The organism is Nonomuraea sp. NPDC050451 (assembly GCF_044458585.1).
On record NZ_JBITHZ010000005.1, the window covers coordinates 227,334 to 281,270 of the forward strand.

Below are 53,937 nucleotides of genomic sequence, written 5' to 3' on the forward strand. Positions count from 1 at the left end.
GCGCTCCTCGGCTCCCAGGAGACGGCGGCGCAGCCGAAGGTTGAGCGAACGGCCGTCCGGTTGGAGCCGCCCAGCTGCTCGTGACCCCGAAGCCCACCCGCTGACGGCGGCCGCCCCGGCTCGACCGCCTCCAGCGCGGCGGCCAGGCGCTCACGCTCGCCCCAGGATGCCGGGGAGAGCCGGGCTCAGTTGCCCACGCCGAGGTCGGACATGAACGCGGACGGGTACCGGTCGCCGCGGGCCGCGCCCGGCGGCACCGCCTTCTCGATTTCGGCGAGGTCGTCCGGGGTGAGGTCCAGGTCCATCGCGGGCAGCGCCTCGGCCAGCCGCTCGCGGGTGCGAGCGCCGACCAGCGGCACGACGTCCTCGCCCTGTGCGGCCACCCAGGCGATGGCCAGCTGGGCGACGGTGCAGCCCTTCGCCTCGGCGACCCGGCGAAGAGCGTCCACCAGGGCGAGGTTGTGTTCCACGTTCCCGCTGGAGAAGCGCGGGCTGAAGCCGCGGCTGTCGCCGGGGGCGGCGGTGTGGCCGGCGGTCCAGTGCCCGGAGATGAGGCCGCGGCCGAGGACACCGTACGCGGTCAGGCCGATGCCGAGCTCCCGCAGCGTGGGCAGAACGTCCGCCTCCACCGCGCGGGAGATCAGCGAGTACTCGATCTGCAGGTCGGCGATCGGGTGCACGGCGTGCGCCCGGCGGATCGTCGCCGCGTCGACCTCCGAGAGGCCGAGGTGCCGCACGTATCCCGCGTCGATCATCTCCTTGATCGCGCCCACCGTCTCCTCGATCGGCACCGCCGGGTCCAGCCGGGCGGGGCGGTAGATGTCGATGTGGTCGGTGCCCAGCCGGGTCAGCGAGTAGGCCAGGAAGTTCTTCACCGCCTCGGGACGGCTGTCATGCCCGCCGAACTCGTGGCCAGGCCCCCGCAGCATGCCGAACTTGACGCTCAGCCTGTAGCTGTCGCGATCCCTGTCGCGCAGCGCCTCGGCGAGCAGCAACTCGTTGTGGCCCATGGCGTAGAAGTCGCCGGTGTCGATCATTGTGACGCCGGCCTCCAGCGCGGCGTGCACGGTGGCGATGCTCTCCGCGCGGTCGGCCGCGCCGTAAGCGCCCGACATGCCCATCGCGCCCAGGCCCAGCGCGGAAACGGCCGGTCCGGTGCGGCCCAGGGTTCGTCTCTGCATCACGTTCTCCCTCGTACTCGATGTCGTCCCCAACCCTGCGCCCGGGCCGGGACGGGCGGAAGCGGAGCGTTCATCATGGGAGAGCCGCTCCCTGGCTCGGCTCGCCGGCCGCGAGGCAGGATGAAGCCATGCAACGTGACCAGCTCGCCGACTTCCTGCGCCGCCGCCGCGAGGCGATCCGTCCGGCCGAGGTGGGTCTCGCCGACGGCCCTCGCCGCCGCACCGCCGGCCTGCGCCGGGAAGAGGTGGCGATGCTCGCCGGCATGTCGGTGGACTATGTCGTACGCCTGGAGCAGGGCCGCAGCAGTCAGCCCTCGACCCAACTGCTCGGCGCGCTGGCCCGGGCGTTGCGCTTCTCCGACGACGAGCGCGACCACCTGTTCCACCTGGCCGGCCACCGCCCCCCGCCCGCCGAGGGGGTGGCCCGCCTGGCCCGCGCCGGCCTGATGCGCATGCTCGACCTGCTCGGCGACACCCCGGCACTGGTGCTGTCCGACCTGGGCGAGGTCCTCGCCCAGAACCGGGCGTCCGTCCTGCTGACGGGCGACCTCACCGGCTTCTCCGGCGACCGGCGCTACATCGTGTACCGCTGGTTCACCGACCCCGCTGCCCGCGCCGTCTGCCCGCCCGAGGAGCAGGAGCATCGGGCCCGTCAGCACGTGGCCGACCTGCGCGCGGTCGCCGGCCGCCGGTCCGGCGACCCCACGGTCGCCGGGCTCATCGACCGGCTGCGGGCCGCGAGCGCCGACTTCCGGCGGTTCTGGGCCGAGCACGAGGTGGCGGTCCGGCGCGCCGACCGCAAGACCATGCTGCACCCGAGGGTGGGCAGGCTGACGATGGACTGCGAGACCCTGGTCACTCCCGACCAGGGTCAGCAGCTGCTGGTGCTCACCCCGGCGGACGCCGAGACCCGCGAGCGGCTGGAGCTGCTGCGGGTGCTCGGCATCGAAGAGTTCCCCTCGATGGCAACGGACACGCCCGTACGGTGAAGCGGCCGGCGAGATTTCGAGGAGGGCTGTCGAATCCGGGCCGACCGTTCGACATAAGGGTGTAAGCCAGAACAAGCACCTGGAAGGACAGTCACCATGGCTCAGTACGCGATCCTCATCTATACGAAGGCCCACGTCGACGAGGCCGAGGTCGTTCCCGGAGCGCGGGAGGCCCATGATCGCCACTTCGAGGAGACGGTGAGGTCCGGCGCGCTGGTCGCGGCATTCGCGCTGCAGCCCGCCGCCGACACGGCGACCTCGATCCGCGGCGACGTGGTGACGGACGGCCCGTTCGTCGACGCCAAGGAGGTCATCGCCGGGTTCGCCATCATCGAGGCGCCCGACCTGGACGCCGCTCTGAAGATCGCTCGTGCCAATCCCGCCACCCAGCAGGGCGGCGGTGTCGAGGTGCGGCCCGTCGAAGGCGCCTTCATCGCGGATCGGCCCGCCACGGCATGACGCCTCCGGCAGACGTCGAATCGGCGGTCGCGGACGCGCACCGTCGCGGGTGGGCCCTGGTGCTCGCCGCGACGGCGCGCGTCGCGCGCGACCTGGACCTGGCCGAGGAGTGCGTTCAGGAGGCGTATGCCGGGGCCCTGACGAGCTGGGTCCGCGACGGGATCCCGGACAGCCCGGAGGCGTGGCTCATCACCGCGGCCAGGCGCCGCGCGATGGACGCGGTGCGGCGCGAGCAGACGTTCCGCTCGAAACTCCCGCTGCTGGTGGAGCCCGGGGAGACGGAGGACGAGGTGGCCATCGACGAACCGGCCGCCGTCGAGCCGGAGGACGTGGTGCCGGACGAGCGGTTGCGACTGATCTTCATGTGCTGCCACCCGGCGTTGGCGCAGGAGGCGCAGCTGGCGCTCACGCTGCGGCTGGTGTGCGGGGTGACGACCGCCGATGTCGCCCGGGCGCTTCTGGTGTCGGAGCCGACGATGGCCGCCCGGATGACCCGGGCGAAGAAGAAGATCTCGGTCGCGCGGATCCCCTTCCGCCTGCCGGAACAGGCTGAGCTGCCGGATCGGTTGCGCGCGGTGCTCGGCGTGATCCATCTGCTGTTCACCGCCGGGCACACCGCGCCGTCCGGCGCATCGCTGGTGCGTACGGACCTGGTGGACCAGTCGTTGCGGCTGACCCGGACGCTGCGGGAGCTGATGCCCGACGAGCGGGAGGTGCGGGGGCTGCTCGCTCTGCTGCTGGTCACCGATGCCCGGCGCGCCACCCGGGTCGATGCCGACGGGCGATTGCTGCGTCTGGAGGAGCAGGATCGATCGCTCTGGGACCGTTCGGCGATGTCCGAGGCGCACGACCTGATCGTGGACGGGTTGCGCGGCGGGCGACCGGGCCGCTATGTCCTGCAGGCCGCGATCGCCTCGCTCTACGCCGAGGCGCCGTCCTACGACCAGACGGACTGGCCGCAGATCGTGACCCTGTACGACGAGCTGCTGTCGGTGTGGCCGTCCCCGGTGGTGGCGTTGAACCGCACGGTGGCGGTGTCGATGGTCTCCGGGCCGGCGCGGGCGCTGGAAGAGGTCACGGAGTTGGAGAAGGACGGCTGGCTCGCGCGTTACCAGTACCTACCGGCGATCAAGGCGGACCTGCTGCATCGGCTGGGCCGCTGGGAGGAGGCCGCGATCGCCTACCGCCGGGCGCTGGAGCTGACCGGGAACGACGCCGAGCGCGAGTTCCTGGCCGAACGCCTCGCCGGTCCGCATCGGGCATAGGCACCGTTGCTCCGCCCGACCCTGCTGCCCACCCTGGCCGGCAGGACCACCGCGTTCGACCGGGAAACGTCGATCCACGCTGGTCTTCGGGCAAACTGTCTTATGGGCGGCGAGCAGGTTCGTGAGCGGGGTGACGACAGCGGGAGGGGCGAGATCATGCTCAGACATGGCCCTCACCAGCCCGACATCACGATCTCGCTTGCCGGACTCCATCACCTGTCGATCGACAAGCCGCCAGAGTCGTCGGGCTGTTTCCTCGACGAGGCCTCGGTCGTTCACCTCCCGGCTTCGCCGGCCCCTTGGCCTGACGGGTTCGACGGCGTCCGCCGCCATCCCGGGCTGCCCGAACTTGCCTGGATCCGCCTGATCGGCCCGATGGAGATCGAGATCGTCGCTTCCCTCCTGACGGTCTTCAGCGCACTGAGCGATGACGCGGCGCGCACGAGACCGAACCTCTGACCGCCGTAACGCTGGAAAGATCACTGGCGGTGGGCGCGCAGCGCAGCGAAGGTCGGCGGGAATGATCCGGTCCAGAGTCGCCCTGGCCAGCGTTGACTCCGGCGCGATGCCTCTTTCGAGGGCACCGGCCGCGTGCTCCAGCACCAGGGGCCGGAGGTCGAGGCCGTACTCGAGCCGGTTGTCCTCCTTGCCGCTCGCGACCATCTCCCGGACCGTTCGCCGGAAGTTCTCGTCGGTGACCAGTCCGGCCAGTTCCCCCCAGGCGTCCACCTGCTCAGACGTCGGGTCTTCTGGGAGCTCGGACGGGATGTCGCTCATCCATCCCGCGACGAGGGCGGCGTCCTCGCCGACGACGTCGGCGAAGGCCCCGGCGACGAATTCGTCGAGCGCTTTGACGTGTGTCTCCGCCAGGTCTCTCAGCGTGGCCGCTTCTCCAGGATCTGCTGGACGGCGTCAAGACCGAGCCCGAGCTCGCGAAGCGTCCGGACGAGGTCCAGCCGTGCGACCGCCTCGGCGTCATAGAGCCGGTATCCCCCGTCCGACCTCCGGGCCGGGGGGACGATACCGCTGTCGGACCAGAAGCGGATCGTACGCGGGTGCAGCCCGGTGCGCTGGGCCAGCTGACCGATCGTGTAGAGATCCGTTGCGTTGCTCATGACTCGACTCTGCACCTTCCATCCACTGGAACCTCAAGTGTCGGCGGCGCCGTGACTGTCCCGGTTACACGCGCGGAAGGCCAAAGGGCGCGTCGTCGACCAGAGTTGACGATGTGGACAGTGAGTAAGGTGAGGACTCATGTCGAGGTATGCGCTTGTCGCCGCGGTCGTGGCCGCGGACACGGCGTTGTTGTGGATGGAGGGGACGCAGGGGTTGGCGCTGGCCGCCTACGCCGCGGCGTACGCGCTCACCATGGCGGCGGCCGACCGCCTGCCGTTCGCGTCCTTCCTCGCGGCGCTGGCGCTGGCGGTGCTCACCGGCGCGTCGCTGGCCCTGCTCGCCTGCACCGGTTTCCAGGCCGGGCAGCGCATCTCCACCCGCCGGGATGTCGTCGTGACGGCAGGCGCCTTCACCGCGTACGTGTGCGTTCTCCTGTTGGCCGAGGAGCGTTCCCCCGGCGACCAGGATCCGTGGATCACCCTTGCCCGCGTCGCCCTGCTGACCGCGCTGCCGCTGCTGGCCGGCCGGTACGTGGCCCAAGAGCGCGAGCACCTGCGCCGGGAGAAGGCCCTCGTCGCCGAGCAGGAACGGCTCCGCGAACGGCTGCGCATCGCCCATGACATGCACGACTCGCTCGGTCACCTGCTCAGCCTGGTGTCCGTGCAGGCCGCCGCGCTGGAGGTGGGCCAGTTGCCCACGGAGCAGCGGCGGGCGATGCGCGGCCTGGCCGACACCGCACGCGCCGCCGCGGCCGAGCTGCACGAGGTGGTCAACGCGCTGCGCGGCCATGACGTCCTCGGCCTGGAGGAGATCGAGGACCTCGTCGCGCGGTCCCGGGCGGCGGGCGCCTCGGTGGCGTTCGAGACCTCCGGCGAGGCCGTCCCGCTCGCCGACCCGAGGGCCGCCCAGGCCGCGTACCGGGTCGTCCAGGAAGGGCTGACCAACGCGGTCAAGCACGCGTCCGGCACGCCGATCACCGTGTCGCTCGACTGGCAGCCCGACGCCCTCCTGATCTCGGTGGCGAACCCGGTGTCCCACCGCCGGCCCTCCGCCGGCGGCGGCGGGAGCGGCCTGCGCGGGCTGACCGAACGCGTCGCCGCGGCCGGGGGCCTGCTGCGCGTCCACGCGGAGGCGCGCGAGTTCCGGATCGTCGCGATGCTCCCGCTGGTGACGGCTCTCGCGGGGGCCGCCGCGTGATCAGGACGTTGATCGCCGACGATGAGCCCCTCATCACCGCCGGCATCCGTACCGTCCTGGAGTCGGCCGGGGACATCGAGGTCGTGGCCGTCGCAGGAGACGGGCGCGAGGCGGTGCGGGCCGCCCAACGGCACCGCATCGACGTCGCGCTCCTGGACATCGCGATGCCGGTGATGAACGGCCTGGCCGCGGCGGCCGAGCTGAAGGGGCCGCGCGTGGTGTTCCTCACCGCCTTCGGCGACGAGGACAACGTACGGCGAGCGGTACGGCAGGGCGTGTCCGGCTTCGTCCTGAAAACGTGCACCCCCGACGAGCTGATCGGGGCGGTCCGTGCCGCTCATGCCGGGCATGCGTACCTGTCGCCGGCCGTGGCGCGCCAGGTGCTCGACCTGGCGGCACCGGTCGCCGGCGAGCGCGAACGCGACGCCGCCGACCGGCTGGCCACGCTCACGGCACGCGAGGCCGACATTCTCGCGCTGGTGGCGCAGGGCCTGTCCAACGCCGAGGTCGCCCGGCACGCCCACATGACCGAGGCCAGCGTCAAGACCTACGTCAGCCGCATCCTCGCCAAGCTGAACTGCGCCAACCGGGTGCAGGCGGCCCTGCTGCTGCGCGATGCGCGATCCCCCGGCTGAGGCTCAGCGGAGGTTGGCGTCGAAGTTCGCCAGGTAGGCGTTGATGAAGTGGTCGCGGACCCCGTCGCCGCCGGGCGCCGGCAGGTCGGTGGCGCGGCCCTTCAGCCGGTCGGCCAGCCCCGCCGCCACCGGCATCTTCTCCCGCAGCTTGCCCTTGGCGTCGAAGTAACGCTCCTCGGCCACGTGCTGGAACAGCGGCGGGGGCGGGAGCTGGGCGACGACGTCGTTGTTGTTGACGAAGCGGAACATCCGGCCCCGGAACGCCTTGTCGTAGGCGGCGGCCAGCAGCGGGCAGCAGGTGCGGGGCTGGCCGAAGGTGTAGACCCCGTCGGCGAGCAGGCTCGGGTCCTCGAAGTAGGTACGCGCCGCCGCCAGCATCGCCAGAGCGCCGCCCAGGCTGTGCCCGGTGAACCAGAGCGACTGCCCGTCGGCCCGCCAGTTCTCCAGCGTGACCAGCATCGCCGGATGGACCACGTCCACGGCGCGGTAGAAGCCGGAGTGGATCATGCCGGTCCCCGCGGCGTACGGCGCCAGCAGCGTGTTGGCGTCCGACAGCCAGTCACGCAGTTCCTCGGGCTGGGTGCCGCGGAACGCCACGATCATCATGCGGTCGTTGGCCACGATGTAGGCCTGCGTGTCCACCAGCGGGAACGGCGGGGTGTGCGGCACGCGGAAAGAGGTCACGCGGTCGAAGCCCCAGTCGTTCGCCGTGGCCCTGACCCGCGCCTCGTCCTTGTAGGCCAGCTCGGCGGCGTAGGCCAGGCAGCGCGCGTGCGCCAGGCTGTAACCGCTCGTCGCGTGATCGAGCTGATCGTGGTCATGTGTCCCCCTCGCCGCTGGTAGGGGAGAGATGTCAGCTCACATCTATCACGCGGCATCCGACGGGCTTGCGGTGCCACGCCCCATCCGACGCGCACGTCCTGTCCCCGGCCGGCCGCGGCCCACCTGCGAGAGCTGGACCGGCGCATCGTGGAACGGCTCCTGACCGGCAACTTCAAGACCTTCCGCAACCCCCCGCCTGGCGGCCGGCTTCAACGCCTTCACCACCAGGAAACTGTCCGGGGGAATCGCGCAGAGCCTCGACCCGGTCACGTGGGCGCTCAGCCAGCGCGGCAAGTCCCCGCTTCTGGCGCAACGACCCGCGCGTGCAGACCGCGTTCAACGAAAGGGGCGTCGTTACGGGTCGACCGCTCCGTGACGGTGGGCGATCGCCATGCCCACCGCCGCGACCCGGCGTTCAATCAGGGGATTGTTGAACAATGCTACGATCGTCCTCACCTCGACCCCGCGCCCCACCGCGAAAGGACGCCCTTGACCAGCCAGACCTCCTCCACCGAGGACACGGTGCGCGCCTGCGCGATCCGGGCCAAGCAGAGCTGCCCGGCCCTCGAACGCGCGACGGACGCGAGCATCGACGCCGCGCTACGCGGCATGGCCGAGCGGCTGCGCACCACACGGGACACCCTCGTCTCCGCCAACGAGGAGGATCTCGCCGCAGCCGTCTCCGCCGGGATGTCACCCGCCCTCCAGGACCGCCTGCGCCTCACCGGCGCGCGGCTGGACAGCATGGCCGCGGAGCTCCGCACCCTGGCGGACGTGCCGCACGAGCCGCGCGACAAGGTCCTCGAAGAACGCCCCGACCACCTCACCCTGCTGGAACGCCGGCGGCCCGTCGGCGTCATCGGCGCGAACTTCGAGGCACGCCCCAACGTCACCCTCGACATCGCCTCCCAGTTCCTCAAATCACGCAACGCGGGCGTCCTGCGCACCGGCTCGGCCGCGCTCCGCTCGTCGCGGGCCATCGTGGAGCACGTGATCGCACCGGCCCTCGCCGACGCCGGCCTCGACCCGGACGCCGTCCAGCTGGTGCCCAGCGAAGACCGCTCGGCGGCGTACGCGCTGGTGTCCCTGCCCGAGCTCATCCCGCTGGTCATCCTGCGCGGCAGCGGCGACAGCACCCGCGACCTCGGCCGCGAGGCCGCCCGGCACGGCGTGCGCACCCTCGCGCACGCCGACGGCGGCGGCGTCCTGTACATCCACTCGGCCGCCGACGACGACACCGTCCGCCGGCTCATCACCGACAGCCTCGACCGGCTGGGCGTGTGCAACCGGCTCAACCTGCTGCTCGTCGACCGGTCCTGCTACGACGAGCGGCTGCCGGACGTCCTCGAGGTCCTTGACCGCCTGGGCGTCGGCGCGTCCCTTCCCCCGCACGCCCACCCGCGCGGGTACGAGTGGTCGCTGGACTCGGAGCGCGCGGCCACCGTGACCGTCGACGCCGTCGACGGCCCGCTGCACGCGGCCCGGATCGCCAACGAGGAGACCTCCGGGCTGGCGGCCGCCGTCGCGACCGAGGATCCGGCCGCCGCCGCGCAGTTCATCGACGCCTACGCCGGCTCCGGGGTGTTCTGGAACTCCACCACCCGGCTCCTCGACGGCTTCAAGCTGCTGCGGCTGCCGGAGACCGGCATCAACATCGACCGGGTGCCCGGCCCGCGCGGCCCGGTGAGCTTCCGGGACCTGTACCTGCGGCAGTACCTGGTCGTGCCGAGCGGGCGGCTCACGTCCTGACCGGGCTCGCTCCGGAGGTGTGCGCGAGGATCGCCCGCGCCAGTTCCTCGTGCACCTCCGGCGGCAGCGTGTGCCCCATGCCCTCGACCATCATCAGCCGCGCTCTTGGGATCCGCTCGGCGATGATGGCGCCGTGACCCGGCTTGGCCGGCTCGTGAGTGCCTTCGATCACCAGGGTGGGCGCCTTCACCTGGTCCAGCACGCCCACCGGCTCGAAGTCCGGCTGAGCCATCGCGGCCAGCCGGTGGTTCACCACGGCGTCCAGGTCGCGGGCCCGGTCGTAGATGCGCTCCTGCAGCCGGCGGGCGTCGTCCTCGTCGAACGGCAGCCCGGTGCCGTGCAGCACCCGCTGCTCGGCGATCATCGCCTCGATCCGCTCGCGCCGGTCGGCCGGCGGCGGGCCCGCCATCAGCCCCTGGTAGTGGGCCACGAACTCCGGCGCCGGCTCCGGCAGGCTGCCCTCCGGCTGGGGCTGACCCATCAGCGCCCGCATGATCACCATGCCCTCGCCCCCGCCGAGCGGCGAGGAGCCGATGACGGTGAGCGTCCGCACCCGCTCCGGCCGCTCCACCGCGATCAGCTGCCCGAGCAGCCCGCCCGCCGAATGGCAGACCAGGTGCGCGCTGTCCAGGCCGTGCGCGTCCATCACCCGCAGCACGTCCTCCTTGATGTCGTTCCAGGTGTACGGCTCCTTCTCGAAATCCACGGTGCCCGACCTGCCGGTGTCGCGGTGGTCGTACCGGATCACCCGGCGGCCTCCGGCGGTCAGCCGGCCCACGAACTCGTCCGGCCACAGGACCCCCTGCGACATCGAACCCATGATCAGCAGGATCGGCTCGTCCGTGCCGGCGCCGAACTCTTCACTCCAGATGTCCACGTTTTGCATGACTCAGAGCATGTCGCCTTCGGCTACGGGCGCCTTCTGTAGAACTACTAGCCGCGCCAGATCCGTACGAGAGCTGATGCCCAGCTTCGGATACATCTTGTACAGGTGGTACTCGACCGTGCGCGGACTCAGGAACAGCTGCGCGGCGATCTCCTTGCTGGACAGCCCGTCGGCGACCAGGCCCGCGATGCGCAGCTCCTGCGGGGTCAGCGCGTCCAGCGCCGGGCCGCGGGCGGGCTCGGCGCTCTCGCCCGCCGCCCGCAGCTCGCCGTGCGCGCGCCGCGCCCACGGTTCCGCGCCCGCCCGCCGGAACGTCTCCAGCGCCGCCCGCAGATGCGGGCGCGCCTCGCCGGGCCGGTGCGCGCGGCGCAGCCGTTCGCCCAGCAGCAGGGCGGTCCTGGCCGCCTCGTACGGGTTCGCGTGCAGCCGCAGCGCCTCCTCCAGCTCCTTTTCCGGGCCGGCGCCGACCAGGGCGCGGCACCGGGTCAGCAGGGCGCGCGACTCCGCAGTGGCCGCCTGTGCCGACCAGCGCTCGTACGCCTCCAGCGCCGTCCCCGCCGCCTCCAGGTCGCCCGCGCCCACGGCGGCCTCGATGCGATCCGGCGTCGAGCGCCACACCACGGTCGGGTGCCCGGCCCCCGGGCCCGCGGCCGCGATCGCGGTGAACCGGTCGTGCGCCGCGGCGAAGCGGCCCACCCCCAGGTCCAGCATGGCCAGCGCGTACGCGGCCACGCCCGCGCGCAGGCCCACCCGGTGCGGGATCGCGATGGCCAGCGCCTCCTGGGCGTGCCTGCGGCACGTCTCCTCCTCGCCCCGCAGCGCCGCCAGCACCGCGAGGTTGGCCAGGTGCGCGGCCACCGTGTTGGCGTAGCCGGCCTCTCGGGCCAGCTCCAGCCCCTCCTCGGAGATGGCCTGGCTCTCCGCCAGCCGCCCGGCGATCCGCTCGCCGGTGGCCACGAACTCCAGCACCACCGGCAGCTGCCCCACCATCCCCGACACCCTGGCCACCCGGCCCGCCCGGGCGGCCAGGTCGGCCGCCAGATCGGCCTCGCCGAGGTAGCTGGCCGCCGCCGTCGCCCACAGGAACCCGGCCGCCTCCGTCAGCTCGCCGGTCCTGCCCAGCGCCCGCCTGAGCAGTTCGTGCCCGGTGCCGTCCGAGAGCATCAGGCCGATGCCGGTCAGCACGTCGCGCAGGAACCCCTCGGGGAAGGCCGCCGCCCGCCGCCCGATCTCGGCGATGGAGGCGGTGTCGCCCACGTACGAGGCCGCCTCGGCGGCGTCGGCCAGCATGTCGAGGTTGTCGCCCGTGGCCAGGATCCGTACCGCCTCGGCGGCGCTTCCGGAGTTCAGCTCGAACCTGCCCCGCAGCTGGGCGATCTCCATCTCCAGCGCGCGGTCCCCGCCCGCGTGGTCGCGGGCCTCGGCCAGCAGAGACTCCGCCTGCCCCGGACGGCCGCCCAGCCAGGCGGCCACGGCGGCGTCCTTGAGCCTGGCCGCCCGGGTGTGCGGTGCCGGGGTCAGCTCGGCCGCCCTGGCCAGGGCGGTGGCGGCATCGCCGTACCCGCCGCGGTCGCGTGCCCGGGCGGCGGTCTCGGTGAGCGCGGCGGCGACGCTCTCGTCCTGGCCGAGCGCGGCCGCCGCCAGGTGCCAGGCGCGGCGGTCCACATCGGACAGCCCGGCCAGCGCCTCGTGCGCGGCGCGGCGGGACGCCGGCGCCGCGGCCTCGTGCACGGCCGAGCGGATGAGGGGGTGGCGGAAACGTACGGACGCGCCCTCGACCCGTACCAGCCCGGCGGCCTCCAGCTCATGCAACGCCGCCCGCCCCGCGCCCGTCCGCGCGGCGGCGCGCAGCACCAGGTCGAGGTCGCTTTCCACAGCCGCGAGCAGGGCCACCAGCCGGGCGTCCTCCGGCAGCGCGGCCACCTGCTCACCGAACAACTGCGCGCCACCGGGCAGCGGATCGGGCAGCGGCTCACGGCCCGCGAGCTGTCCGGAGCTCAACCGCCGTACGATCTCGCGCAGGGCCAGCGGGTTGCCACCGGTCGCCGCCACGAGCTCCCGCTTGACGGCGGGCGGCATCGCGACGTCGAGCAGCTCGGCCGCCGCCGGCTCCGGCAGGCCGCCGAGCCGCAGCGGCGGCACCCCCTTCACCGGAGCGTCCCCGCGCACGGCCAGCAGCATCGCGATCCGCTCCGTGGCCAGCCGTCTGGCGGCGAACAGCAGCGCGTCCGCCGAGGCCCGGTCCACCCACTGGAAGTCGTCGACCACGCAGACCAGCCCGTCCGGCGCGGCGGCCTCGGCCAGCAGCGACAGCACCCCGGCCGACAGCAGGAACCGGTCCCCGGACGCTCCCCCGCCCAGCCCGAGCGCCCCGCGTACCGCCTCGCGCTGCGGCCCCGGCAGCGCGTCCAGCAGCCCGGCGACCGGCCGCAGCAACTGGTGCAGGGCGGCGAAGGCCAGGTCCGACTCGGGCTCGACGCCGGTCGTCCTGAGCACCCGCATGGACCCGCCCCGGGAGGCCGCCAGGTCGAGCAGGGCCGTCTTGCCCACCCCCGCCTCGCCGCGCAGTACGAGGGCATCTCCCGCGCCCTCGCGGGCCCGGGAGATCAGGTCATCGATGGCGGCGATCTCCGCCGATCTTCCGAACAGCACAAGCGCCCACTGTATGCCCAAACCCGGACACACCCGGCGGGGCAGCATTCACCGGAGGAACGCCAGAGCCCGCCGGGCCACGACCGGGGCCGACTTCCCCTCCGGGCCGAAATGGTTGAGCCCGTCCAAGGTCTCCAGCGTGGCCTGCGGCAGGGTGTCGCGCAGGGTCGCGAACTCGTCCCTGATCGCGGGCGCGGTGCGGGCGCCGCACAGCACCAGCACCTCTGCGGGCACGGCGGCGAACCCGGCGAGCCTGCCCTGCTGCGCCGCGATCTGCTCGTGCTCCATCACATTGGCCTCCAGCAGGGGCAGCATCCGCCGCCAGGCCGCGCCGCGGAGCCCGATGCGCAGCGCCATGCGCAGATACCAGTGGGGCATCTTGGCCATGAAGGCGGGCGCGCCGCCTGATCCCCGGATGAAGTGCACGAACGCGCCGTACGGATCCCCCGCGGCCAGCCGTTCCCGGTAGGGGGCCATCCAGGCGGTGGGGACGGGGGCGCACGGCACTCCCGGCTCATAGGTCACGACGCGGTCGAAGACCGGGTACGCCCGCGCGGTCTCCAGGACGACGAGCCCGCCGTAGCTGTGCCCGAACGCCAGCCGCGCCCCGGTCTCCGCCTGCACGGCGAGCAGGTCGTCCACTTCCTTCGCCAGGGTGTAGCCGGGCCCGAGGGTGCCGCTGGCGCCGCGTCCTCGCCGGTCGACGAGGTGGACGGTGAAGGCGGTGGCCAGCTCGCCGGCCAGCGGCAGGTAGTCCTCGCCGCTGCGCAGGGCGCCGCCCAGCACGATGAGGCCGGGTCCGGCGCCCATCGTCCGGTAGGTGATCGGCGTGCCGTCGGCCGAAGCGACGGTTCCCAAGGTGACGGTCGTCATGTGGATTTCCCCTGCTCCCAGCGCTCCAATGCCTGCAGCAGCCGCGCGGTGTGCTCGGCGTACTCCTGGTACGGCACACCACTGTGGGCCACGAGGGCGGCCAGGCGATCTTCGAACCCTCGCTGGACCGAGGCCACGAGTTCCTTGCCCTTGTCGGTGAGGCTCAGCCGCCGCTTACGCCCGCCGTCCGGGTCGGGCTGCACGTCGAGGAGCCCTTCGGCGGCCAGGACGGCGGTCATGCGGCTGACCGACGGCTCGGTCACGCCGAGATAGTCGGCCAGCGTCCGCTGCGTCGAGGCTCCCAGCTTGCCCACCAGGGTCAACGCCAGGAAACGGCTGTAGGACACCTGGTGCTCGGCCCGCAGGATGCGGTCGGCCGCCCGGTCCAGGCGGGCGGTGAGCACATGCAGGTCGAAGCTCAGATTCCGATCCACACCCCTAACTTAACATGCTAACTTAGAAATGCAAGTTACCCTATCGGATGATCATCGCGGCGCGGGCGTCGACTCGCTCTCGGAAGGTTCATCGTGCGCAGGCTCAGCCTCGGAGCACTGTCCGCGGCAGTAGCCATTGGTGATGATCAGCCGCCCACGAGCGGGCGTATAGGCGCTGCCGGGCACAGCGACGATCACGCCCTGGCATTCGGCGCAGATGAGCGGCTGGTCTGTCATGAAAGCCCTTCCGAAGGTCCTCGCGCGAACGGTGACCCGAGACTCCTGCCGGCAGGACCGTCTCGGTCGTGGACCACCATGCCGGACGCCACCGACAATTCTCACCGCCACTGCCGGGCCCGGAATGGGTGTGTACTTGGGATCCCGATATCTACCGAGATCCCCTGGAGAAGTCGTCATGACCACGCCCGAGCCCATCACGACCTGGCGCGACGCTCGCTTCGACATGCCCGTCAGCCGGCAGCTGGAGCGCTACGACGCGTTGGCCGCCAAGGACGCGGCGGCTCGCGCCCGGGTCGAGCTGGTGACCCGGGGGATCTATGACCCCGCCCGGCACGGCGCCGACGACCGGCCCGCGCTCACCGTGGCCGAGCACCTCGAGCTGCTGGCGCTGGCGGAGTGCATCGCGCGGACCGTACGCCATCCCGCCCACGTCCACCACGCGCTGCTGGCCGGGGCCACCTGGGCCGACATCGCCCGGATCGTCGACTCCGACGAGCTCACCGTCCGGCGGGACTACCAGCGGTGGGCCGACGACCAGCACGACCTCCACCAGAGCTACCCCAACCTCGGCATGACCGACGACGAGCACGCCGCCGCGACCGCGAGGGCCGGCCAGGGCGCACGAGACGCCTGAGCGGACGGGATCAGGCGGAGGGCACCAGGTTGCGGCGGCGCAGGAACGCCAGCCCCGCCGCGGCCAGGGCGACGGCCACCGCGGTCAGCCCCAGCAGTGGCACCGCCGGCGACGAGGGGCCGCCCAGCAACATCGCCGGCACGTGCACGAACGGCGACAGGTTCAGGACGGCCCCGGTGGCCAGCCTGAACTCCGCCAGCAGGTCCACGACCAGGAAGAGGCCGAGCGCGGTCCAGCTCACGCCCACCGCCAGCCGGGGCAGCAGGCCGAACAGCAGCGTCGCGATCCCGACCACGGTCCAGACCGCGGGCAGGTACGCCAGCGTCGCCCCGGCGACCCGGACCACGTCGCCGTCGTAGGTGAGCCCCGCCGCCGCGCCCAGCACGGCCAGCAGCAGCGCCGGGCTCGCGATGGCGAACACCAGGTGGCTCAGCGCCCAGCGCAGCCGGCCGACGGGGGTGGACAGCAGCAGTTCGGCCCGGCCCGCCGCCTCCTCGCCGCGGGCGCGCAGCGCCGACACCAGCGCCGCCCCTGTGACGAGCTGGCTGAGCACGTACATCACGAACGTGAAGAACACGTCCGAGATACGGGCGCCCGCGCCGCCGACGGTCGCGGCCAGCTCCTGGAACTGCGGCGTGTCCAGCTGAGCGTCCAGACCGCGCGCCGCCACGCCGAGCAGCGCGCCCAGCAGGCCGAACCCGATCGCGAAGCCCGCGAGCGTGCCCCGGTGCAGCCGCCCGGCCAGGCCGAACGGGCCCGGAAGCCCTCCGGTGGCGGGCCCCTGGCGGGTGGGCACCAGGCCGCCGGCCACGTCACGCCGGGTGGACAGCACGAAGGCGGCCGCCGCCACGGCGGCGACGACCAGCGCGATCAGCCCCAGCACCCACCACTGGTCGCCGGCGTAGGGCTTGGTCAGCCGGACCCAGCCGAACGGAGTCAGCCAGGCCAGCCAGCCGATGCCGCCGGTGTCGGCCAGCGAACGCACGGCGAACAGCAGGCCGCCGACGGCGATCGCGATGCCGCGCGCCGTACCGGATGACGCGGTGAGCTGCGCGGTGACCGCGGCCACGGCCGCGAACGCCCAGCCGCCCCCAGCGCTGGACAGCCCGAACAGCAGCGAGGATCCCGCGGGCAGGCCGTCCGCGACCAGAGCGGGCACCGACAGCAGGCCCAGCAGCAGGTTGGCGGCCAGCACGACCGCGAGCGCGGCGGCCAGCGGGGCGTGGCGGCCGATGACCCCCGACGACAGCAGCTCGCGCCGGCCGGTCTCCTCCTCGACCCGGGTGTGCCTGACCATCAGCAGGATGCTGACCAGCCCGCCGATCAGCGCGAGGGACGAGCCGAGCGTCCAGGCGGTCAGGCCGCCGACGCTCGCGTCGTAGATGTGGCCGCGCATGGCCAGCTGCGCGGGGTTGCTCGCCGAGGCCGCCGCGAAGGCGTCGCGGGCGGCCTGGTCGGCGTACAGGTCGGTGGTGGCGGAGGCGATGCTCGCCGGCAGCAGCGCGCTGATGGCGATCCACACCGGCAGCAGCACGCGGTCCCTGCGCAGGATGAGCCGGATCAGTACGAGGGTGCCGGTCATGCGGCCGCTCCCTCGTAGTGACGCAGGAACAGCTCCTCCAGCGTCGGCGGCTGCGTGGTCAGCGTCCGTACGCCCGCCCTGGCCAGCTCGGCGAGCACCGCGGTGAGCGCGTCACCGTCCACCTGGCAGCGCAGCCGGGCGCCGTCCACGGTCAGGTCGTGTACGCCGGGCAGCGCGGCCAGGCCGGGCGCGGGCCCGATCAGTTCGGCCGTCACCGAGGTGCGGGTGAGATGGCGCAGGTCGGCCAGGCTGCCGGACTCGACGGTACGGCCGGCGCGGATGATGCTGACGCGGTCGCACAGCGTCTCGACCTCCGAGAGGATGTGGCTGGACAGCAGCACGGTGCGGCCGTCTCGCTTCTCCCGCAGGACGCAGTCGTTGAAGACCGCCTCCATCAGCGGGTCCAGGCCCGAGGTCGGCTCGTCCAGCACCAGCAGTTCCACGTCGGAGGCGAAGGCGGCCACCAGCGCCACCTTCTGCCGGTTGCCCTTGGAGTAGGTGCGGCACTTCTTGCGCGGGTCGAGCTCGAAGTGCTCGAGCAGCTCGGCGCGCCGCCGGGGGTCGAGGCCGCCGCGTACCCTGCCCAGCAGGTCGATGACCTCGCCGCCGGTCAGCGAGGGCCACAGGGTGACGTCGCCGGGGACGTAGGCGAGCCTCCGGTGGAGCTCGGTGGCGTCGCGCCACGGGTCGCCGCCGAGTAACTCGATCCGGCCGCCGTCGGCGCGCATCTGGCCCAGCAGGATGCGGATCGTGGTGGTCTTGCCCGCGCCGTTGGGGCCGAGGAAGCCGTGCACCTCCCCCGTCCTGACGGTGAGGTCGAGCCCGTCCAGGGCCCTTGCCTGGCCGAAGGTCTTGACCAGGCCGTCGGCGCGCACTGCGGCGTTCATTGTTGTCCCTCGAACTTCTCCAGGCCCGTCCGCGCCTGTTCGAACAGCTCGCGGCCGAGGAATTCCGGTCTGATCAGGTCGAGCTGGGCCTTGCCGACGCGCAGCGCGCCCTGCGAGGCGTAAAGGTCCGTGCCGAGGGCGCGGGAGACGTGCTCGTGCAGCACCGTGATGCCCAGCTTCATCGCCGTCAGCACGGTCGCGCGGGCGCGGTGGTCGGCCTCGGAGTGCTGGTCCTCGTTGGCGAGATGCTGCTCCGTCACGGTCACGAGGTCGTCGAACATGGTGGCGGCGGCCGGGGAGCCCTCCACGAGCGCGCGGCCGAGGTATTTCATCAGGGGCGGCGCGGTGCGGTGGACGTTCTCGATGAATTCGGGCTTCTCCAGGTTGCGGTTGGTGACGCCGGCGGTGACCTGCTCGCGCACGTAGCTGAGGACGTACTCGTCACAGGCCTGCCTCAGCGCCTCCTTGGTGCCGAAGTGGTGCTGCACCAGGCCGGGCGAGACCCTGGCCGCCTCGGCGATCCCGCGGATCGTGGTGGCCCTGACCCCCTGCTCGGCGAACAACGCCATCGCGGCGTCGCGGATGCGGGCACGCGTCGTCAGGTCCTCTTCAGAAATTGGTCGCACGTCCAGCATTCTATACATTTGTATTGGATGCCATGCAAGCGTTCAACCTGGCGGCGACGCCTCGGTCCGGGGCCGGGTGCGTGGAACGAGACATCCACTAAAAGATCACGTTCGCTCTTGCGGAGAGCGGCACCGACAAGCGATCATGAACGCCCGTGACGAAAAAGATCCTTTCCAGCGTTGCCGGTATCGTTCTCGGGGCCGCCGCCATCGTCGGCAGCACCGCCTCCCCCGCGGCCGCCGTGGGCAGCTGCTCCAAGACCGCGAGCAGCGACCACTCCGTGAGCGTCAGGTGCAACAGCGGGCTTGAGACCTACTTCCGGGTCTACGGCTACTTCTGCTCCACCTCCTCCTGCTCCTACATCCCCGGCAGCCTGGTCTCCATCGGCAGCACGAGCAAGGCCACCAGCGGCGCCTACTACAGCGGCAAGTGGTACGTGAAGGGCTGCTACGTGACCGACGGCTGCTGAGCCACCCGGGCCTGGCCCTCTCCTCGAGGTCCAGGCCCCCTGCGGCGGTCAGTGCTTGTATGCGGCGACGACCTCCACCTCGACGAGCCAGCCCGCGACCGGGAGGTTGGCGATCTCGATCGTGACGCGGGCCGGGCGGGCCGGGTTGGCCTCCATGGGCGGGGCGGGCGGCGCGGTGCCGAGCGGGACGGGTACGGGCCGGCCGGTGGCCAGGTCCGTGTTGGCGAAGAACTGGCGGTAGGCGCGGTTCCAGCCGGCGAAGTCGGCCGACTCGGCGCCGGGCGGCTTCTCCAGGTAGGCGCGCATGGAGACGACGTCGGCCAGGCCCAGCCCGGCCGCGGTGAGGTTGGTCTTGATGCGTTTGAGCACGTTGAGGGCCTGGGCCTCGGTGACGGTGACGCCCGGGGGCAGAGTTCCGCCGGGGAGGTCGACGTAGCGTTCGGGAGAGTCGGCCGGGGCCGCGGGGTTGGCCGCCGCCGGTCCCAGGCCGCTGGCGGTGTACGTGGCCACCTGCTTCCCGAGCGCCACTCCGTCGGCGATCGCGGGGTTGGTGGTGCCCTCGGGGAGGAACGGCTTGACCTCCTGCGGCCGGGGCGACCAGGTGGGGGTGGCGGCAGCCGTACCCGTGCCGAGGACGAGGACGACGGCCGCGGGGAGGGCGATGGTGCGGATCTTCATGCGGAGGGGTCCTCTCAGGAGGCGCTCAGGACGCGCTGGTGCAGCTCGGTGACGACCTTGCGGGCGGACTCCAGGGCTCCCGCCTGCCAGGCGATCATGTAGCTCAGCCAGTCGCCCGCGAAGTACACGTGCCCGGCGGGCTTGCCGAGGAGCTGGTACGCGCCCTGCCGGGACGGCCAGCCCACCCACGCGCCCTCGATGTGCGGCTGGAGTTTCCAGGCGATGGACACCGACGACGCCAGTTCGTCGCGATATTTCGCACCATGGATCTTCATACCTTGCTCGATCGCGCGGCGCTCTCGCTCGGCGGGCTTCAGCGCGGCGTACGCGTCGGCCTGAGCGCCGAAGTTGTAGTACCCGACGACCATGCCGCGCGAGGCGCCGTACCCGTAGGAGGGGTACCAGATCGTGGCCAGGTCGAGGTCGGTTGCGGTGATGCCGCCGTAGATGTCCTCGTCGACCTCCCACCAGCGGCGGCGGTACTCCAGACCGATCTTGCCCGCGTTCGCGACGGTCGGGGTGGCGAGGGCGGCCTGGACCTCCGCGCCGAGGTTGTGCGCGGTCCTGGCCAGGATGTGCGGGGGCATCGCCGCGACGCACAGGTCCGCCTTGATCTTCTGCGTACGGCCGTGGCGGTCCTCGTACTCCACCTCCACGCCATCCGGCAGATCGGTGATCCTGGTGACCTTGGCGCGCAGCCGGATCCGCTGCCGCCCGATCTTGCCGGCGAAGGCCCGCGGGATCGCGTCCATGCCGCCCACCGGCTGGAACATCAGCATCGCCTGGTCGTAGCCGAACTCGAACGAGAACCGCTGCCCGACGCCGCTGGCCAGCACCTCCGACAGCGACGGCACCGGCCCGAGGACCGTACCCGGCTGCTCGCCCGCGCCCGGGTTGACGCTGTGGCCGCGGCGGGCGCCTCCGGAGTACTTGAACCCGCTCGCCCTGTCCCCCACCGCCCCGAAACCCGACAGGAAGGCGATCAGCCGCTCCTTGTCCTGCGCGGTGAGCGCAGCGTCCAGTGCCCCCGCGTCGGTCGCCCGCGACAGCAGCTCCGAGACGTAGCCGTACACGTCGGCCTTGGCGGTCCGCCAGCGGACGGGAGCCTGCATGTTCTGGTGGTAGATGTACGCCTGGGCGTTGGAGTTGGTGAAGACCTCCAGGTCCACGCCGAGCTCGCGGCAGTAGTCCATGGTGACCATCCACTGCGCCAGCCGGGCCGGCCCCGCGTTGAGGTAGACGCCGTCACCGAACTTCGCGACCTGTGTGGAGCCGTCCAGCTCGGTCACGCGGTCGCCGCCGCGGATGGTCCAGTTCCGGCCGCCCACCCGGTCGAGCGCCTCCAGAATCGTGCAGTCGTAGCCCGCCTTGCCCAGCTCGTACGCCGTGGCGAGGCCGGCGATCCCCGCGCCGAGGATCACGACCTTCTTCGCGGACCGTCCGGTGAGGGAGAAGTCGGACTGCTGTGGCGGGTCGAAGGTTCCCTTCGCGGACGCCTCGGCGGACGGCGCGAGCCCGAGCGCGCCCATGGTCGCGAAGAGCGCGCCTGCCCCGCCGGAAACACCGACGGCGGACAGGAAATCGCGTCTGCTGTACCCCAACACTTACCTCCAAGATTTTGCTGGAGGTGAGTCTGGATGCGTTTTGTTGCCGTTCATCCGGCGGCGTGTTGTTTGTGCGTTGCAAGCCGATCATCGGGTTTGTAGGGAAAAGTGAGGTTCCCGTGGTCACTGGTTTCGGCTGCAACAGCGCTCGTAGAGGTCACGGGCACTGGTGTGCAGGAGCTGGCCGGACTCGCGCCGCATGCCGCCGACCGGCCATGCCGTGCCGAGCACTTCCACGGCCATGAGGTCCGCGTACAGGCGTCGCCCCTGAGCCCGTACGTCCTTGGCGACGACGGGATCAACGAGCGCGATCATCGCGGCGGCGTACATCCATCGAGATCGCCACCGCGCCAGGGCGATGCCGCGCTCCTGCCGCGTCGTGGCGTCGCGCATGCCCGTACGGACGTCCTCGACCGCCACGGCCAGTTCCAGGGCGGCCTGCCGGGCTCGTTCGCGGCGGGCGATACGCCGCCGGGCCCTCCACCGGAACAGCGCCCCGCAGGCCCCCAGCACCACGATGCCGATCAACGATATCCCCGCAGCGCCCCACGGTCCGGCCGCGTCCGCCCCAGTGGTGTCTCCAAGCATGTCCGGACCATACGGGCCGCGAGCCCAACAGCCGATCAAGTCCGGCACTTGCCCCGCTCAAGATGGAGCCGACGAGCCCATGGCGGCATTCACCATGAACACCATCCCCAACACTGGGGAATGACCAGGTCGCAGCCCCTGCCCCACCATGAAGGAGTTCGCGCCGCTCACCGAGGGAGGCAAACCCGTGACGAGCATCTCGACCCGGGCCCGCCGCCCCCGGCGCGTTGCACGGCAAGCGCACACCGACCCCGCCAGGCCGCGGTAGCAGGACGGCACCACCACCTGCCCGCGGCCGACCGAACCCCTCCTCCCCGGTGAGTCGTGGCGAGAAGGCCGCCGGGACCGCGAGCCCGCTCTGCGCAAGCGGGCTCGCGGCATTGCCTGGCCAGTCCCTATCGGCGCCGCACCAGCAGCTTGGCGAGGATCGCGCTCAGTTGGCCGCGCTCTTCGCCGGTGAGGGCGTGGAAGGTGTCGTCGAGGAAGGCCGGGATCGAGGCCTGGGCCGCGGCGAGCCGCCGCCGCCCCGAGTCGGTGATGGTGACGGCATAGGAACGCCGGTCACGGGGGTTGCGCTCCCTGCGCACATGCCCCTCCCGCTCCAGCTCATCGCAGACGCCGACCATGACGCTGCGGTCGATCCGCAGTTCCTCGCTGAGCGTCTGCTGGGAGCAGGGGCCGACGGCGTCGAGCATCTGGAGCACGAGATGCTGACCGACCCCGAGACTTTCCTCGGCGGCGTGCGCGTCCGCGGCCCGGGCCACCGCGGCCGAGACCCGGCACAGCGCGATGTCCAGCCGCTCGGCGGCCGCGCCCAGGCGCTGGCCACCGGCCAGCCGCTGACCGAGCGTGACCTGTGGCGCATGAACTACCATCCAGGCTCCACCGACCGCGTCTTCGACGGCCTGCGCCACCTGGCCGCCAACATCCACCGGGTGCCCGCCTTCGTCATCCCCGCCGTGGAAGGGCGCACGGACCATGCCCCGGTGACCGAGCAGGCAGGGACATGGGGGTCGATCCTGCCCGCGGTGTGGAGCTTCATGCTGGCCGCGCGGGCACGCGGCCTGGGCACGGTGTGGACCACCGCGCAGGGACCGCTCGAACGCGAGCTGGCCCGGGTGCTCGGCGTGCCGTACGAGAAGGTCATGCTGGCGGCGTTCGTCCCGCTGGCCTTCACCATCGGCACCGACTTCAAGCCCGCGCCCCGCGTACCGCGGAAGGAGGTCCTGCACTGGGAACGGTGGTGAGCAGGAGCTCTCACTGTTTGGGCGGCGACGGCGCCTTTACAATGTAGATTCATGACCTTGGTGACGGAGTTCACGGAGTTGTTCGGGGTGCGGCATCCGATCGCGCTGGCGCCGATGGGTGGATCGGCCGGCGGAGCGCTGGCCGCCGCAGTCTCCAACGGCGGCGGGCTCGGGCTGCTGGGCTCGGGGAACGGAGACGCAGACTGGCTGTCCCGCGAGCTGCCGATCGTCGCGCAGAGCACCGACAAGCCGTGGGGCGTCGGCTTCCAGGCCTGGGCGATCGACGTCGGCGCGGTCGAGCGGGTGCTGGAGCACGGCCCCCGAGCGGTGATGTTGTCCTTCGGCGATCCGCGTCCGTTCGCCGAGCGCGTCCGGGCCTCCGGTACGGCGCTGATCATCCAGGTCACCGATCTGGAGGAGGCCCGGCAGGCGGTGGACGTGGGCGCCGACGTCATCGTGGCGCAGGGCACCGAGAGCGGCGGCCATGGGGCCCGGCATGGACGGTCGACGTTGCCGTTCGTGCCGGTCGTGGTGGACCTGGTGGCTCCGGTGCCCGTGCTGGCCGCGGGAGGGATCGCCGACGGTCGCGGCGTGGCCGCGGCCCTGGCTCTGGGCGCCGCCGGGGCGCTCATCGGCACCCGCTTCCAGGCCACTGCCGAGGCCCTGGTCGACCCTTCCATCGCCAAGGCGATCGTCGAGGGCCGCGGGCAGGACACCAGCCGCAGCCGCGTGCTGGACATCGTCCGCGGCTCCAGGTGGCCGTCGAAGTACACCGCCCGTACTCTCGGCCACCCGTTCCTCGATCGATGGCTGGGCCGGGAGGCGGACCTGGCCGGGGACTCCCAGGCCAGGCAGGACTACCAGGATGCCGTGACACGCGGTGATGTGCCCCCGCTGCCGGTGTGGGCCGGTGAGGCCGTCGATCTCATCACCGATCTGCCGCGCGCGGCCGATCTCGTCGCCGGCCTGGCCGCGCAAGCCGAGAACGCGCTGGCCAGGGCCGTCAGGGGCGCCGATCTCGGCTGAACGCGGCGCCGGGTCAGGCCGCGGCGGACGGGATGAGGCGGCGGTTGCGTACGAGCCAGATGGCGCGCTCCAGGTCGGGGGTCATGTAGCGGTCGTCGCTCAGAGTCGTGATGTGCCGGCGGATCTCCGCGTGCAGGGTACGCGTGACGGCGCCGAGCGGCAGGCCCTCCATCTTCTGCGCGATGAGGTCGATGCCCTGGGCGGCCATCATGTACTGGATGGCCAGGACGACCTCGAGCCGGTCCAGGTTCTGCTGCAGGTGCCTGACCGAGGCCATCGCCATCGTGTTGTGGTCCTCCTGCCCGTCCTTGACCGGCCGGGACAGCGTTCCCGCCGGCGTGGCTCTGGCCTGCATCTCCGGGATCAGCGCGGCGGCCACCGTCTGCACCTGCACCATGCCGGAGTTGAGGCCGACGGTCCCGCCGGCGAGGTTGGCGGGCAGGCCGTAGCTCCACTTGGGCGACAGCAGCCGCCCGGACAGCTCCTGTGACAGCACCCCGACGTCGGTGATCTCCGCGTTCAGGGTGTCGGCCAGGTGTCCCATGATGGAGGCGTCCCAGTTGCCGCCCATCACGAACTCGTACCCCTGCCCGTCCGCGCGCAGGAAGACCAGCGGGTTGGAGGTCGAGGAGTTGGCCTCCCGTACCAGGGCGCGGCGCGCCTCGGCCAGCGCGTGCCGGAGCCCGGCCAGGATGTGCGGCGCCGCCCGCACCGACACCGCGTCCTGGATGCGCGGCTCGTAGTTGGCCGGGTCGAGGCGCTTGCGGCCCTCCTCCGTCATCCAGCCCGAGCCCGCGACCATCGTGCGCAGCCGCGTGGCCACCGCGTCCTGCTCGGGGATGTGGCGTTCCTTGTGGGTACGCGCGTCGAGCGAGCCCTGCTCGGCCCTGGTCGCCTCCATGAACAGGGCGAAGGCGCCCTCCGCCTGGTCGGCGAGCATGGTGGCCCGGTACACGGCGTTCATCAGCATGGCGGCCACGACGGTGCTGCCGCTGATGATGGGCAGCGCCTCGCCCGCCTGGAAGACGAAGTCCCTGGGCAGCCCGGCCTGCGGCAGGATCTCGGACGCGGGCCCCTCCCGGCCCATGTAGCGTACGGGCGCGTTCTCGCCGGCCGCCGCGAGTCCGGCGGCGGCCTGCGGCTGGAGGTCCCCGGTGCCCAGCGACCCGATCTGCGGCATGCGCGGTATGACTCCGGCGTTGACCATGGACAGCAGGCGCTGCGGCACCTCGGGGCGCACTCCGTACGTTCCCCTGGCCATCTGGTTCGCCTTGAGGATCAGGGCCAGCTTGGCCACGTTGTCGGGCAGCGGCTCGCCGACGCCCGCGGCATGGGAGCGCAGGACGTTGCGCTGGAACTGCTCGGCCTGTTCGGGCGAGAGCGGGCGGTCCTTCAGCGGCCCGAGCGCCTGGTTCCAGCCGTACACGCGCTGGTTGGCCAGCGCGGTGAGCGCCCCCTGCCGAGTCTGGTTCATGGTCGCCGGCACGGTCGCCGCGAGCTGTGCGGTGACGGGACGGCCTGAGAGGACCGCGAAGGCGTCCCGCAGCGAGAAGGAACTGCCGTCCAGCACCAGGCTCAGCGGCCGGGGCGGCGCCGCTGCCGTGGGCGGGCGTTCGAGGGTGGCGACGGCCTGACCCGGTACGAACATGGCGACGAGCAGGGCCGCACCGGCGGCTATTCGTCCAATTTTGGTGGTCAACGTGTCCCCCGGCCTTCGCGACGCGGATCATCAACGCTCCCTTTTAGACATGGGGCGAGGCGGCGCAGAAGACGGCTCGGCAATGGCGGGACAAATGCTGACTCACCCTCGACCGGTCCGTGACGGGCCCCAGCCGGAGGTGAGGCCTCCTAGTACGACCCGATACCTTGCCACACAAGGTATCGGGTCGTACTGTGGTCATATGCCTGAGGACACCGAGGCCGCATCGGGCTCGGCCACCGTCGCCCGCCTCCGCCGCGAGCTCGCGCGGGGCACGACCGAGCTGGCCGTGCTGTCCGTCCTCGACGTCCGCCGCCGATACGGCTACGAGCTGCTGAAACTGCTGCGCCAGGCGGGCGAGGGGGTCCTGGAGGTCAAGGAGGGCACGCTCTACCCGCTGCTGCACCGGCTCGAGGACGCCGGCCACATCCTCGCGACCTGGGAGGCGGAAGGGCGGGCCAGGCCGCGCAAGTACTACGTCATCACCCCGGACGGTCGCACATACCTCGCCATGCTGCGGGCCGAGTGGAGCGGCCTGGTGGACGCCATGCGACAGCTACTCGACACCCTTGGCGAGGTGCAGGAATGAGTGACGAACAGCAGATCATCGACGACTACGTCGAGAGGGCCGGACGACACCTGACCGGCCCGGCCCGGGAGAGGGCACAGGCGGAGCTCGTCGAGCACCTGTCCGACGCGGCGGAGGCGGGCGAGCTGGCCGAGGCCCTGAGCCGGCTCGGCACCCCGGAGGAGGCGGCGGCCGCCTTCGCCGAGCTCAGCCCCACGCCGCCTGCCCGCATGGACGTGCGGTTCGTCGCCGTGCTGATCGACAACCTGCCGCTCGTCGGCGTCACGATCGCGCTGCTCGTCCAGGGGCTCACCCGGACGGTCGGGCAGGGAGTCGGGTTCAGCCTGGCGTTCCCGCCCTTCGTGTACGTCAAGGTCGGCGGCGTCTGCGTGTCCACGGCGCCCCAGGGGTGCGGAATCGACGCCTACGACGCCGCCGGGCTGCTCTACAGCCTGGGCGTTCCGCTCGCCCTGACCTGGTCGATCGTCGGGCTGGGGCTGCTGGAGGCGTGGACCGGCACGACGCCGGGCAAGCGCGCCATGAAATTACGCGTGGTGACCGAGGCCGGGCTGCGCATCCATCCGGTCGCCGGCATCGTGCGCAGGCTCAGCCTGCTGCTGGGGCCGTTCGCCTGGCTGGACTGGGCTCCCGTCGTGTGGGGCGACCGGCGGCGGGTGCTCGATCGCCTGGTCGAGACCAAGGTCGTGGCCGCCGCCCCGGCTGGTGAGACGCGGTGAACCCCGACGGCCCGCGCGTTGCGCCCCTCGTGGCACTGGCCGTCGGGACGGCGCTGTCGTCGGTGGGGATGCGCGCCCCGCGCCTGCGGGACGTCCTGATCACCGTCGGACTGGCCGTCCTGACGCTGGCGGCCGGCGTCGCCCTGTACGCGCTCCTCGCGGGTGAGGTCTCCGGCCGGCAGTCGCAGTCGGACCAGATCATGGCCGGCCGCGCTCGTGTCGTACGTGGTGTTCGTCGGCTCCCACGTACCCGGCTCGGGCTGGGCCACCGCGCTGACCATGGTCGCCGTGGGGGCGGTGCTCTTCGTCGGCCTCTACTGGCTGCGCCGCAACCTGCCGCTGTGCGTCGGCGCGCACGCCGTCACCAACCTGCTCATCCTGGCGAACGCCTAGGTCACGACGTTTCCGCACCACGAGCAGGGGGATGATTCCGAACCGTCTGGAATTGCGGCAACCGGGGGTAAGCGTGCCAGTTACTGGACAGCAGGGGAGCTGGCTGTGGGCGCGGGACTTTGACGGGATATTCACCCACACGGTCACTGTTCAGGTCGCCAACCGCGACACTTTCGCGGAAATCGCGTTGTTCGACGACCGGGCGATGGACAAGGAACTCCATGTGGCGAAGTGCGCGATCACCCAGATCGTCAGTGCCAGTGGCGTCGAAAACTGGGACATCGGGCTGACCGGCGTCTTCAATCCGAACGCTTTCCGGAGGAATGTCACGAGCATCACGTTCGGGGCACTGGCCACCAACTCGCGGGCCGCCGCGCGGTGGACGCTGACCTTCTGGTCTTAGGAGGAGTGATGGAGTTCCACTTCGAGGCGCGGGAGGGCGAGGAGCCGCACCACCAGTGGTGTCTGGTGTACGAGGCCGCGTCTTCCCGGGTCGTCCACCTGCACCAGCACATCGCGATCAGCCCGGATGCGGCCCTGGCGAAGGAGCAATTGGAGGAGGCGGCCCTGGCGCAGGTGCCGTCCAACATCCCCCGGGAGCGCCTCGCCGTCGCGCATCCGGATCCCGGCGTGGAATTCGGCCCGGCCATGACGTACGTGGTCGATCCGGAATCGGGCCAGGTGTCCGCCACGCGGAGCACGGACACCTTCTACGAGGCGCGCTGAGCCGGGCCCCGCGTGCTCATGCCGGTGCGGCGGCCGTGCCGGCGCGCAGCTTCCGCGGGTGCAGCAGCTTGGCCCGCGGCGCCGGGATGCCACCGGCGGACCCCGCGTCCTGGAGAGCGGCCGTGAGCCACTCAACGCTCACCGGCTGGCCGTCGCCCTGCTTGATCAGCAGATCGCCGGCGGCCCGGGTGGAGCTCAACGCCCTCAGCCAGGGATGGACCCACGTGGGGACCGGGAAGGTGACGACATCCCCTCGGTCGTCGCGCATGGTGACGAGCACCAGCGGGTGGTTCGACCCGTGACCCACGGCGTGCAGGTCCTCGCTGGTCAGGCCGGCCAGCGTGGCCACGCTGGCGCCGGTGGCCTCGATCAGGGCGACGGCCACCGCCTCCGCCACGCGGCCGTCCGCGGCCAGCCGCGAGGCGCCGTGGCGCAGCAACCGTCGCTCCTCGCGCGTGATCGCGAGCGGCTGGGGCTCGTCGGCCAGCATGGAGGCGCCGTCGCCCTGCCGGATCGCGCCGATCGACCAGGCGAACCAGTAGAAAGAGGACAGGGCGCGGTGCTTCCTCGCCACGGTCGCGCCGGAGAGGGCGCGTCCGGGGTTGCGTACACCGACGGTGAGTGCGCCGATCCGGGCCTGCTGGCAGTAGGCGTCCAGGTGCGCGCCGGTGGCGGCGAGCAGCCCGAGGCCCGGCTCCGCGGCCTGCAGCCAGCGCAGGAACCCGGCCAGGGTCTGCAGGCACACCTGCCGCGTGGCCGTGCTGGGCCGGTCTCGCAGCCAGGCGGCCGCCGTCCGGCGGGTGTGATGGTCCAGGGCGTCGAGGAGCTCGACGTCGGCGCGGGGCCGCAATCCGGCGATCTGCCCGATGCCGGGCTCGGGCTCCGCGCGAAGTGGCGGCGCCTCGGGCCCGCGACGGCGCGCGGCTCGGGTCCCGGCCGGATCTTCGCCGGCCGGCGCGTTTGCTCCTCCAGCGGGCGCGTACGACATGCTCACCACGCGCGCGCCGGTGAGACTTCGGTGGTGCGGGCTCGTCCCGCGCCGGTGGCGCACGGCAGAACCGCATGGCCGCGCGTCGGCGACGCGGCCATCGCGATCGCTGCTGCGGCCGTCGCGAAGACATCACCGCCGCAGCCGGCAGTCAGACCAATCATCATCGTGTTGATCTTCTCATGGATGGAGACGGACTGGCGTCGCAAGCCATCGATCCACTGACCGCTCGTCCTGAAGGTGGCCGTGGGCGTCCCGGCCCTCAGCACCGCCGCGAACGCCTCGACCGCGTCCGCCGCCGGCACGCTCGACGGCCTCCGGCAGGGCCGGCCTTTCCTGTTCACCTACACCTTCAACGGCCACCTCAAGGTCGCCAGCGGCAATTTCACCGTCGACCGCCGTGTCTACCTGGTCGTCAAGTACAACACCGGCCGGGTGGCGTTCTCCAAGTGGGAGATCGCCCGGACGCATGCCGTCACTCCCGGCGGGGCCGTCTACGTGGAGACGACGATCGCCGCTCCCTGCGCCGGGAGCAAGAACGGGTACGCGCAGGCCTACGACGAGGCCACCCGGACGTGGTCCCCTCGGCTGCAGGTGAACATCTGCCAGCGGATCGACTGACGCTTGCCTCTCATTTCCGTGACATATGCATCACGATGGGTAAACAACCCCACGGGGATGCCTGCCGGTCGTCCGGTGAGCCACACGGGGAGAGCTGATGAAGGGGTACGACGTCGAGGGACCGGCACTGGAACTCGGGGCCCTGGTGCGTGAGGACGGCGCCGCCGACCCCTCGGAGCAGATCCGCATCTCCCTCAGCATGCTGAACCGGCACGGACTGGTCGCCGGCGCCACCGGAACGGGGAAGACCAAGACCCTCCAGCTCATGGCGGAGCAACTGGCAGCCCAGGGAGTCCCGGTCTTCCTCGCCGACATCAAGGGCGACCTGTCGGGGCTCGCCTCGCCGGGCACGACGTCCGAGCGCGTCACCCGGCGCGCCGCCGAGGTGGGGCAGACGTGGCAGCCCATGGCCTGCCCGGCGGAGTTCTTCTCCCTGGGCGGCCTGGGGGCCGGAATCCCGATCCGCGCCACCATGACCGCCTTCGGGCCGACCCTGCTCGCCAAGGTTCTCGGGCTCAACGAGACGCAGGAGTCGTCGCTCGGCCTGATCTTCTATTTCGCCGACAAGCACGGGCTGCCCCTGCTCGACCTCAAGGACCTGATCGCGGTCATCCGGTATCTGACCGACACCCCGGAGGCGCTGAGCGGGATCGGCGGGCTGTCGGCGGCGACGGCGGGCGTCATCCTGCGAGCTCTGACCAACTTCGAGGCGCAGGGGGCGGAGGCGTTCTTCGGCGAGCCGGAGTTCGACGTGCGCGACCTGCTCCGGGTGACCGCCGACGGCAACGGGATGGTCTCCGTTCTCGAGCTGCCCGCCGTGCAGGACCGGCCGCAGCTGTTCTCCACCTTCCTGATGTGGCTGCTCGCCGACCTCTTCCACGTGCTCCCCGAAGTGGGCGATGTCGACAAGCCGAAGCTGGTGTTCTTCTTCGACGAGGCGCATCTGCTGTTCGACGACGCGTCGAAGGCGTTCCTGCAGTCGATCACCCAGACCGTGCGGCTGATCCGCTCGAAGGGCGTCGGCGTCTTCTTCGTCACCCAGACGCCGAACGACGTGCCCTCCGACGTGCTCGCCCAGCTCGGCGCGCGCGTGCAGCACGCCCTGCGCGCCTTCACCCCCCAGGACGCCAAGGCGCTCAAGGCCACCGTCTCGACCTTCCCCGCGTCGTCCTACGACCTGGAGCGGCTGCTCACCGAGCTCGGCATCGGCGAGGCCGTCGTCACCGTCCTGTCGGAGACGGGCGCGCCGACCCCCGTGGCCTGGACGCGCCTGCGCGCCCCGCGGACGCTCATGGCGCCGTCGAGCCCGGACGTGGTGCAGGGCATCATCGCCGCCTCGCCGCTGCAGCAGAAGTACGGCACGGCGGTCGACCGCCAGTCCGCCTACGAGATCCTGTCCGCGAAGCTGGCCGAGCAGCAGCAAGCCGAGGCGCCCGCCGCCGAAGTGCCGCGCGAGCCGGAACGGCCCAGGGAGCCGGAGCCGAGGCGGTCCGTGCTGGAGAGCGTGCTGGAGTCGAAGGAGTTCCGCTCCATGGCGCGGTCGGCGGCCTCCGCCCTCGGCCGGGAGATCACCAGATCCATCTTCGGCACCGCCCGCCGCGGACGGCGCTGAACCGGATCACGTCCTCCGAGACGGCCGGGGAGGTGACTCACAGTGATCGACTTGGAGCGGAAAGCGGCTTTACCCTCTTGACTGCACGTGTAAGGTGCTCGAAGTGCCTGATCAGCATCCGCGACAAGGGTGATTCGCATGTCATACCCCTCCCACGATGGCTACGATCGCCGCCCGGCTCCGGCCCGGCCGAAGGTGAATCCCGCGCGAGTGTGGGGAGGCGGCGTGGCAGCCGCCGTGGTGGCCGCACTGATCGTGGTGGTCGGAGTCATGATCAGCAAGAGCCTGCTCGGCATCCGCGTCCTCACCCCGGACGGGGCGCCCGCCTACGGCAGCGCGGCGACCACGGGATACGCGATCTCGGCGGCCGCTCTGGCCCTCGTCGCGACGCTGCTGCTCTACATCCTCATGCTGTCGACCCCGGAGCCGAACAAGTTCTTCGGCTGGATCGCCGGGCTCGGCACCGTCATCATCACGCTCCTGCCGTTCATGAGCTCCGCGGACCTCATCCCGCAGATCGCCACGGCCGTCATCAACCTGATCATCGGCATCGCGATCGTCTCGCTGCTGGCGTCGATCGGGCGTACGGCCATCGAGGAGGTGCCGGACCAGGGCCCGTACCCGTACGAGCAGCCCCGCGGGTATGAACAGCCCCGCGGATACGAGCAGCCTCGGGGATACGAGCAGCAGCGGTATGAGCAGCCCCGGTACGAGCGGTCGCGCGATTACGAGCAGCGCGGATACGAGCGCCGGGACCACAACCCGTACGACTGATCACCCAGTTCGAACACTTCTGGCCGGCGGCATGCACCTCGCCGCCGGCCAGAGCGTGCCCTTCCAGCTGGGGCTGCCGCTAAGGGCGCTTTCGCCACCCGCTCGCCGAAATGACGCCGGGCCGCCAGCGAGTCAGGCGAGGGTCGGGTAGTCGGTGTAGCCGCGGTGGTCGCCGCCGAAGAAGGCGGCGGGGTCGGGGGTGTTGTACGGGCCGCCGGCCGCGAGGCGGGCCGGGAGGTCGGGGTTGGCCAGGAACAGCGAGCCGAAGGCGATCATGTCGGCGGTGCCGTCCTCCACCAGGTCGAGGGCGTCCGGCCCGGTGGCGGCGGGGTGGGTGTACGGGTTGAGGATGAGCGCGCCGGGCCACTCCTTGCGCAGGCGGCGGGTCAGGTCGCGGTCCGGGCCCTCCACCAGGTGCAGGTAGGCCAGGCCGAGCGGGGCCAGCCGGGCCACCAGGGCGCCGTAGGTCTCCTCCGGGGCGTCCTCGGCGATGTCGTTGTAGGGGTTGCCGGGCGAGAGGCGCAGGCCGACCCTGTGTCCGCCGATCGCCTCGGCCACGGCGGTGGCCACCTCGACGGCGAAGCGGATGCGGCCGTCGGCCGTGCCGCCCCAAGCGTCGGTGCGGCGGTTGCTGTTGGGGGCGAGGAACTGCTGGATCAGGTAGCCGTTGGCGCCGTGGAGCTCCACTCCGTCGAACCCGGCGGCCACCGCGTTGCGTGCGGCGGCGGCGAAGTCGTCGATGGTCTGGTTGATCTCGGCCTCGGTCAGTTCCTTCGGGGTGACGAAGTCCTTGGGGCCCTGGTGGGTGTAGATCTGCCCCTTGGCCGGCACGGCGGAGGGGGCGACCGGGTGCAGGCCGTCGGGCAGGAGGCTGGGGTGGCCGATCCGGCCGGTGTGCATGAGCTGCGCGAAGATCACACCGCCTTCGCGGTGGACCGCGTCGGTGACCTTCCGCCAGGCCGCGACCTGTTCGGCGGAGTGCAGTCCGGGGGTGTCGGGGTAGCCCTGGCCGACCGTCGACGGCTGGGTGCCCTCGGTGACGATGAGGCCGGCGCCGGCCCGCTGCGCGTAGTAGGTGGCCATCAGCTCGGTCGCGCCGGCGCCGGGGCCGTAGGCGCGGCTGCGGGTCATGGGGGCCATGACGATGCGGTTGGCCAGGCGCTTGCCGCCGAGTTCGTAAGAGTCGAATGCCGTTGGCATGATCACGTTCCTTGTTCAGAGGTGCTACACAGTGTTACCTGTTCGAGCAAGCATGTTGGTGGATTCATTCCGGCAGAACCCGTGATGCATGTCACCCAGAGTGATCATGTTCCGGAAGCCGTTCCGATAGGATTGAGTACTTGTCTGAGCAGCCACATCCACAGGAGAGGCCGATGGGCCCAGCTAAGAAAGCCGCCGAGACCGCGACAACGGCCGACACCCCGCTGCCGCCCTCCGTCCAGGCAGGCTCGCTCAACCACGCGATCATCCGCGTCGCGCGCCTGCATCGCATGCTGGCCGCCCAGCTCCTGCGCCGCGTCGGCCTCCACCCCAGCCAGGAGCTGGTCATGATGCAGCTGTGGGACCGCGGCCCCCAGCGTCAGACCGACCTGGTACGCATGCTCGGCTCCGACGCCGCCACCATGACCCGCACCATCCAGCGCCTGGAGCACGCCGGCTTCGTCCGCCGCCGCCCCAGCGCCACCGACAAACGCGCCACCATCATCGAGCCCACCCCCGCCAGCCAGGCCCTGTGCCGCGAGGTCGAGAACATCTGGGCCGAGCTCGAAAGCAGCGTCGCCGGCGGCCTGACCCCCGATCAGCAGGCCGACGCGCTCAAAGTGCTCGAACAGATCGAGGCCGGCCTCGCCCGTGCCGCCACGCAGAGCACCTGAGCGGTCATTCTCCGCCGGATCGGGGCACCAGGCGGATGATCGGCAGCTCCCGGTCGGTCTTCACCTGATACTGGGCGAAACGGGGCGCGGCGGCGACGATCTGCTGCCAGGCCTGCTCGCGTTCCGCACCGTGGAGCTGCTCGGCGACCACCGCCACCGTGCGACCGTCGACCTCGATCCGCACCTGGTCGGGGTGGGCGGCGAGGTTGTAGTACCACGCCGGGTTCCCCGCCGCCCCGGCCGCCGAGGCCACGATCAGCCGACTGCCGTCCTTTCCGGGGAACCAGCCGACCGGCGTCGTCCGCTCCAGCCCGCTCTTGCGGCCGACGGTCGTCAGGATCAGGGCGTTGAAGCCCATGAACGTCCCGCCACCCTTGCGCCGGAGCCGCCGGGCCATCAGCGTGTTCAGCCATCGGAACGCCCAGCCGGCCGGTTGGCGGGCGCCTCGGGTTCCCGCGGGGGTGTCGAAGCTCATGAGACCTCTCCATCATCGGTCGGGTGGACGGTGCGGCGGACCTTGACCTCGCGGTCGTGCGTGAAGGGCAGCCCCTCCAGGTTGAAGCTCCACGACACCGTGGGGGTGATCCGCATGTAGGACGCGAGCCCGAACCGGCCCTGGCGTTCGACGAGTTCGGCGTCGCCGTAGATGCGCAGGTAGCGCGGCGTCCACGGCTCGGTCGAGGGCAGGTCGTCGATGACGAGCGCGACCTTGGTGTTCCCGTTCCGTACGTTGCGGAACTTCCTGGTCCTGTCCGGATCGATCCCGCCCACGTACACGTGCGTACCGTCGAAGTCGAACCCCACCGGCACCACGTCCGGCCGGCCGTCGTCCGAGACGGTGGCGATGCGGGCCAGTCGCTGGGACCGCAGGTAGCCGATCTCTTCTTCACTGAAAGACATGCTGAGCCCGTTCGTTAACGAGGCGTACTGTATGCGGCGTTAACTATACGCCCCATGTACCGTAGTGCCGTGAACAAGACGGCGCAAGCAGGGCAGGAACCCGCGGCGGAGGGACGGCACACCGGCGACCCGCGAACGGACGTCGCCACCGCGCTGCACCAGCTCTCGACCCTGGTGCATGGCATCTACACCCGCATCTCCGAACGCCACGACCTGACCCCCGTCCAGGCCAGGCTCCTGTGCGTCCTGCTCGACGGCCCCCGGGGCATGGCCGAGCTCGCACACTGCTTCGGCGTGGAGAAGGCCGCGCTCACCGGCCTCATGAACCGGGCCGAACGCCGCGGCCTCGCCCAGCGATCAGCCGTTCCGGGCGACCGGCGCGCGCTGCAGGTGACGCTGACCGACGCCGGCTACCAGGCGGCGACCGCGTTCCATGCCGAGGTGAGCGCTGAGCTCGACCGTCTCGTCTCACCTCTCGCGCCCGACGCCCGCGAGCGCTTCGGCGACACGATGGCCGAGATCATCGCGAGGTGCCGGGCGTCCGGCTGCGCCGATCCCCGCTGACCTCCGCGCGGCTCAGGAGGCGTTCGTCCGGAAGGAGGAGCGGTAGGACTGAGGCGTGACGCCGACGACGCGCTTGAACCGCTCCCGGAACGCGGTGGCCGAGCCGAACCCGGCTTGCGCGGCGACCCATTCCACCCCGTGGTCGGTGTTCTCCAGCAGGAACTGCGCCCGTCGTACGCGTGCGCGCAGCAGCCACTGCAGCGGCGTGGTGCCGGTCTGCTCGCGGAATCGGCGGCTGAAGGTCCGCTCGCTCATCCCGCCGCGCAGGGCCATGTCCGCCAATGTCACCTCCTGGGCGAGGTTGTCCTCGATCCACGACAGCACCGGCTCCAGCAGCGACCCCTGGGGCACCGGCGGCCGGGCGTGGACGATGAACTGCGCCTGCCCGCCCTCCCGTTCCAGGGGCATCACCGACAGCCGGGCCGAGTCCGCGGCGACCGCCGAGCCGAAGTCCCGCCGGATGACGTGCAGGCACAGGTCCAGACCGGCGGCGGCCCCGGCCGAGGTCAGGATCTGGCCGTTGTCGACGTACAGGACGTCCGGCCGCACATCCACCCGCGGGAACTGCTGGGCCAGCCGGTGCGCCGCCGCCCAGTGCGTGGTCACGCTCAGCCCGTCCAGCAGCCCGGCCGCGGCGAGGGTGAACGCCCCCGCGCAGATGGAGGCGATCCGGGTGCCGGCGGCGGCCGCCGCGCGCAGGGCGTCGAGCACCTCCGGCGAGGGCGGGGCGGCCTGCTCGGAGCAGCCCGGCACGACGATCGTGTCCGCCTCCCGCAGCGCCTCCAGGCCGTGCGGGGCAATGAGCGTGAAGGCGCCGCTGACCACCTGCGGCGTCGCGGCGCAGACCAGGATCCGGTACGGGCTCCGCCCGTCTGCCAGCCGGGCGCGTCCGAACACCTCGATCGGCGTCGCCATGTCGGCCGCCACCACATGGTCCAGAGCCAGGACCGCCACCGTGTGCATGAGGACACGGTAGGCGCTCGCGGTGCGGCCGGCCGCGGGAGTCCCGGTCAGTCGAGCCCGCCGCGTTTGACCAGCTGGGCGGCGATGACGTTGCGCTGGATCTCGTTGGTGCCCTCACCGACGATCATCAGCGGCGCGTCGCGGAAGTAGCGTTCGACGTCGAACTCGGTGGAGTAGCCGTAGCCGCCGTGGATGCGTACGGCGTTGAGCGCGGCTTTCATGGCGGCCTCGGAGGCGAACAGCTTCGCCATGCCGGCCTCCATGTCGCAGCGCGCGCCGCTCTCGTACCGCTCGGCGGCGTGCAGGATGAGCTGGCGGGCGGCGGTGAGCTCGGTGGCCATGTCGGCGAGGTGATTGCCGACGGCCTGGTGCTTCCAGATGGGCTTGCCGAAGCTCTCGCGCTCCTGCGCGTAGCGCAGGGCGTCGTCGAACGCCGCGCGGCCCACCCCCAGGGCACGGGCGGCGACCTGGATGCGGCCGACCTCCAGGCCCTTCATCATCTGCGCGAAGCCGCGACCTTCCGCGGCGCCGAGCAGGGCGGTGCGCGGTGCCCGGTGGTCCTCGAAGACCAGCTCGCAGCTCTCGACGCCCTTGTAGCCGAGCTTGGGCAGGTCGCGTGAGACCGTCAGGCCCGGCCCGTGTTCGAGGAGCAGGATGGAGACGCCCTTGTGGCGGGGCCGCGCGGAGGGGTCGGTCTTGCACATCAGGGCGATCAGCTGGGAGCGGCGGGCGTTGGTGATCCACGTCTTGGCGCCGTTGACCACGTACCCGTCGCCGTCCCGGCGGGCGGTGGTGGTCATGGCCTGCAGGTCCGAGCCGCCGCCCGGTTCGGTCAGGGCCATGGTCGCGCGGATCTCGCCGGTCGCCATCCTGGGCAGGTAGTGGTCCTTCTGCTCCTGCGTGCCGAAGGCGAGGATGAGCTTGGACACGACGGTGTGCCCGCCCATGGCGCCGGCCAGGCTCATCCAGCCGCGGGCGAGCTCGGCGGTGACCAGCGCGTAGCACGGCATGGACACCGGCGCCTCGCCCCAGGGTTCGGGGATGGCCAGGCCGAAGACGCCCAGCCGCTTCATCTGCTCGATGAGCTTGTCCGGGTAGGCGTTGGCGTGTTCCAGGTCGCGGGCGACGGGCCGGACCTCGCGCTCGACGAAGTCGCGGACCGTGTCGACGACGGCTTGTTCCTCGGTGGTGAGCCCAGTGGTGCGCCCAGTGGTGCGCATGGCCCTGCCTCCTCTGCTGATCTGGTGGAGCTTGGAAGGGCGGCAAGCCCAGTGCCGCGCGGAAGCGGTTCTTGACGAACACGCCGTCGCGTGGTGGAAGCGTACGCGGTGGCTCGTCCGTGGTGATCAGGACCTGGGCGAAGGTCGGCGCCGAGCGGGCCCGGATCCGGTGGACCAGGTCGTCCACCTTCGGGTGCGCGGTGACGCGGAAGGCGTCCGCGATCCCGAATCCCCGCGCGACCGCCGGGAGGTCCGTGCCGAGGCCGGTGTGGCTGGGCTGCATGCCGGTCTCGCCGAAGTGCCCGTTGTCCAGCACCACGACCGCGAGGTTGGCCGGCCGCCGGGCCGCGACGGTGGCGAGACTGCCGATGCCCATCAGCTGCTCGCCGTCGCCGGTGATCCCACGGGCCGGTCCGGCCGGGCGAGCGCGAGGCCCAGGCCGTCCGGGACGCCCGCCACGAGTGCGGCCACGAAGGCCCGGCGGTCGACTGCGCCGCTCATCGCTCCCTCTCCCACTTCTTGCGGCCGATCAGGCTCTGTCCCAGCAGTACGGCGACCTGCTCCCCCGCGAGGAACGCCGAGTCGAACGCCGCGCCGACATCAGCGACCGGCTGCGCATCCTCCCCAGCCCGCCGCACGCGCTGCGCAGCATGGTCGACCGCGCCGCGGCCCGCGAGAACCTGACCCTGCGCATCGACGTGGAGACCAACGCGATGACCGTGCAGCACCGGCTCGCCCTGAGCGGCGCGGGCCTGACCGTGCTGCCGGGCATCGCCATCGCGGACGACCTGCGCAGGGGTACGCTCGCCGCCGCCCCGCTCGACGACCCCGACCTGCACCGCCGGCTCCTGCTCACCTTCCCGGGCACCTGCCGGGTCAGCCTCGCCGCCCGCGCCGTCGCCGGCATCCTCGTGGAGGAGATGGCCCGGCTGCTCGACGACGGCACCTGGCCGTCAGCCACCTGGCTCGGGAAGCCCGCCGCCCGAACCGGCCGCGATGATCGGTCATCTAACGAACCATGACAGCAGACCCGCTGCGCCCGGGGGATCCGTCGAGGCTGGGCCGCTACCGGCTGGCGAGCAGGCTCGGCTCGGGCGGCCAGGGCGTCGTCTACGAGGGCTACGACGAGGCGGCCAACCGCGTGGCGGTCAAGGTCCTGCACGCGTACCTGTCGGGCGACTCTCCCCTGCGCCGCCGCTTCACCCGGGAGGTGACCGCCGCGCGGCAGGTGGCCTCGTTCTGCACGGCGCGCATCCTGGACCACGACCTCGAGGGCGAGCGTCCGCACATCGTCAGCGAGTTCGTCCCCGGTCCGAGCCTGCGCGCGGCGGTGGCGGAGGGGGCGCCGTACTCGGGTGACGCGCTGCACCGGCTGGCCGTGGGCGTGGCCACCGCGCTGGCCGCCATCCACCAGGCGGGCGTGGTGCACCGCGACCTGAAGCCGGAGAACGTCCTGATGGGGCCCGATGGCCCGCGTGTGATCGACTTCGGCATCGCCAGGGCCGCGGGCCTGTCGATGACCTCGACGGGCGAGCTGGCCGGGACCCCGATGTACATGGCGCCGGAGTTGTTCTCCGGGGGCCGTGCCGAGCCGGCGGCCGACGTGTTCGCCTGGGGCTCGGTGGTGCTGTTCGCCGCGACGGGACGCGACGCGTTCACCGCGCCGACGACGATCGCGGTCATCAGCCGGCTGCTCAACCACGACCCCGACGTCGATGTCCTGCCCGAGGGGCTGCGCGAACTGGTTCGCGCCGCGCTGTCGAAGGACCCGGCCGCGCGTCCGTCCGCGCAGAGCCTGCTGCTGACGCTGCTCGGCGCCGGCGAGCGCGCGACGCTGGCGGAGGGCGCCCAGGCCGCCGCAGGGGTGCGGCCTCCCGGCGGGCCGGCCGCCGACCCGGCGCTCGGCGCGGTGGCCGAGCGGTTCTACGCCGGGCTGCCGGCGTCCGAGCGTGAGGTCGCGCGCGATCTGCTGCTGCGGCTGGTGGACGTCCGCGACGGCGACGAGGTGCCGCGCGCCGCCACCCTGGACGAGCTGATCGAGGTACGGCACGAGGCCGCCGAACGCGTGCTCGCCGCGCTCGAACAGGCCACGCTGGTCCGCCGCCAGGGAGACGGGGTCGTCATCGGCAGCGCCGCCCTGCTGTACGCCTGGCCCCGGCTGCACGAGTGGGTGACCGGCGACCGCGACGCGCTCGGCCGCCACCGCGAACTGGGCGAGGCCGCCCGCCGCTGGGCCCGTAACGGCCGCCGTCCCGAGGACCTCCTCCGCGGCACCGCCCTGCGCCACGCGCTGGACTGGACCGCCGCCACGCACCTGACCCTGAACACCACGGAACGCGAGTTCGTCGAGGCGAGCAGGACGGGGTCGGCACGGCAGAGCAGGCTGCGGCGCCTGGTCACCACCGGCGTGGCGGTCCTGCTCGTCGCCTCGCTCACCGCCGGCGCCCTCGCCTGGCAGCAGTCGCTCAGGAGCGACGAGGCCGGCAGGCGCCTGGCCGAGGAGCGGTCGCAGGCCGCGGCGCGGCGGGTGGCGCTGCAGGCGGACGCGCTGCGCGGGACCGACCCGGTGAAGGCGATGCTGCTCAGCGTGGCGGCCTACCGCATCGCGCAGGTGCCTGAAGCGCGCTCGGCGGTGCTGAGCTCGCTCGCCCAGCAGGAGCAGTCGGTCTTCACGGATCCCGCGCCGGCCAACGAAGGGCGGGCGCTGAGCCCGGACGGGCGGACGCTGGTCAGCGCGGGCGCCGGCCGGGTGACCGCCTACGACGTGGCGACGGGGCGGCCGGTCAGGACCTTCGGCGGGATCGGCGAGGCGCCCGTCACCGCCGCGGTGGGTCCGGACGGTGACACGCTGGCGCTCGCGGGGAGCGGCAGGCTGGCGTTGTGGAGCCTGCGGACCGGCCGGCGGCTGGGCGATGGCCGCTGGACGCCCGGGGACTCGACGGGCTACGAGGGCCGCCCGGCGAGCCTGGAGTTGAGCCCCGGCGGGGGCTACATCGTCGTGCGTGCCAACATGGGCGGGCCGTACGTCGGGTTGTGGAACGTGGCGCGGCGGGCGCTGGATAAGCAGGACGGCTACGTGAGCTACGCGCGCATCGGTCCCGGCGACCGTTTCGCCGCCCTCGAGATCACCGAGGACAGCACCGTGACGGCGCTGCGGGCGTTGCCCGGAGAGGGAACGCCGGCGGGCAAGCGGCTCCCCGGCCGTGGCCTGCGGGGGCAGGTCACGGCCATCAGCCCCGACGGCGCGCTGGCCGTTGTGGGCGGGCGGCAGGGCACGGCGCTGTGGAACCTGTCCACCGGTACGCGGGACCGGCGCAGCTTCCCCGGCCCGAGCAGCGAAGCCGTCTTCAGCGACGACGGCCGCTTCCTGATCACCTTCGACAACTGGGCGGGCGGCCGCATCACCCTGTGGCGGCTGAGCGACGCGACCCCGCTCCTGCGGCTCACCGTCGCCTCCACGATCGTCGGATCACCTCGGTTCGGCCCCGGGAACCGTACGCTGAGCATCCTGGACGACGCCGGACAGGTGACCGTCTACGACATCAGCCGGCAGACCGGCCCCCGGCGCGTCGTTCCCGCAGACGCTCTGCACACGCGGTTCACCGCCGCGGGGAGCATGCTGCTCACCCGGACGGGCGACACCGTGCGCGGCTGGTCGGTGCCCGGCTTCACCGAGACCGGGCGGCTCGACGTCTCCAGGAAGGGCGGGCCGATCATGCGGGTCAGCCCCGACGGGCGCACGGTCGTCACGATCTCCTCGGAGGATCTCACCACGGGACCCACGTTCTGGGACGCGACAACCGGTCGGAAGCTGGGCGACCTGCCTCTGGAGTCGACGGACTCCAGGGCGGACATGCAGATCAGCCCCGACGGCCGCCTGCTCGCCCTCAGCACGGCCATCGCCAACGACAACTACGGCGCGGGCGACGTCGTCGTCATCGACATCGCGCGGCGCGAGCAGGTCATGCGGTTCAGCCCGGTCGCGGGAGGCCCGCTGTCCTTCAGCTCCGACGGCAGGTTCCTGGTCACCGCCGACGAGGGGGGTGCCGACGTCATCGACCTGGTCTCCCGCAAGGTGCTCCCCCGCGGGGAAGGCCCCGGGACACTGGCGGAGAAGTGGATGGTGCTCGCGCCGAAGGGCCCGCTCGGCGTCTCGCCGTACGGGAGCAGGGCGGTGGTCCTGTGGGACACCCGCACCTGGCGTACGACGGGTCAGGTGTTCAGGGTGCCGGGAGACGTCGTGGGGGCCAGGTTCTCCCCCGACGGGCGGATCCTGGCGGTCGCCCACGACACCAGGGTGACGCTGTTCGACACGGTCGCGGGCCGCCGGCTCGGCGCCGCCTGGACCGTGACCAGCGGGGCGTTCGATCCGTACGAGGTGGACGACCCCATGCCGGCGCTCGCCTTCACGGCCGACGGCTCGGCCCTGCGCGTGGTGGGGCTCGACGGCGCGTTCCAGGAGCTGCCGGTCGACCCCGCGACGGCTGTGCGGACCGTGTGCGAGCGGGCGGGCCGCCGGCTCACCCAGGCGGAGTGGCGCGAGCACGTGGGAGCCGACGTGGGTTATCAGGAGGTCTGTCCCGCTTAGGTGGGGGTTACCTCATGGTGGACTGGAGTGCCGGCTTCAATGCTTCCAGCGGCTGGCCGGCCGCACCCGCACGTCCGGCTGATTCGCTTTGCGGCGGCAGGCGAGCACCGCCTGCTTTCCTGTCTCTACCAGCATTGATATCGAATCGGTTATCCCCCTGGGCGCATATCGATATTGGACATGAATCGGCGGGTTCTGCTCTCCTCTTCCGATGAAGACCCAGAGTGAGGAGCCGTCCGGGCCGCAGCGCCTCGACGATCTCCGGCAGACCTGGCCGGCCCGGCAGGCATCGCGAGCGTGAGAGCGCCCCGGTCCATGGCGCTGGGTACGGCGCGTCCAGGCCGCCCGCTCGCCAAGGACCCCACGCCTCCGGGTCGCCGGCCCGGCTCCGGCCGCCACGTGCTCGCCGTCGTCGTCGGAGTGCAGCTGGCCATCTCGATCGGGTTCTTCGCAGTGATGGCGCACCTCGTCGCGTACCTGCGCCACGACCTCGGCCTGCTCGCCGGCACCATCGCCGTGGTGCTCGGGGTCCGCGTGGCGCTGCAGAACATGCTGTTCCTGCCGGCCGGCGCGATCACCGACGCGGTGGGCCCGGCCCGTACCGGAGCGCTGGCCTGCGCCCTGCGGGCGGCCGGTTTCGCGCTGCTGGGTGTCATCGACGGGCCGGCCGGGTTGCTCTGCGCGGCCGCGGTCCTGGCGGTGGGCGGGGCACTGTTCCACCCGGCCGCCCAGTCCCTGCTGGCCGGGGTGACGCCCGTACGCCGCGCGAGGGGTTTCGCGGCCTACGTCGTCGCCGGCCAGCTGGGGGCGGTGGCCGGCCCACCCATCGGGCTGGCCCTGCTGACAGGCGGATTCGGGCTGCTGTCCGCCGCGGCGGCGGGCGCCTGGGCGGTCGGCGCCGTACTGTTCCTGCTGCTGCCGGCTGAACGCGGCGGCGCGGGCACCCGTTTCGGCGTGCGCAGGCTCACCGGCGGTGTGTCGGCGGTGCTCCGAGACCGGGATTTCCGGCGATTCGCCATGACCGCCGCGCCGAGCACGCTGCTCGCCGACCAGATCGTCACCGTGGTTCCGCTCAAGGAGGTCGGGGCTGGCCTGACGACCCTGTTCTTCTGCGTGGTGGCGATCGTCATGGCCGCGGTCCAGCCCTGGTGCGCGGCCGGTGGGCGAGGCGAACGTCCCTGGGTGCTCAGAAGCGGCCTGGTCTGCGCCGGCCTCGGCTATCTGGCGCTGCTCGCGATGCCTTCCGGCGAGGGCGGTCCCCTTGCCATGCTCCTGGTGGCCGCGGTACTGCATGGGCTGGCCCAAGGGCTGATGCAGTCGGCGCTGTTCCAGACCGTCACGCGGTGCGCGCCGTCCGGACGGTTCGGGGTCTATTTCGGCCTGCTCAGCTTCATCGCGGGCGTGGTGGCGTTGACGGGCGGGTTCGTCGTGGGCCGGCTGTTCGACGCCGGGGGCAGCGCAGCAGCCATGGTGCCGGCCGGTCTCGCGCTGATCGCGGTGCTCTTCGCAGCCGTCCTGCGGGTTCCCGCGGGCACGGATCGTGACCCTCAACCGATGACCCGCGCCGAAGTCAGTCCCGCGAACGGCGGACAGTGCTCGATCCACGTCGCCCCAGACCGAGACCCGGCTTCCCGCCTGGGGAGCTGACCGCCCCTTCCCTGCGCACGACGGCGGCGAGCGCCTGCGGAACCGCCGCCAACCGGTACGGAACGGTGTGGGCGCCGCCTCGCGGCTCCCTGCGCCGGTGGGAAGGCCACGTACCCGTCGGACGCGCAGGTGTGTACGCCTTCGAAGCTGCGCGAGCCGATCCCCGCCTGATAGCGTGGAGATCGCGAGGCCATGGGAGGGCTTCCTTCTCCACTTCTGCAAAAAGTCATCTAGCCTTCCCGCTTTCCTCGCGTTCAGGCCGTGAGACATTCTGCGGGCTCCCTGCGCATCACCCGAGCCAGGGGCCCGCAACGGTCGCTCAGGCACTTTCCTCCACGCTTCGCTGGTGCCATTCCGCCAACTCCACCAGCAGCCCATCGGCGGCCCCGCCGAACATCGCGGCGAGCGCTTGCTCGCTGTCCACCACCACGACGGTGTCGAGCAGGTCCGCGCGCAGCCTCGCCGCTCTCGGGTCCCCGGCGCCGTCAGGGTCGAAGGCGGTGGCGGCCAAGAACAGGCCGCCGACACCTGCCAAGGTGGCGACCTGCTGCGCTTGGGTGCCGAGGACCGCGGAAGCGTTCGCGGGCGCGGCAGGCAATACCGGCTGACCGTCACGAAGCAGAAGCGTGAGCGGTCGGACGGGGACCGATTCCCCCACCTCGCCGTCCGGCACATGAGTGCTGCCATCACGACTGCGTGTCGCATCGGACGGAGGTCCCCACGGCCGACCGCTGTCCTGGTCCTGCACACTCGCGCGTGTGAACAGACCACCCTCGGCATCGACGACAAGATCCCCAGGCTGCCATCGCTCGCCGTCGAGCGGTGCGTGCGTGTCCTTCATGGTGGGCACGGTACGCCCCGACTACGACAAATGACCCCACACGTGCCAGGTGTTACCGCATCCGCCACACGAGCAGATGCAGGAACGTGATCCGGCCCGTCGAAGTCATCACCCGGGAAGCGGTCGCAACGGCGGTCAGCCGTCGACGAGGACCGGGTGGCCGGGTGCGCCGTCCGCAAGGAGAGCGGCCAACAGGTGCTGCAGGCCGACGGGGGGCGGTCTCAGCCAGTTCTTGCGCCGTCCACCAACGATGGTTCGATCCCTTCGGCGCCCCCGGCCGGCCCTGCATCGCTAGGCCGGTACCTCGCGTACCAGCCGGGAAGTCCATGGACACCAGTGGAGGCCGGGCAGGAACGCGCCGCCGGCCTCGTCCAGGTGGTCTTCGACGTAGGGGATCGTCGCGTCGCAGACTTCGATCGCCACGTCGAAGAAGGTGACCGTGCTGGGGTCGTAGTGGTAGCTCCAGCGCGGGTTGTAGGCGACGGGACGCTTGATGATCCGCCCGAGCAGGTGGGGCCGGTCACGGGTCGCGCCGTCGAGCAGGTCGCGGGCGTGCTGGATCTTTTCGGGGTCGGTGAGCTGGACGACGAATCGTTCGCCGGTGATGTCGGTGAACTCGAAGTTGGCTCTTTCGGCCGCCTGGGCGGGGCAGGTGAGGCAGAGCATCGCAACCGATGCGAGAGCGGCGGTGATCTTGGTGAGGATGCGTGGCATGGGGGTGGGCACCTCCGATGCTGAGGTCGCACTCCGCGACCCGTTCACTACTAAAAGTAGTTCAATGATTGCTCAGAGTTAAGAGGGCACCGCGGGGCGCGGGTCTGTGGTCAGAGCACCTGGCCGCTGCTCCAGGCCCAGGCGGCGATGCCCACCCGATTGGTGGCCCGCACCTTGCGCTGAATGTGTGCGATGTGTGTTTTGACGGTACCCGGGCTGATGGCCAGCTCGGCGGCGATGTCGGCGTTGGTGTGCCCTCGCGCCACCAGACGGGCGATCTCCAGCTCACGGGCGGTGAGCGGGTCCTCCAGCGGCGGCGGGGCCGGGCGGATCAAGCCCCGTAGCAGCCGGAGGGTCACCTGAGGGCTGATCAGCGTGTCGCCTGCCATCGCCGCGCGGACCGCTTCCACCAACAGGGTGGGGCCCGAGCGTTTGAGCAGGAAGCCGCAGGCGCCTTCGCGCAGCGCGGTGTGGACGTACTCGTCCAGGTCGAAGGTGGTCACGACGATCACGTGGGTCTCGGAGGCAAGCTGCCTGGTGACCTCCAGCCCGTCCATGCCCGGCATGCGGATGTCGGCGAGCACCACGTCGGGACGCAGGTGACGAGCCAGCTCGACCGCCCGCGCGCCGTCGCCTGCCTCGCCCACCACGGTCATGTCCGGCTGCGCGTTGAGGATCAGCCGGAATCCGATCCGCACGTCCTCCTGGTCGTCGGCGATGAGAATCCGCGTCGTCATCCCGTTCCCGTCAACGTTGGTCCGCAAGTGAAGCACCCCGCCGTCATGTGGGGATCTCGGCGGTGACCTGCCAGCCGCGCCTGTCCGGGCCGGCCGCCAGCTTCCCGCCGCGCGCCTCCAGCAGGTGGGTCAGGTTCGCAAGCCCGAAACCGCCGGCTCTGGTGCTCTGCGACCTGCCCCCGCCGTCGTCCTCCACCCGCACGCGCAGGACCTCCCCGTCCTCGTGGACCTCCACCCGCACGGTCGTGGCGCGCGGTGCGTGCCTGCGCACGTTGGTGAGCGCCTCTGTCACCACGCGGTAGGCCAGCGACGAGACCTCCTGGCGCACCGCGATGCCCGGCGCGACGGCCAACTCCACCCGCGCGACCGGTGTGAACGCGTCGGCTAGGCGCTCCAGTTCCTCGATTCCCGGCCCCGGCTCGCCCAGCGCGTGCACAGCACGATCCAGCGAGGCCAGCGCCCGTTGCCCGGCGTCCTCGATGCGCCGCAGCGCATCGGCGACCGGCTCCGGCAGCGTGTCGGCGACCACCTGGGCGGCCTGCGCCTGCACCAGCATGCCGTTGAGGTCGTGGGCGACGAAGTCGTGCAGGTCGCGGGCGAGCCCGAGCCGCTGCGCCCGGGCGGCCTCCTCGACCGCGCGCCGCCGCTGGTCGTCCAGCCCGCGCAGGTAGAGCCCGACCCCCGTCGCCGCCACAGCGCCGAGCGCCCACCCGGCGCAGGCGCCGAACGTCAACTGCGGTGGTCCCTGCCACACGGCACGCAACAAGATGAGCGCCACCGCCAGGCCGCTCAGCCCGGCCGACACGGCCGCCTGCCCTCCTGAGGAGCGCCGGACGGTGACAGCGGTCAGGACCAGGAGCACCGACACCTCCCCCACCAGCAACGGCGCGCTGTCGCTGACCATCCCGGTCAGCGGATGAGCCAGCGTCACGGCCAGCGAGACCGCCCCGACGGCACCCGCTCCCCAGGCGACCGAGAGCCGGCGCAGAGCAGCGACCGGAGGCCGGCGTGCCGCGTCGCCACGCCGGTCCCCCGTTCCGCCGTACGGCTTCATGCCGCGAGCCTAACCGCGCTCGGCCGTCAGCTCAGCCTCCAGGCGCCCGCCGTGTCCGCACGCCCGACAGGCACCGCGGCGGCGCAGGTAGTAGGCGAGGGCGGCGGCGGCCAGCGCGACGCCCCACAGGGGCCACACCAGCGACGGCACCCACGTCGCCCACATGTCCCAGTCGCCGAACCCGTGCACCATGCGCAGGCGCCAGTAGGTCAGCCCGCCCGACAGCACGATCACCGACACGAGCGAGGCGGGAATGACGGCCAGCATGGGAGGCACCGGCCTGCCTGCCTTGAACCAGATCCACCGCGGATAGACCTCGCCCCAGCGCTGCACCAGCCCGAGGGTGAGAATCGCCCCGCCCAGGCCCATCAGGCTGAGGAACAGCCCGCCCCAACGCAGCCCTGACTCATCCAGCCACCGCCAGAACTCCTCGGTGATCCCCAGCGGGATGCCCGCCGCCCAGGCGAAGCGGCTGGCGTCGTACAGGGCCGGGATGGCCGCCGCGACCACCACCGCCCGCAGTCCCCACCGACGCGCTGCCTGCGGCGTGGCCCAGCGCGCCGACCCGTGCTCGCTCCGCCCGCACATCATGCACCTGGCCGCCGTACGCCGCTGGTAGGCCAGCGCCGCCAGCGCCCACAGCAGCCCGCCCACCAGGACGATGAACAGGTTGATCCGCGACCACGGCACCAGCTCCGACATCGGCTGCCCACCTGGCACCCCGGTGAAGGCGAACACCACCAGCAGCGGCGCATAGGCCACCAGCATCAGCACCCGGTTGTCGGTGACCACCACAGTCAGCGCGACCGCCGCAAGCCAGGCGAACCCCAGCAATACGGTACGGCCCCGCCGTACCCCTCGCGCAATCGCCAGCCCGGCGACCGCCCCCAGCGCGCCGAGCACCGCGATCACCGGCGCCGCCGCCTCCGGGGTCGCCTCGCCGAGCACCGACAGCCCCGGCTCCCAGTCGGGATCGCTCCTGCCGAAGGGAAACCCGCTGCCGTCGAGCGCCCAGAACAGCCCGAGCGCCCCGTAACACAGCGCCCAGACGGCCGCCGCATACCCAGCCCAGTGGGGCCATTTCGCCATTACCTTCCTCATGGCTCAAGCCTCGAAGCTCGCCCCACGCCGGGCCTATCCGCCGAACGGCAGAACTTCCCCGGTCTCCGCACCACCGCTCTGCAAAAGGGCAGAGGCAGACCGGCGAGCATGAGCTGCTCGATGGCCGGGCCCGCCGTACGTCGGCGATGCCCACGGCGTGCTTCAGCCGAAGAGGGTGAAACCGCACCAGACGGCCGGATGGTCGAAACGGGGGTCGGAGCGGAGCTCGGCGCGGGCCGTGGCGAAGGCACGTCCGGGTGGGACTCCGCGGCTCAGCTCGGCGAGGTAGCGGGAGGTGAGCAGGGCACCCGCTTCCAGGGTCACCGGCCAGAGGGAGGCGACGACCGCCTCGACGCCGGAGGCCAGCAGCGAGACGGCCAAGCCCTCGACCTCCATATGGGAGAGGTCCTGGTCGATGTGGGCCGACCAGCAGCCCAGCAGGACGACCGTGCGCGGCTGCGTGGTGAGATCGTGCAGCGCGTGGGTGAGGCCGCGGCCGCGGCGGCCGTGGCCCAGGAGCACGAGGGCGTCGGCCGAGCTCACCCGATGGAGCTCCGCCTGGAGGCAGATCCCGACGTCGGCTTCGTCCGAGGGCTGCTCCGAGTAGATCAGCTCGGCCAGGTCGCCGCCCGCCTCCAGCAGTTGCGCGTTCGCGCGCTCCGACCGGTCGTCCTGAACGGCGACGACGATCGTCGGAGCCGGCTCGGCCGGCCGCTGCGGCCGTCCGACCAGCGCTGTGGTCGCCACGACCCGCACCACGGCCTCCTCCCCCGCCGAGACCAGGGCGGCCGCCGACCACGGCAGCTGGAGCGCGTAGCTCTCGGTGCTGAGGTGCAGCTCGCGGAAGCGTCCGGCTCCGGCCCCCAGTGCCTGCCAGAGCGAGGCGAGGCGCTCGTGGACGTCCGCGGCCGGGACGAACTGTTCGAGGATGACGGCGTACTCCTCCATGGTGGCGATCCGTGCCTCGCGTACCGCCTGCGCCGCCTCCTGCATCCGGTCGGAGAACCAGACATGGGCCTCGAAGAGCAGCTCGGGCGGGGTGGTCTCCTCCGCCCATCCGCCGACTCCGTCGGCGGGGAGCCCGACCGCCATCCACCGGCCCTCGACGCGAACCGTGTGGGGATGCAGGCCGACGCAGATGACGGCGTGCCCGTCCGGCAGCGTGGCCGCGGCCGACGTGAGCGGCGAGACCAGCCATCGGGACGGCTCCGTCCCGGTCAGGACGATGCCCCGCTGCCGGAGCTCCCGCGCGCGATGCCGTTCGAGCGCGTCGCCCGCGAGGAGGGCGTCCTGGACGTCTCCACCGGACAGGTAGCGGGCGAAAAGGCAGCGCGAGAGCCGGGTGTAGGGCGGGGTCATCGTGGCCTGGGCCCAGAGCGTGAGCATCCGGTTGAGGAAGACCGAACGCCGCTTCTCGGCGCGGGGTATCAGCTCCTGGTAGAGGTCGATGGCCTGGTCGAGCTCTCCGGCGGTCTCCAGGGCCAGCGCATAGCTGGTGAGGACCGCCTCGGTCAACGATCCGTGTGCGGTCATGGTGTTCTGGCGCCGTACGTCCAGGATGCGGTCGAGCTCGTAGGCCACCTTGCCGGTGAGCAGCGCCGATCCCCACAACCGGACCGACAGGTCGCCTGTCGGGCCGCCACGGGCGAAGATCTGATCTGCCTGCAGCGCCTCGACGACCGCCACCTGGCAGGCCAGCGCGAAGGCGAGGGCGACGTCCGTCGCCAGGCCCTGCGGGGGATCGTCTCCGGCAGCCTGGAGCGCCAGCGCCGCGAGCTGGTGCACGCTCCGGATCAGGCTGCCGTTGACCGTTTCCCGTGGCGCGCGGCCGTCGGTCAGGAAGCGGGCCTCCGCCTGCAGGATGGCCAGGAGCAGCCGTAGCCGGTCAGCGGGATCCTCTGCGGCGGCCAGCGCCCGGACCAGCTGGTTCAGGCAGCGATTCCCGACGATCAGCGTGCCGGCCTCGCCGGGAGCGTCGGGGCTGCGGAACTCCACCACGGCCATCGACCTGGCCCCGCCCAGGTCGATGGCGCCGACCTCCCCGGTGCCCAGATCACAGACGATCTCCAGTCCGGGGACCATGGCAGAGGCCAGGGCTCCGAGCATCTGCGCGAGCAGCGCGCGGGGCATCCTGTGCCAGATCTCCTCCGACTCCAGCAGGCGGACGATCTCGAACGCCTCGCCTTTGCGGCCGAACGCCACAAGGGAGACAACGAGGGCAGGGCCGACTTCGGAGAGCCAGCCCCAGTCCTCGAGACTCAGATAGAGGTCGAACGCGCTGAACTGATAGTTGAGAGCCCACTGGAACTCCCCGATCGACCTCTCCACCTCGCCGAGCACGCGCTGGACATGCGCCAGCGCGGTCAGCTCGTTCACCTCCACCCGACCGGTGCCCTGGATGTCCCTGATCGTCGCCTCGATCGCGTCCCGGGCCATGCCGCGTCCGTAAGGACGGCCGCACTCCAAGGTCAGCATCGCGGCGTAGAGCGCGCACAGCCGCTTCTGGTCGGGACGGCAGGACCGCTCCACCAGCAGCGTCCGCTCCAATGCCTCCTCGTACCGTCCGGCCTCGTACACGGCGACGGCCTCTTCCAGCCCGTCGGGCGGCTCGATGACGTGGGTCTCGGTCCAGGCGAAGGGCTGCCACTCTCCTCCGCCGAGGGCGCGCATGACCTGGCGTACCCCGCCGTTCTCCGGGGCGGCCGGGGATTCTTCGGCCGGCTCCCCGGCGAGCTCGTCGAGCAGGGCCGTCAGCCCGTCGAGGGACGCGGCCCACCCGATCGCGGCCTCGCCGAAGCGCTCGGTCTCCGCGGGGGTCAGAGGGATCTCCTTGTCCAGGAGGACGCCGAGGGCCCGCTCCGCCCCGATGAGTTCGCCGATCTCGTTGATCTCGCCCGGGATGATCCGCCTGGCCTCGGCGAGCGCGGTGTGGAACCACTCACGCGCGGACGGCGGCAGCCTCTTCTCCTTCGACCCGGGGGACAACGTCTCGTCGTCCGGGTCGAGCGCACCGTCGAGCACCTCACGGATGCTCCGCGCCTCGTCCCCGCGCCAGAGTTCGGCGCGTCCGAGCAGCTCGGCGGAGCGTTCGTAGTCGCTGATGAAGAAGATCGGGGAGGTTCGGATGTCCCGGCAGATCGCCTCGACCCTGGCCTGTCCGAAGATGCCCATCCGGGCCTCGCGCAGCCGGATCCCTTCGAGCGCGAGGGCGAACAACTCGTCGTCGAGTTCACGGAAGTCGTTCAGCTCGCGGAAGTTGCGTACGGACAGAGAGTTGCCGCGGAGCGCGCTGACGTCGAACCCGCCCCGCTCCTCCAGCAGCGCGAAGATCTCTTCCCGGACCGCCGACTCCTCGCGGGAGGCGGTGAAGGTGTCGTAGAGGAGAATGCTCCGGTCGCCGTCGGCCCACAGCACAGGGGCGCTGAGGTCGCCGAGCTCGCCGCAGACGGTGCACTCCACAAGGTTCAGGCGGCCCTCGTCGACCAGTTCGAGCAGTTCGGGGGCGCTGTCCGGGGTCAGCACCATCCAGTAGACGGGCTCGGGCAGGAGTTCTCCACAGCGCGGGCAGACCAGATCCCCGAAGGCTCCCGGCTCGTAGGGGATGGCCACGGCCGTCAGACCTGGGTGCCCGAGGCGAGGTAGACGGCCAGGGTCGTCTTCTTCTGTTCCTCGTCGAAGCCGGGGTCCTGGAGGACCGTGAGGAGCCAGGCGAGCCGCGTCTTCCTCTCCTCCGGCGTGAGCAACGCGTCCAGGTTGATGTCCAGCCGGACCTTGTTGCCCAGCGCCTTCAGGTCGTTGTCGTCGATCAGCCGCTGCGCCCGCCGCGCCCGGTCGGCCTTGATCTCCTCGTTGATCCTCTTGAAGACGAACTGCCGTCCCGACTCGTAGAAGGTGTCCAGCCCGATGGGGATCTCGGAGTTCTGGTACGACACGGTGGCGAACTTCAACCGAACGAAGGCCAGGTAGGACACGCCGACGCCGGAGGCGAACAGCCAGGAGTTCCAGCCCTGGAAGGTCGTCAGCGCGCGCAGCCCGAAGAAGACCGCCACGGCCGTCAGACAGTTGACGACGATGAACCCCCACCACCACACGGACCGGTAGACCCGGTAGCCCGACACGTCGCCGATGATGAACGTCCGGTCCATGTCGAAGAGCGTCACCCCGCCGGCGATGGCCGCCGACAGCACGGAGAACCACGCGGAATGCTGCATCGTCTGCCGCCCTACTGGTCGGGTACGTCGTCGCGGGGGCCCAGCGCGTCGTCCAGCGCGCTGTTGAGCTCGTCCTCCGAGGTGCCGCTCGCCGCTTCCTCGGCCTCGTCGTCAAGGAGGAAGACGCCGGTCACCCGGTCGCGGGGGCTGCCTGGGGTGGCGTTCAGGCTGGTCTTGACCCCGAAGTCGGTCAGCGCGTACCGGCCAGGGCTGCTCTCGACGACCAGGCCGCGGCGCTGCAATGCGGGGAGCGCGTTGCGTACGTCCTCGGGCGACAGCCCTGAGTAGGCCACCAGCGCTTCGACCGAGCTGTCGCCATGGTCCCGCAGGGCCGGCAGCAACAACGACTCCACCGGCCGGACAAAGAAAGGCATGGACACCTCCTGGCGTCGATTATGACGACGTATCCAGAGAAATTCGCTGCCGGTGACGTCCTGATGTGGACATGCGTGCTGTGCATGACGGCTGCGCGCAAAATGACCGCGGACGTAGTGGGCCCGACACCCCACTCCCCCATCACCAACCCCGTGTCGGACCCTTGGCCGCAATGCCGGCCCTAGGGGCGGGCCCGGTCCAGGTCGAACGTCACGCCGGCCAAGCGGATCGTGCGCACCCTCGGGTCCTTGAGCAGCTCCCGCAGCTCGCGTACCGAGCTGAGCTGGTCCACATAGCCGTAGGCGAGCCCGGCCTCGGCCGCCTTGCGCAGCCGGTCCAGGGACAGGTCGAAGGAGCGCAGGTTGGCGTTGTCGTGGTCACGCAGCAGGCCGACCCAGTTACGGAACTGCGGCAGGCTGCCACCGCACGTGTCATCGGTCGTGTCGCCGCCCTTGCCGAGGTCCAGCGCGTCGGTCCAGTAGTCGAAGCCCCAGGTGATCGGGAGGGAGCCGGGTCTGCGCTCGTACACGACACGTTCCGCGCAGGAGCGATACTGCTTCACGAACGCCTTCAGGTCCGCCTCGCCGAGCGGCTGCTCGAACTCCACCACCGACAGCGCGCTGAGGTCGGCGGGCAGCCGGGCGAGCACCGCGCGCACCTCGTCCTTGGCCGTCAGCGTGGTACCGACGTTGAACAGGGACTGGGAAAGCCTGGTGTTGGCGGTGTGGCCCAGCGGCAGGCGGCCCACGCGGCCGAAGAAGTCCTGGCTGATCGTGTACGACTCGTACCCGACCGGCCAGTCTCCGGCAGGCGCCATGGGACGCGCGGCCACCTCGAAAGACATCGAGACGGGCGTGGTCTGGCAGCAGGAGTCGATCGTCACCGTATAGGCCGGGTTGTACATCTTGAAGGCGGTGCCGAGCACGGCCTGCATACGGCGTTCCCGGTCGCCGCGGCTCTGCACCAGGGACGAGCCCTCGGTTGCGGCCACCGCGAGCAGCACCAGCACGGCCAGGACGAGGGCGACCGTCCTGAACAGTCCCCGACGGACCGCACGCCGGGTGCGCTTGGGGTCGAAGTCCGGCAGATCTGGCATCTCAGGCATGTTCATTGCTCTCCCCGTAAAGGTCGGCGAAGGCGGCCCTCGCCCGCCACACCGCAGTCTTGATCGAGTTGTGCGACCTGCCGGT

Annotated in this window: 59 protein-coding genes and 1 pseudogene (2 of these 60 running past the window's edge); 25 read left to right on the forward strand and 35 right to left on the reverse strand. The window is 71.7% G+C overall.

What is annotated here, in order from left to right:
- Positions 1-84: the 3' end of an AAA family ATPase gene (locus ACIBI9_RS19520; RefSeq protein ID WP_397223537.1), read on the forward strand. The gene continues 1,356 nt to the left of window position 1, outside the view; only the last 84 of its 1,440 coding nucleotides appear in the window; the start codon falls outside the window, past its left edge; it ends in the stop codon at positions 82-84.
- A gap of 101 nt (positions 85-185) precedes the next feature.
- Here ACIBI9_RS19520 and ACIBI9_RS19525 read toward each other — a convergent pair whose 3' ends face one another.
- The gene (locus ACIBI9_RS19525) at positions 186-1,181 is read right to left on the reverse strand and encodes an aldo/keto reductase (RefSeq protein WP_397223538.1); all 996 of its coding nucleotides are present in this window, start codon (positions 1,179-1,181) and stop codon (positions 186-188) included.
- A gap of 128 nt (positions 1,182-1,309) precedes the next feature.
- Between ACIBI9_RS19525 and ACIBI9_RS19530 the strand changes: the two genes are divergently transcribed.
- The 4 genes from ACIBI9_RS19530 (at position 1,310) to ACIBI9_RS19545 (ending at position 4,353) form a co-directional block, all read left to right on the forward strand.
- Complete coding sequence (locus tag ACIBI9_RS19530) at positions 1,310-2,170, forward strand: helix-turn-helix transcriptional regulator (RefSeq protein ID WP_397223539.1); 861 nt, start codon at positions 1,310-1,312, stop codon at positions 2,168-2,170.
- A 96-nt stretch (positions 2,171-2,266) separates the two neighbouring features.
- Positions 2,267-2,629 carry a YciI family protein gene (locus ACIBI9_RS19535; RefSeq protein WP_397223540.1) on the forward strand — a complete coding sequence of 121 codons (363 nt, stop codon included), beginning with the start codon at positions 2,267-2,269 and terminating at the stop codon, positions 2,627-2,629.
- On the forward strand, positions 2,626-3,894 hold the full coding sequence (locus ACIBI9_RS19540; protein WP_397223541.1) for an RNA polymerase sigma factor: 1,269 nt from the start codon (positions 2,626-2,628) through the stop codon (positions 3,892-3,894). Before ACIBI9_RS19535 ends, ACIBI9_RS19540 begins: the two co-directional genes overlap by 4 nt.
- 6 nt (positions 3,895-3,900) lie before the next feature.
- Positions 3,901-4,353: a hypothetical protein gene (locus ACIBI9_RS19545; protein WP_397223542.1), complete on the forward strand. Its 453-nt coding sequence runs from the start codon at positions 3,901-3,903 to the stop codon at positions 4,351-4,353.
- A 416-nt stretch (positions 4,354-4,769) separates the two neighbouring features.
- Here the strand turns inward: ACIBI9_RS19545 and ACIBI9_RS19550 are convergent, their stop codons facing one another.
- The gene (locus tag ACIBI9_RS19550) at positions 4,770-5,009 is read right to left on the reverse strand and encodes a MerR family transcriptional regulator (RefSeq protein WP_397223543.1); all 240 of its coding nucleotides are present in this window, start codon (positions 5,007-5,009) and stop codon (positions 4,770-4,772) included.
- A gap of 139 nt (positions 5,010-5,148) precedes the next feature.
- Between ACIBI9_RS19550 and ACIBI9_RS19555 the strand changes: the two genes are divergently transcribed.
- Positions 5,149-6,207, forward strand: a complete 1,059-nt coding sequence (locus tag ACIBI9_RS19555; RefSeq protein ID WP_397223544.1) for a sensor histidine kinase — start codon at positions 5,149-5,151, stop codon at positions 6,205-6,207.
- Complete coding sequence (locus ACIBI9_RS19560; protein WP_397223545.1) at positions 6,204-6,842, forward strand: response regulator; 639 nt, start codon at positions 6,204-6,206, stop codon at positions 6,840-6,842. Before ACIBI9_RS19555 ends, ACIBI9_RS19560 begins: the two co-directional genes overlap by 4 nt.
- 3 nt (positions 6,843-6,845) lie before the next feature.
- Here ACIBI9_RS19560 and ACIBI9_RS19565 read toward each other — a convergent pair whose 3' ends face one another.
- Positions 6,846-7,526: a lipase family protein gene (locus tag ACIBI9_RS19565; RefSeq protein ID WP_397223546.1), complete on the reverse strand. Its 681-nt coding sequence runs from the start codon at positions 7,524-7,526 to the stop codon at positions 6,846-6,848.
- A gap of 627 nt (positions 7,527-8,153) precedes the next feature.
- Between ACIBI9_RS19565 and ACIBI9_RS19570 the strand changes: the two genes are divergently transcribed.
- A complete protein-coding gene (locus ACIBI9_RS19570) occupies positions 8,154-9,413 on the forward strand; it encodes an aldehyde dehydrogenase family protein (protein ID WP_397223547.1) in 1,260 nt (419 codons plus the stop codon).
- Here ACIBI9_RS19570 and ACIBI9_RS19575 read toward each other — a convergent pair.
- From ACIBI9_RS19575 to ACIBI9_RS19590, 4 genes are read right to left on the reverse strand one after another with little or no spacing between them, the layout of a single operon-like run.
- Positions 9,403-10,299 carry an alpha/beta fold hydrolase gene (locus ACIBI9_RS19575; protein WP_397223548.1) on the reverse strand — a complete coding sequence of 299 codons (897 nt, stop codon included), beginning with the start codon at positions 10,297-10,299 and terminating at the stop codon, positions 9,403-9,405. The genes ACIBI9_RS19570 and ACIBI9_RS19575 overlap by 11 nt on opposite strands.
- A gap of 3 nt (positions 10,300-10,302) precedes the next feature.
- Positions 10,303-12,951 (reverse strand): ATP-binding protein, encoded by a 2,649-nt coding sequence (locus ACIBI9_RS19580; protein WP_397223549.1) that lies wholly within the window; start codon positions 12,949-12,951, stop codon positions 10,303-10,305.
- A gap of 48 nt (positions 12,952-12,999) precedes the next feature.
- On the reverse strand, positions 13,000-13,824 hold the full coding sequence (locus tag ACIBI9_RS19585) for an alpha/beta fold hydrolase (protein ID WP_397223550.1): 825 nt from the start codon (positions 13,822-13,824) through the stop codon (positions 13,000-13,002).
- Positions 13,821-14,258, reverse strand: coding sequence for a MarR family winged helix-turn-helix transcriptional regulator (locus ACIBI9_RS19590; RefSeq protein ID WP_397223551.1), 438 nt, complete (start codon positions 14,256-14,258; stop codon positions 13,821-13,823). Before ACIBI9_RS19590 ends, ACIBI9_RS19585 begins: the two co-directional genes overlap by 4 nt.
- Before the next feature lie 415 nt (positions 14,259-14,673).
- On the opposite strand from ACIBI9_RS19590, the gene ACIBI9_RS19595 reads away from it, so the two are divergent.
- The gene (locus tag ACIBI9_RS19595; protein WP_397223552.1) at positions 14,674-15,132 is read left to right on the forward strand and encodes a hypothetical protein; all 459 of its coding nucleotides are present in this window, start codon (positions 14,674-14,676) and stop codon (positions 15,130-15,132) included.
- A gap of 10 nt (positions 15,133-15,142) precedes the next feature.
- On the opposite strand, the gene ACIBI9_RS19600 is transcribed toward ACIBI9_RS19595, so the two are convergent.
- From ACIBI9_RS19600 to ACIBI9_RS19610, 3 genes are read right to left on the reverse strand one after another with little or no spacing between them, the layout of a single operon-like run.
- The gene (locus ACIBI9_RS19600) at positions 15,143-16,714 is read right to left on the reverse strand and encodes an ABC transporter permease (protein ID WP_397223553.1); all 1,572 of its coding nucleotides are present in this window, start codon (positions 16,712-16,714) and stop codon (positions 15,143-15,145) included.
- The gene (locus ACIBI9_RS19605; protein WP_397223554.1) at positions 16,711-17,601 is read right to left on the reverse strand and encodes an ATP-binding cassette domain-containing protein; all 891 of its coding nucleotides are present in this window, start codon (positions 17,599-17,601) and stop codon (positions 16,711-16,713) included. The genes ACIBI9_RS19600 and ACIBI9_RS19605 overlap by 4 nt, the downstream gene beginning before the upstream one ends.
- Positions 17,598-18,227: a TetR/AcrR family transcriptional regulator gene (locus tag ACIBI9_RS19610; RefSeq protein ID WP_397223555.1), complete on the reverse strand. Its 630-nt coding sequence runs from the start codon at positions 18,225-18,227 to the stop codon at positions 17,598-17,600. The genes ACIBI9_RS19605 and ACIBI9_RS19610 overlap by 4 nt, the downstream gene beginning before the upstream one ends.
- A 155-nt stretch (positions 18,228-18,382) precedes the next feature.
- On the opposite strand from ACIBI9_RS19610, the gene ACIBI9_RS19615 reads away from it, so the two are divergent.
- Positions 18,383-18,697 (forward strand): hypothetical protein, encoded by a 315-nt coding sequence (locus ACIBI9_RS19615; RefSeq protein ID WP_397223556.1) that lies wholly within the window; start codon positions 18,383-18,385, stop codon positions 18,695-18,697.
- Between the two features lie 48 nt (positions 18,698-18,745).
- On the opposite strand, the gene ACIBI9_RS19620 is transcribed toward ACIBI9_RS19615, so the two are convergent.
- The 4 genes from ACIBI9_RS19620 to ACIBI9_RS19635 form a co-directional block, all read right to left on the reverse strand.
- Positions 18,746-19,375: a Rid family hydrolase gene (locus ACIBI9_RS19620; RefSeq protein WP_397223557.1), complete on the reverse strand. Its 630-nt coding sequence runs from the start codon at positions 19,373-19,375 to the stop codon at positions 18,746-18,748.
- A gap of 14 nt (positions 19,376-19,389) precedes the next feature.
- Positions 19,390-20,976 carry a flavin monoamine oxidase family protein gene (locus ACIBI9_RS19625; RefSeq protein ID WP_397223558.1) on the reverse strand — a complete coding sequence of 529 codons (1,587 nt, stop codon included), beginning with the start codon at positions 20,974-20,976 and terminating at the stop codon, positions 19,390-19,392.
- Positions 20,977-21,102: 126 nt separating this feature from the next.
- Positions 21,103-21,567 (reverse strand): hypothetical protein, encoded by a 465-nt coding sequence (locus ACIBI9_RS19630; RefSeq protein WP_397223559.1) that lies wholly within the window; start codon positions 21,565-21,567, stop codon positions 21,103-21,105.
- Positions 21,568-21,962: 395 nt separating this feature from the next.
- A complete protein-coding gene (locus ACIBI9_RS19635) occupies positions 21,963-22,442 on the reverse strand; it encodes a MarR family winged helix-turn-helix transcriptional regulator (RefSeq protein WP_397223560.1) in 480 nt (159 codons plus the stop codon).
- Between ACIBI9_RS19635 and ACIBI9_RS19640 the strand changes: the two genes are divergently transcribed.
- Both ACIBI9_RS19640 and ACIBI9_RS19645 read left to right on the forward strand, forming a co-directional pair.
- Positions 22,431-22,814: a nitroreductase family protein gene (locus ACIBI9_RS19640; RefSeq protein ID WP_397223561.1), complete on the forward strand. Its 384-nt coding sequence runs from the start codon at positions 22,431-22,433 to the stop codon at positions 22,812-22,814. The two genes, ACIBI9_RS19635 and ACIBI9_RS19640, sit on opposite strands and share 12 nt — an antisense overlap.
- Before the next feature lie 51 nt (positions 22,815-22,865).
- Positions 22,866-23,840: an NAD(P)H-dependent flavin oxidoreductase gene (locus tag ACIBI9_RS19645; RefSeq protein ID WP_397223562.1), complete on the forward strand. Its 975-nt coding sequence runs from the start codon at positions 22,866-22,868 to the stop codon at positions 23,838-23,840.
- Positions 23,841-23,853: 13 nt separating this feature from the next.
- On the opposite strand, the gene hutH is transcribed toward ACIBI9_RS19645, so the two are convergent.
- Entirely contained in the window at positions 23,854-25,539 is a 1,686-nt protein-coding gene (gene hutH, locus ACIBI9_RS19650) for a histidine ammonia-lyase (protein WP_397223563.1), read from the reverse strand.
- Positions 25,540-25,741: 202 nt separating this feature from the next.
- On the opposite strand from hutH, the gene ACIBI9_RS19655 reads away from it, so the two are divergent.
- The 5 genes from ACIBI9_RS19655 (at position 25,742) to ACIBI9_RS19675 (ending at position 27,963) form a co-directional block, all read left to right on the forward strand.
- A complete protein-coding gene (locus ACIBI9_RS19655) occupies positions 25,742-26,128 on the forward strand; it encodes a PadR family transcriptional regulator (protein ID WP_397223564.1) in 387 nt (128 codons plus the stop codon).
- Positions 26,125-26,844 (forward strand): RDD family protein, encoded by a 720-nt coding sequence (locus ACIBI9_RS19660; RefSeq protein ID WP_397223565.1) that lies wholly within the window; start codon positions 26,125-26,127, stop codon positions 26,842-26,844. The genes ACIBI9_RS19655 and ACIBI9_RS19660 overlap by 4 nt, the downstream gene beginning before the upstream one ends.
- A gap of 162 nt (positions 26,845-27,006) precedes the next feature.
- Complete coding sequence (locus tag ACIBI9_RS19665) at positions 27,007-27,237, forward strand: type II CAAX prenyl endopeptidase Rce1 family protein (RefSeq protein WP_397223566.1); 231 nt, start codon at positions 27,007-27,009, stop codon at positions 27,235-27,237.
- Between the two features lie 31 nt (positions 27,238-27,268).
- Positions 27,269-27,640 carry a hypothetical protein gene (locus ACIBI9_RS19670; protein ID WP_397223567.1) on the forward strand — a complete coding sequence of 124 codons (372 nt, stop codon included), beginning with the start codon at positions 27,269-27,271 and terminating at the stop codon, positions 27,638-27,640.
- An 8-nt stretch (positions 27,641-27,648) separates the two neighbouring features.
- Positions 27,649-27,963, forward strand: coding sequence for a hypothetical protein (locus ACIBI9_RS19675; protein WP_397223568.1), 315 nt, complete (start codon positions 27,649-27,651; stop codon positions 27,961-27,963).
- Positions 27,964-27,979: 16 nt separating this feature from the next.
- On the opposite strand, the gene ACIBI9_RS19680 is transcribed toward ACIBI9_RS19675, so the two are convergent.
- Positions 27,980-28,960 (reverse strand): hypothetical protein, encoded by a 981-nt coding sequence (locus ACIBI9_RS19680; protein ID WP_397223569.1) that lies wholly within the window; start codon positions 28,958-28,960, stop codon positions 27,980-27,982.
- The gene (locus tag ACIBI9_RS19685) at positions 28,954-29,160 is read right to left on the reverse strand and encodes a hypothetical protein (protein WP_397223570.1); all 207 of its coding nucleotides are present in this window, start codon (positions 29,158-29,160) and stop codon (positions 28,954-28,956) included. Before ACIBI9_RS19685 ends, ACIBI9_RS19680 begins: the two co-directional genes overlap by 7 nt.
- A gap of 37 nt (positions 29,161-29,197) precedes the next feature.
- Here ACIBI9_RS19685 and ACIBI9_RS19690 point away from each other — a divergent pair, with 37 nt between their 5' ends.
- The 3 genes from ACIBI9_RS19690 (at position 29,198) to ACIBI9_RS19700 (ending at position 31,958) form a co-directional block, all read left to right on the forward strand.
- A complete protein-coding gene (locus ACIBI9_RS19690) occupies positions 29,198-29,572 on the forward strand; it encodes a hypothetical protein (RefSeq protein WP_397223571.1) in 375 nt (124 codons plus the stop codon).
- 97 nt (positions 29,573-29,669) lie between these two features.
- A complete protein-coding gene (locus tag ACIBI9_RS19695; RefSeq protein WP_397223572.1) occupies positions 29,670-31,184 on the forward strand; it encodes a helicase HerA-like domain-containing protein in 1,515 nt (504 codons plus the stop codon).
- 138 nt (positions 31,185-31,322) lie between these two features.
- The gene (locus ACIBI9_RS19700; protein ID WP_397223573.1) at positions 31,323-31,958 is read left to right on the forward strand and encodes a DUF6069 family protein; all 636 of its coding nucleotides are present in this window, start codon (positions 31,323-31,325) and stop codon (positions 31,956-31,958) included.
- Between the two features lie 132 nt (positions 31,959-32,090).
- On the opposite strand, the gene ACIBI9_RS19705 is transcribed toward ACIBI9_RS19700, so the two are convergent.
- On the reverse strand, positions 32,091-33,158 hold the full coding sequence (locus ACIBI9_RS19705) for an alkene reductase (RefSeq protein ID WP_397223574.1): 1,068 nt from the start codon (positions 33,156-33,158) through the stop codon (positions 32,091-32,093).
- Positions 33,159-33,331: 173 nt separating this feature from the next.
- On the opposite strand from ACIBI9_RS19705, the gene ACIBI9_RS19710 reads away from it, so the two are divergent.
- Complete coding sequence (locus ACIBI9_RS19710; protein WP_397223575.1) at positions 33,332-33,832, forward strand: MarR family winged helix-turn-helix transcriptional regulator; 501 nt, start codon at positions 33,332-33,334, stop codon at positions 33,830-33,832.
- A 4-nt stretch (positions 33,833-33,836) separates the two neighbouring features.
- On the opposite strand, the gene ACIBI9_RS19715 is transcribed toward ACIBI9_RS19710, so the two are convergent.
- Positions 33,837-34,307, reverse strand: a complete 471-nt coding sequence (locus ACIBI9_RS19715) for a nitroreductase/quinone reductase family protein (RefSeq protein ID WP_397223576.1) — start codon at positions 34,305-34,307, stop codon at positions 33,837-33,839.
- On the reverse strand, positions 34,304-34,732 hold the full coding sequence (locus ACIBI9_RS19720) for a PPOX class F420-dependent oxidoreductase (protein WP_397223577.1): 429 nt from the start codon (positions 34,730-34,732) through the stop codon (positions 34,304-34,306). The genes ACIBI9_RS19715 and ACIBI9_RS19720 overlap by 4 nt, the downstream gene beginning before the upstream one ends.
- Before the next feature lie 69 nt (positions 34,733-34,801).
- Here ACIBI9_RS19720 and ACIBI9_RS19725 point away from each other — a divergent pair, with 69 nt between their 5' ends.
- On the forward strand, positions 34,802-35,296 hold the full coding sequence (locus ACIBI9_RS19725; RefSeq protein ID WP_397223578.1) for a MarR family winged helix-turn-helix transcriptional regulator: 495 nt from the start codon (positions 34,802-34,804) through the stop codon (positions 35,294-35,296).
- 12 nt (positions 35,297-35,308) lie between these two features.
- On the opposite strand, the gene ACIBI9_RS19730 is transcribed toward ACIBI9_RS19725, so the two are convergent.
- The 5 genes and pseudogenes from ACIBI9_RS19730 to ACIBI9_RS19750 form a co-directional block, all read right to left on the reverse strand.
- Complete coding sequence (locus ACIBI9_RS19730; RefSeq protein ID WP_397223579.1) at positions 35,309-36,259, reverse strand: GlxA family transcriptional regulator; 951 nt, start codon at positions 36,257-36,259, stop codon at positions 35,309-35,311.
- A gap of 47 nt (positions 36,260-36,306) precedes the next feature.
- Positions 36,307-37,479, reverse strand: a complete 1,173-nt coding sequence (locus tag ACIBI9_RS19735) for an acyl-CoA dehydrogenase family protein (RefSeq protein ID WP_397223580.1) — start codon at positions 37,477-37,479, stop codon at positions 36,307-36,309.
- Between the two features lie 196 nt (positions 37,480-37,675).
- Positions 37,676-37,855: pseudogene (locus tag ACIBI9_RS19740) on the reverse strand (phosphonopyruvate decarboxylase); the annotation flags it as partial.
- Positions 37,855-37,980 carry a hypothetical protein gene (locus tag ACIBI9_RS19745; protein WP_397223797.1) on the reverse strand — a complete coding sequence of 42 codons (126 nt, stop codon included), beginning with the start codon at positions 37,978-37,980 and terminating at the stop codon, positions 37,855-37,857. The gene ACIBI9_RS19745 and the pseudogene ACIBI9_RS19740, both read right to left, overlap by 1 nt.
- The gene (locus ACIBI9_RS19750; protein ID WP_397223798.1) at positions 37,977-38,117 is read right to left on the reverse strand and encodes a hypothetical protein; all 141 of its coding nucleotides are present in this window, start codon (positions 38,115-38,117) and stop codon (positions 37,977-37,979) included. Before ACIBI9_RS19750 ends, ACIBI9_RS19745 begins: the two co-directional genes overlap by 4 nt.
- On the opposite strand from ACIBI9_RS19750, the gene ACIBI9_RS19755 reads away from it, so the two are divergent.
- The 3 genes from ACIBI9_RS19755 (at position 38,097) to ACIBI9_RS19765 (ending at position 43,714) form a co-directional block, all read left to right on the forward strand.
- Positions 38,097-38,501, forward strand: a complete 405-nt coding sequence (locus tag ACIBI9_RS19755) for a LysR substrate-binding domain-containing protein (RefSeq protein ID WP_397223788.1) — start codon at positions 38,097-38,099, stop codon at positions 38,499-38,501. The two genes, ACIBI9_RS19750 and ACIBI9_RS19755, sit on opposite strands and share 21 nt — an antisense overlap.
- Complete coding sequence (locus tag ACIBI9_RS19760) at positions 38,498-42,067, forward strand: WD40 repeat domain-containing serine/threonine protein kinase (protein ID WP_397223581.1); 3,570 nt, start codon at positions 38,498-38,500, stop codon at positions 42,065-42,067. Before ACIBI9_RS19755 ends, ACIBI9_RS19760 begins: the two co-directional genes overlap by 4 nt.
- A 297-nt stretch (positions 42,068-42,364) precedes the next feature.
- Positions 42,365-43,714 (forward strand): MFS transporter, encoded by a 1,350-nt coding sequence (locus ACIBI9_RS19765; protein ID WP_397223582.1) that lies wholly within the window; start codon positions 42,365-42,367, stop codon positions 43,712-43,714.
- 319 nt (positions 43,715-44,033) lie between these two features.
- On the opposite strand, the gene ACIBI9_RS19770 is transcribed toward ACIBI9_RS19765, so the two are convergent.
- From ACIBI9_RS19770 to ACIBI9_RS19815, 10 genes are all read right to left on the reverse strand, one after another.
- Positions 44,034-44,555 carry a hypothetical protein gene (locus tag ACIBI9_RS19770; protein WP_397223583.1) on the reverse strand — a complete coding sequence of 174 codons (522 nt, stop codon included), beginning with the start codon at positions 44,553-44,555 and terminating at the stop codon, positions 44,034-44,036.
- A gap of 291 nt (positions 44,556-44,846) precedes the next feature.
- Positions 44,847-45,269, reverse strand: coding sequence for a calmodulin-binding protein (locus ACIBI9_RS19775; protein WP_397223584.1), 423 nt, complete (start codon positions 45,267-45,269; stop codon positions 44,847-44,849).
- 110 nt (positions 45,270-45,379) lie between these two features.
- The gene (locus ACIBI9_RS19780) at positions 45,380-46,006 is read right to left on the reverse strand and encodes a response regulator (protein ID WP_397223789.1); all 627 of its coding nucleotides are present in this window, start codon (positions 46,004-46,006) and stop codon (positions 45,380-45,382) included.
- A 43-nt stretch (positions 46,007-46,049) separates the two neighbouring features.
- A complete protein-coding gene (locus ACIBI9_RS19785) occupies positions 46,050-47,060 on the reverse strand; it encodes a sensor histidine kinase (RefSeq protein WP_397223585.1) in 1,011 nt (336 codons plus the stop codon).
- A 9-nt stretch (positions 47,061-47,069) separates the two neighbouring features.
- The gene (locus ACIBI9_RS19790) at positions 47,070-48,161 is read right to left on the reverse strand and encodes a hypothetical protein (protein WP_397223586.1); all 1,092 of its coding nucleotides are present in this window, start codon (positions 48,159-48,161) and stop codon (positions 47,070-47,072) included.
- A gap of 162 nt (positions 48,162-48,323) precedes the next feature.
- Positions 48,324-51,770 (reverse strand): CHAT domain-containing protein, encoded by a 3,447-nt coding sequence (locus ACIBI9_RS19795; protein WP_397223587.1) that lies wholly within the window; start codon positions 51,768-51,770, stop codon positions 48,324-48,326.
- 5 nt (positions 51,771-51,775) lie between these two features.
- Positions 51,776-52,372, reverse strand: a complete 597-nt coding sequence (locus ACIBI9_RS19800; RefSeq protein ID WP_397223588.1) for a hypothetical protein — start codon at positions 52,370-52,372, stop codon at positions 51,776-51,778.
- Between the two features lie 11 nt (positions 52,373-52,383).
- Positions 52,384-52,746 carry a hypothetical protein gene (locus ACIBI9_RS19805; RefSeq protein WP_397223589.1) on the reverse strand — a complete coding sequence of 121 codons (363 nt, stop codon included), beginning with the start codon at positions 52,744-52,746 and terminating at the stop codon, positions 52,384-52,386.
- Positions 52,747-52,928: 182 nt separating this feature from the next.
- On the reverse strand, positions 52,929-53,843 hold the full coding sequence (locus ACIBI9_RS19810) for a hypothetical protein (protein ID WP_397223590.1): 915 nt from the start codon (positions 53,841-53,843) through the stop codon (positions 52,929-52,931).
- A gap of 1 nt (position 53,844) precedes the next feature.
- On the reverse strand, positions 53,845-53,937 hold the 3' portion of the coding sequence (locus ACIBI9_RS19815; RefSeq protein WP_397223790.1) for an RNA polymerase sigma factor. The gene runs 372 nt beyond the window's last position; the window shows 93 of its 465 coding nt (coding positions 373-465); its start codon lies off the right edge, out of view; the stop codon is at positions 53,845-53,847.

What these genes read in the sequence shown, in the direction of transcription:
- ACIBI9_RS19790 (WP_397223586.1), bottom strand. Translation starts at nt 48,161, where the DNA reads ATGAGGAAGGTAATGGCGAAATGGCCCCACTGGGCTGGGTATGCGGCG.
- ACIBI9_RS19655 (WP_397223564.1), top strand. Translation starts at nt 25,742, where the DNA reads ATGCCTGAGGACACCGAGGCCGCATCGGGCTCGGCCACCGTCGCCCGC.
- ACIBI9_RS19550 (WP_397223543.1), bottom strand. Translation starts at nt 5,009, where the DNA reads ATGAGCAACGCAACGGATCTCTACACGATCGGTCAGCTGGCCCAGCGC.
- ACIBI9_RS19775 (WP_397223584.1), bottom strand. Translation starts at nt 45,269, where the DNA reads ATGCCACGCATCCTCACCAAGATCACCGCCGCTCTCGCATCGGTTGCG.
- ACIBI9_RS19525 (WP_397223538.1), bottom strand. Translation starts at nt 1,181, where the DNA reads ATGCAGAGACGAACCCTGGGCCGCACCGGACCGGCCGTTTCCGCGCTG.
- ACIBI9_RS19805 (WP_397223589.1), bottom strand. Translation starts at nt 52,746, where the DNA reads ATGCCTTTCTTTGTCCGGCCGGTGGAGTCGTTGTTGCTGCCGGCCCTG.
- ACIBI9_RS19705 (WP_397223574.1), bottom strand. Translation starts at nt 33,158, where the DNA reads ATGCCAACGGCATTCGACTCTTACGAACTCGGCGGCAAGCGCCTGGCC.
- ACIBI9_RS19710 (WP_397223575.1), top strand. Translation starts at nt 33,332, where the DNA reads ATGGGCCCAGCTAAGAAAGCCGCCGAGACCGCGACAACGGCCGACACC.
- ACIBI9_RS19695 (WP_397223572.1), top strand. Translation starts at nt 29,670, where the DNA reads ATGAAGGGGTACGACGTCGAGGGACCGGCACTGGAACTCGGGGCCCTG.
- ACIBI9_RS19720 (WP_397223577.1), bottom strand. Translation starts at nt 34,732, where the DNA reads ATGTCTTTCAGTGAAGAAGAGATCGGCTACCTGCGGTCCCAGCGACTG.
- ACIBI9_RS19585 (WP_397223550.1), bottom strand. Translation starts at nt 13,824, where the DNA reads ATGACGACCGTCACCTTGGGAACCGTCGCTTCGGCCGACGGCACGCCG.
- ACIBI9_RS19780 (WP_397223789.1), bottom strand. Translation starts at nt 46,006, where the DNA reads ATGACGACGCGGATTCTCATCGCCGACGACCAGGAGGACGTGCGGATC.
- ACIBI9_RS19760 (WP_397223581.1), top strand. Translation starts at nt 38,498, where the DNA reads ATGACAGCAGACCCGCTGCGCCCGGGGGATCCGTCGAGGCTGGGCCGC.
- ACIBI9_RS19735 (WP_397223580.1), bottom strand. Translation starts at nt 37,479, where the DNA reads ATGCGCACCACTGGGCGCACCACTGGGCTCACCACCGAGGAACAAGCC.
- ACIBI9_RS19745 (WP_397223797.1), bottom strand. Translation starts at nt 37,980, where the DNA reads ATGAGCGGCGCAGTCGACCGCCGGGCCTTCGTGGCCGCACTCGTGGCG.
- ACIBI9_RS19575 (WP_397223548.1), bottom strand. Translation starts at nt 10,299, where the DNA reads ATGCAAAACGTGGACATCTGGAGTGAAGAGTTCGGCGCCGGCACGGAC.
- ACIBI9_RS19785 (WP_397223585.1), bottom strand. Translation starts at nt 47,060, where the DNA reads ATGAAGCCGTACGGCGGAACGGGGGACCGGCGTGGCGACGCGGCACGC.
- ACIBI9_RS19630 (WP_397223559.1), bottom strand. Translation starts at nt 21,567, where the DNA reads ATGCTTGGAGACACCACTGGGGCGGACGCGGCCGGACCGTGGGGCGCT.
- ACIBI9_RS19700 (WP_397223573.1), top strand. Translation starts at nt 31,323, where the DNA reads ATGTCATACCCCTCCCACGATGGCTACGATCGCCGCCCGGCTCCGGCC.
- ACIBI9_RS19620 (WP_397223557.1), bottom strand. Translation starts at nt 19,375, where the DNA reads ATGAAGATCCGCACCATCGCCCTCCCCGCGGCCGTCGTCCTCGTCCTC.
- ACIBI9_RS19675 (WP_397223568.1), top strand. Translation starts at nt 27,649, where the DNA reads ATGGAGTTCCACTTCGAGGCGCGGGAGGGCGAGGAGCCGCACCACCAG.
- ACIBI9_RS19635 (WP_397223560.1), bottom strand. Translation starts at nt 22,442, where the DNA reads ATGGTAGTTCATGCGCCACAGGTCACGCTCGGTCAGCGGCTGGCCGGT.
- ACIBI9_RS19535 (WP_397223540.1), top strand. Translation starts at nt 2,267, where the DNA reads ATGGCTCAGTACGCGATCCTCATCTATACGAAGGCCCACGTCGACGAG.
- ACIBI9_RS19640 (WP_397223561.1), top strand. Translation starts at nt 22,431, where the DNA reads ATGAACTACCATCCAGGCTCCACCGACCGCGTCTTCGACGGCCTGCGC.
- ACIBI9_RS19645 (WP_397223562.1), top strand. Translation starts at nt 22,866, where the DNA reads ATGACCTTGGTGACGGAGTTCACGGAGTTGTTCGGGGTGCGGCATCCG.
- ACIBI9_RS19800 (WP_397223588.1), bottom strand. Translation starts at nt 52,372, where the DNA reads ATGCAGCATTCCGCGTGGTTCTCCGTGCTGTCGGCGGCCATCGCCGGC.
- ACIBI9_RS19715 (WP_397223576.1), bottom strand. Translation starts at nt 34,307, where the DNA reads ATGAGCTTCGACACCCCCGCGGGAACCCGAGGCGCCCGCCAACCGGCC.
- ACIBI9_RS19770 (WP_397223583.1), bottom strand. Translation starts at nt 44,555, where the DNA reads ATGAAGGACACGCACGCACCGCTCGACGGCGAGCGATGGCAGCCTGGG.
- ACIBI9_RS19540 (WP_397223541.1), top strand. Translation starts at nt 2,626, where the DNA reads ATGACGCCTCCGGCAGACGTCGAATCGGCGGTCGCGGACGCGCACCGT.
- ACIBI9_RS19595 (WP_397223552.1), top strand. Translation starts at nt 14,674, where the DNA reads ATGACCACGCCCGAGCCCATCACGACCTGGCGCGACGCTCGCTTCGAC.
- ACIBI9_RS19730 (WP_397223579.1), bottom strand. Translation starts at nt 36,259, where the DNA reads ATGCACACGGTGGCGGTCCTGGCTCTGGACCATGTGGTGGCGGCCGAC.
- ACIBI9_RS19605 (WP_397223554.1), bottom strand. Translation starts at nt 17,601, where the DNA reads ATGAACGCCGCAGTGCGCGCCGACGGCCTGGTCAAGACCTTCGGCCAG.
- ACIBI9_RS19555 (WP_397223544.1), top strand. Translation starts at nt 5,149, where the DNA reads ATGTCGAGGTATGCGCTTGTCGCCGCGGTCGTGGCCGCGGACACGGCG.
- ACIBI9_RS19810 (WP_397223590.1), bottom strand. Translation starts at nt 53,843, where the DNA reads ATGCCAGATCTGCCGGACTTCGACCCCAAGCGCACCCGGCGTGCGGTC.
- ACIBI9_RS19530 (WP_397223539.1), top strand. Translation starts at nt 1,310, where the DNA reads ATGCAACGTGACCAGCTCGCCGACTTCCTGCGCCGCCGCCGCGAGGCG.
- ACIBI9_RS19600 (WP_397223553.1), bottom strand. Translation starts at nt 16,714, where the DNA reads ATGACCGGCACCCTCGTACTGATCCGGCTCATCCTGCGCAGGGACCGC.
- ACIBI9_RS19670 (WP_397223567.1), top strand. Translation starts at nt 27,269, where the DNA reads ATGATTCCGAACCGTCTGGAATTGCGGCAACCGGGGGTAAGCGTGCCA.
- ACIBI9_RS19660 (WP_397223565.1), top strand. Translation starts at nt 26,125, where the DNA reads ATGAGTGACGAACAGCAGATCATCGACGACTACGTCGAGAGGGCCGGA.